50 protein-coding genes, 1 rRNA gene and 1 riboswitch (1 of these 52 cut by a window edge) are annotated in these 57,061 nt (G+C 70.2%); of the genes, 25 read left to right on the forward strand and 26 right to left on the reverse strand.

Annotated elements, in window-relative coordinates; translation table 11 throughout:
• Positions 1-89: ribosomal RNA gene (gene rrf / locus ACTWPV_RS13295) — 5S ribosomal RNA — on the forward strand; the annotation flags it as partial.
• A 56-nt stretch (positions 90-145) separates the two neighbouring features.
• Here the strand turns inward: rrf and ACTWPV_RS13300 are convergent.
• Both ACTWPV_RS13300 and ACTWPV_RS13305 read right to left on the reverse strand, forming a co-directional pair.
• On the reverse strand, positions 146-628 hold the full coding sequence (locus ACTWPV_RS13300) for a GNAT family N-acetyltransferase (protein WP_443151985.1): 483 nt from the start codon (positions 626-628) through the stop codon (positions 146-148).
• Positions 629-976: 348 nt separating this feature from the next.
• The gene (locus ACTWPV_RS13305) at positions 977-1,741 is read right to left on the reverse strand and encodes a PhzF family phenazine biosynthesis protein (protein WP_443152438.1); all 765 of its coding nucleotides are present in this window, start codon (positions 1,739-1,741) and stop codon (positions 977-979) included.
• A 168-nt stretch (positions 1,742-1,909) separates the two neighbouring features.
• Here ACTWPV_RS13305 and ACTWPV_RS13310 point away from each other — a divergent pair, with 168 nt between their 5' ends.
• Positions 1,910-2,293: a cell division protein SepF gene (locus ACTWPV_RS13310; protein ID WP_132331033.1), complete on the forward strand. Its 384-nt coding sequence runs from the start codon at positions 1,910-1,912 to the stop codon at positions 2,291-2,293.
• A 390-nt stretch (positions 2,294-2,683) separates the two neighbouring features.
• Here ACTWPV_RS13310 and ACTWPV_RS13315 read toward each other — a convergent pair whose 3' ends face one another.
• The 5 genes from ACTWPV_RS13315 to ACTWPV_RS13335 form a co-directional block, all read right to left on the reverse strand.
• Positions 2,684-3,973 carry a hypothetical protein gene (locus ACTWPV_RS13315; protein WP_443151986.1) on the reverse strand — a complete coding sequence of 430 codons (1,290 nt, stop codon included), beginning with the start codon at positions 3,971-3,973 and terminating at the stop codon, positions 2,684-2,686.
• Positions 3,974-4,134: 161 nt separating this feature from the next.
• Entirely contained in the window at positions 4,135-5,862 is a 1,728-nt protein-coding gene (gene argS, locus ACTWPV_RS13320) for an arginine--tRNA ligase (RefSeq protein ID WP_443151987.1), read from the reverse strand.
• Entirely contained in the window at positions 5,859-8,171 is a 2,313-nt protein-coding gene (locus tag ACTWPV_RS13325; RefSeq protein ID WP_443151988.1) for an HAD-IC family P-type ATPase, read from the reverse strand. The genes argS and ACTWPV_RS13325 overlap by 4 nt, the downstream gene beginning before the upstream one ends.
• A 41-nt stretch (positions 8,172-8,212) precedes the next feature.
• Positions 8,213-9,232, reverse strand: a complete 1,020-nt coding sequence (gene plsX / locus ACTWPV_RS13330; protein WP_443151989.1) for a phosphate acyltransferase PlsX — start codon at positions 9,230-9,232, stop codon at positions 8,213-8,215.
• Positions 9,233-9,407: 175 nt separating this feature from the next.
• Positions 9,408-9,965, reverse strand: coding sequence for a DUF1707 SHOCT-like domain-containing protein (locus ACTWPV_RS13335; protein ID WP_443151990.1), 558 nt, complete (start codon positions 9,963-9,965; stop codon positions 9,408-9,410).
• Between the two features lie 176 nt (positions 9,966-10,141).
• On the opposite strand from ACTWPV_RS13335, the gene ACTWPV_RS13340 reads away from it, so the two are divergent.
• Together ACTWPV_RS13340 and ACTWPV_RS13345 are read left to right on the forward strand one after the other, a co-directional pair.
• Positions 10,142-11,458 (forward strand): KamA family radical SAM protein, encoded by a 1,317-nt coding sequence (locus ACTWPV_RS13340; RefSeq protein ID WP_443151991.1) that lies wholly within the window; start codon positions 10,142-10,144, stop codon positions 11,456-11,458.
• A gap of 460 nt (positions 11,459-11,918) precedes the next feature.
• On the forward strand, positions 11,919-12,749 hold the full coding sequence (locus tag ACTWPV_RS13345) for a hypothetical protein (protein WP_443151992.1): 831 nt from the start codon (positions 11,919-11,921) through the stop codon (positions 12,747-12,749).
• A gap of 836 nt (positions 12,750-13,585) precedes the next feature.
• Here ACTWPV_RS13345 and ACTWPV_RS13350 read toward each other — a convergent pair.
• From ACTWPV_RS13350 to ACTWPV_RS13360, 3 genes are all read right to left on the reverse strand, one after another.
• Complete coding sequence (locus ACTWPV_RS13350) at positions 13,586-13,759, reverse strand: hypothetical protein (RefSeq protein WP_165975076.1); 174 nt, start codon at positions 13,757-13,759, stop codon at positions 13,586-13,588.
• 179 nt (positions 13,760-13,938) lie between these two features.
• Positions 13,939-14,805, reverse strand: coding sequence for an ABC transporter ATP-binding protein (locus ACTWPV_RS13355; protein ID WP_347645560.1), 867 nt, complete (start codon positions 14,803-14,805; stop codon positions 13,939-13,941).
• Positions 14,798-15,733, reverse strand: coding sequence for an ABC transporter permease (locus ACTWPV_RS13360; protein ID WP_347645561.1), 936 nt, complete (start codon positions 15,731-15,733; stop codon positions 14,798-14,800). The genes ACTWPV_RS13355 and ACTWPV_RS13360 overlap by 8 nt, the downstream gene beginning before the upstream one ends.
• 481 nt (positions 15,734-16,214) lie before the next feature.
• Between ACTWPV_RS13360 and ACTWPV_RS13365 the strand changes: the two genes are divergently transcribed.
• From ACTWPV_RS13365 to ACTWPV_RS13385, 5 genes are all read left to right on the forward strand, one after another.
• Positions 16,215-17,855: a peptide ABC transporter substrate-binding protein gene (locus ACTWPV_RS13365; RefSeq protein ID WP_443151993.1), complete on the forward strand. Its 1,641-nt coding sequence runs from the start codon at positions 16,215-16,217 to the stop codon at positions 17,853-17,855.
• A gap of 126 nt (positions 17,856-17,981) precedes the next feature.
• Complete coding sequence (locus ACTWPV_RS13370) at positions 17,982-18,926, forward strand: ABC transporter permease (protein ID WP_347645563.1); 945 nt, start codon at positions 17,982-17,984, stop codon at positions 18,924-18,926.
• The gene (locus ACTWPV_RS13375; RefSeq protein WP_443151994.1) at positions 18,919-19,887 is read left to right on the forward strand and encodes an ABC transporter permease; all 969 of its coding nucleotides are present in this window, start codon (positions 18,919-18,921) and stop codon (positions 19,885-19,887) included. Before ACTWPV_RS13370 ends, ACTWPV_RS13375 begins: the two co-directional genes overlap by 8 nt.
• Before the next feature lie 12 nt (positions 19,888-19,899).
• Positions 19,900-20,946 (forward strand): ABC transporter ATP-binding protein, encoded by a 1,047-nt coding sequence (locus ACTWPV_RS13380; protein WP_443151995.1) that lies wholly within the window; start codon positions 19,900-19,902, stop codon positions 20,944-20,946.
• Entirely contained in the window at positions 20,930-21,946 is a 1,017-nt protein-coding gene (locus ACTWPV_RS13385) for an ABC transporter ATP-binding protein (RefSeq protein WP_347624307.1), read from the forward strand. Before ACTWPV_RS13380 ends, ACTWPV_RS13385 begins: the two co-directional genes overlap by 17 nt.
• A 51-nt stretch (positions 21,947-21,997) precedes the next feature.
• Here the strand turns inward: ACTWPV_RS13385 and ACTWPV_RS13390 are convergent, their stop codons facing one another.
• From ACTWPV_RS13390 to ACTWPV_RS13405, 4 genes are all read right to left on the reverse strand, one after another.
• Entirely contained in the window at positions 21,998-23,182 is a 1,185-nt protein-coding gene (locus ACTWPV_RS13390) for a lipid-transfer protein (RefSeq protein ID WP_443152439.1), read from the reverse strand.
• On the reverse strand, positions 23,179-23,583 hold the full coding sequence (locus ACTWPV_RS13395) for a Zn-ribbon domain-containing OB-fold protein (RefSeq protein WP_347645566.1): 405 nt from the start codon (positions 23,581-23,583) through the stop codon (positions 23,179-23,181). Before ACTWPV_RS13395 ends, ACTWPV_RS13390 begins: the two co-directional genes overlap by 4 nt.
• Positions 23,584-23,608: 25 nt before the next feature.
• Positions 23,609-24,757 carry a S8 family serine peptidase gene (locus tag ACTWPV_RS13400; RefSeq protein WP_443151996.1) on the reverse strand — a complete coding sequence of 383 codons (1,149 nt, stop codon included), beginning with the start codon at positions 24,755-24,757 and terminating at the stop codon, positions 23,609-23,611.
• 352 nt (positions 24,758-25,109) lie between these two features.
• A complete protein-coding gene (locus ACTWPV_RS13405) occupies positions 25,110-25,916 on the reverse strand; it encodes an SAM hydrolase/SAM-dependent halogenase family protein (RefSeq protein ID WP_443151997.1) in 807 nt (268 codons plus the stop codon).
• Positions 25,917-26,033: 117 nt separating this feature from the next.
• Here ACTWPV_RS13405 and ACTWPV_RS13410 point away from each other — a divergent pair, with 117 nt between their 5' ends.
• Both ACTWPV_RS13410 and otsB read left to right on the forward strand, forming a co-directional pair.
• Positions 26,034-26,336: a DUF3263 domain-containing protein gene (locus tag ACTWPV_RS13410; RefSeq protein ID WP_347624311.1), complete on the forward strand. Its 303-nt coding sequence runs from the start codon at positions 26,034-26,036 to the stop codon at positions 26,334-26,336.
• Positions 26,337-26,375: 39 nt separating this feature from the next.
• Entirely contained in the window at positions 26,376-27,146 is a 771-nt protein-coding gene (gene otsB, locus ACTWPV_RS13415) for a trehalose-phosphatase (protein ID WP_443151998.1), read from the forward strand.
• A 17-nt stretch (positions 27,147-27,163) separates the two neighbouring features.
• Here otsB and ACTWPV_RS13420 read toward each other — a convergent pair whose 3' ends face one another.
• Positions 27,164-28,588, reverse strand: coding sequence for an alpha,alpha-trehalose-phosphate synthase (UDP-forming) (locus ACTWPV_RS13420; protein ID WP_443151999.1), 1,425 nt, complete (start codon positions 28,586-28,588; stop codon positions 27,164-27,166).
• 178 nt (positions 28,589-28,766) lie between these two features.
• Here ACTWPV_RS13420 and ACTWPV_RS13425 point away from each other — a divergent pair, with 178 nt between their 5' ends.
• From ACTWPV_RS13425 to ACTWPV_RS13450, 6 genes are all read left to right on the forward strand, one after another.
• Positions 28,767-29,321 carry an RNA polymerase sigma factor gene (locus ACTWPV_RS13425; protein ID WP_132511701.1) on the forward strand — a complete coding sequence of 185 codons (555 nt, stop codon included), beginning with the start codon at positions 28,767-28,769 and terminating at the stop codon, positions 29,319-29,321.
• Positions 29,322-29,400: 79 nt separating this feature from the next.
• Positions 29,401-29,542: riboswitch (SAM riboswitch) on the forward strand.
• A gap of 13 nt (positions 29,543-29,555) precedes the next feature.
• Positions 29,556-30,788, forward strand: a complete 1,233-nt coding sequence (thrC, locus tag ACTWPV_RS13430) for a threonine synthase (RefSeq protein WP_443152000.1) — start codon at positions 29,556-29,558, stop codon at positions 30,786-30,788.
• 24 nt (positions 30,789-30,812) lie between these two features.
• Complete coding sequence (locus tag ACTWPV_RS13435; protein WP_132331077.1) at positions 30,813-31,088, forward strand: MoaD/ThiS family protein; 276 nt, start codon at positions 30,813-30,815, stop codon at positions 31,086-31,088.
• Between the two features lie 241 nt (positions 31,089-31,329).
• On the forward strand, positions 31,330-31,530 hold the full coding sequence (locus tag ACTWPV_RS13440; protein ID WP_106250594.1) for a cold-shock protein: 201 nt from the start codon (positions 31,330-31,332) through the stop codon (positions 31,528-31,530).
• A gap of 354 nt (positions 31,531-31,884) precedes the next feature.
• Positions 31,885-33,513 carry a chaperonin GroEL gene (groL, locus tag ACTWPV_RS13445; RefSeq protein WP_347645573.1) on the forward strand — a complete coding sequence of 543 codons (1,629 nt, stop codon included), beginning with the start codon at positions 31,885-31,887 and terminating at the stop codon, positions 33,511-33,513.
• Positions 33,514-33,666: 153 nt separating this feature from the next.
• A complete protein-coding gene (locus ACTWPV_RS13450) occupies positions 33,667-33,864 on the forward strand; it encodes a hypothetical protein (RefSeq protein ID WP_347645574.1) in 198 nt (65 codons plus the stop codon).
• A gap of 52 nt (positions 33,865-33,916) precedes the next feature.
• Here the strand turns inward: ACTWPV_RS13450 and ACTWPV_RS13455 are convergent, their stop codons facing one another.
• Both ACTWPV_RS13455 and ACTWPV_RS13460 read right to left on the reverse strand, forming a co-directional pair.
• On the reverse strand, positions 33,917-34,447 hold the full coding sequence (locus ACTWPV_RS13455; protein ID WP_347645575.1) for a YbhB/YbcL family Raf kinase inhibitor-like protein: 531 nt from the start codon (positions 34,445-34,447) through the stop codon (positions 33,917-33,919).
• A 64-nt stretch (positions 34,448-34,511) separates the two neighbouring features.
• A complete protein-coding gene (locus ACTWPV_RS13460; protein ID WP_347645576.1) occupies positions 34,512-36,575 on the reverse strand; it encodes a HelD family protein in 2,064 nt (687 codons plus the stop codon).
• 121 nt (positions 36,576-36,696) lie between these two features.
• Between ACTWPV_RS13460 and ACTWPV_RS13465 the strand changes: the two genes are divergently transcribed.
• Positions 36,697-37,032, forward strand: coding sequence for a hypothetical protein (locus ACTWPV_RS13465; RefSeq protein ID WP_347645577.1), 336 nt, complete (start codon positions 36,697-36,699; stop codon positions 37,030-37,032).
• A 222-nt stretch (positions 37,033-37,254) separates the two neighbouring features.
• Here the strand turns inward: ACTWPV_RS13465 and ACTWPV_RS13470 are convergent, their stop codons facing one another.
• From ACTWPV_RS13470 to ACTWPV_RS13480, 3 genes are all read right to left on the reverse strand, one after another.
• On the reverse strand, positions 37,255-38,901 hold the full coding sequence (locus ACTWPV_RS13470) for a DNA repair helicase XPB (protein ID WP_443152001.1): 1,647 nt from the start codon (positions 38,899-38,901) through the stop codon (positions 37,255-37,257).
• 148 nt (positions 38,902-39,049) lie between these two features.
• Positions 39,050-39,406, reverse strand: a complete 357-nt coding sequence (locus ACTWPV_RS13475; RefSeq protein WP_347645579.1) for a DUF4190 domain-containing protein — start codon at positions 39,404-39,406, stop codon at positions 39,050-39,052.
• 95 nt (positions 39,407-39,501) lie between these two features.
• Entirely contained in the window at positions 39,502-40,980 is a 1,479-nt protein-coding gene (locus tag ACTWPV_RS13480) for an AMP-binding protein (RefSeq protein WP_443152002.1), read from the reverse strand.
• Between the two features lie 340 nt (positions 40,981-41,320).
• Between ACTWPV_RS13480 and ACTWPV_RS13485 the strand changes: the two genes are divergently transcribed.
• A complete protein-coding gene (locus tag ACTWPV_RS13485; RefSeq protein ID WP_347645581.1) occupies positions 41,321-42,004 on the forward strand; it encodes a hypothetical protein in 684 nt (227 codons plus the stop codon).
• 27 nt (positions 42,005-42,031) lie between these two features.
• On the opposite strand, the gene ACTWPV_RS13490 is transcribed toward ACTWPV_RS13485, so the two are convergent.
• Positions 42,032-44,614: a helicase-associated domain-containing protein gene (locus ACTWPV_RS13490; protein ID WP_443152003.1), complete on the reverse strand. Its 2,583-nt coding sequence runs from the start codon at positions 44,612-44,614 to the stop codon at positions 42,032-42,034.
• A gap of 45 nt (positions 44,615-44,659) precedes the next feature.
• On the opposite strand from ACTWPV_RS13490, the gene ACTWPV_RS13495 reads away from it, so the two are divergent.
• The gene (locus ACTWPV_RS13495) at positions 44,660-45,649 is read left to right on the forward strand and encodes a hypothetical protein (RefSeq protein WP_443152004.1); all 990 of its coding nucleotides are present in this window, start codon (positions 44,660-44,662) and stop codon (positions 45,647-45,649) included.
• On the opposite strand, the gene ACTWPV_RS13500 is transcribed toward ACTWPV_RS13495, so the two are convergent.
• A complete protein-coding gene (locus ACTWPV_RS13500) occupies positions 45,642-46,259 on the reverse strand; it encodes a TetR/AcrR family transcriptional regulator (protein WP_347645584.1) in 618 nt (205 codons plus the stop codon). The two genes, ACTWPV_RS13495 and ACTWPV_RS13500, sit on opposite strands and share 8 nt — an antisense overlap.
• A gap of 60 nt (positions 46,260-46,319) precedes the next feature.
• Positions 46,320-46,715: a hypothetical protein gene (locus ACTWPV_RS13505; protein ID WP_347645585.1), complete on the reverse strand. Its 396-nt coding sequence runs from the start codon at positions 46,713-46,715 to the stop codon at positions 46,320-46,322.
• A 101-nt stretch (positions 46,716-46,816) separates the two neighbouring features.
• Here ACTWPV_RS13505 and ACTWPV_RS13510 point away from each other — a divergent pair, with 101 nt between their 5' ends.
• Positions 46,817-47,437, forward strand: a complete 621-nt coding sequence (locus ACTWPV_RS13510) for an HAD family hydrolase (RefSeq protein ID WP_347645586.1) — start codon at positions 46,817-46,819, stop codon at positions 47,435-47,437.
• A gap of 94 nt (positions 47,438-47,531) precedes the next feature.
• Positions 47,532-47,927: a cold-shock protein gene (locus ACTWPV_RS13515; RefSeq protein ID WP_347624328.1), complete on the forward strand. Its 396-nt coding sequence runs from the start codon at positions 47,532-47,534 to the stop codon at positions 47,925-47,927.
• Between the two features lie 5 nt (positions 47,928-47,932).
• Here the strand turns inward: ACTWPV_RS13515 and ACTWPV_RS13520 are convergent, their stop codons facing one another.
• Positions 47,933-49,465 (reverse strand): MFS transporter, encoded by a 1,533-nt coding sequence (locus ACTWPV_RS13520; protein ID WP_443152005.1) that lies wholly within the window; start codon positions 49,463-49,465, stop codon positions 47,933-47,935.
• 125 nt (positions 49,466-49,590) lie between these two features.
• Here ACTWPV_RS13520 and ACTWPV_RS13525 point away from each other — a divergent pair, with 125 nt between their 5' ends.
• Both ACTWPV_RS13525 and ACTWPV_RS13530 read left to right on the forward strand, forming a co-directional pair.
• Entirely contained in the window at positions 49,591-50,391 is an 801-nt protein-coding gene (locus ACTWPV_RS13525; protein ID WP_347645588.1) for a DUF3027 domain-containing protein, read from the forward strand.
• A gap of 215 nt (positions 50,392-50,606) precedes the next feature.
• Entirely contained in the window at positions 50,607-53,639 is a 3,033-nt protein-coding gene (locus tag ACTWPV_RS13530; protein ID WP_443152006.1) for a sacsin N-terminal ATP-binding-like domain-containing protein, read from the forward strand.
• Positions 53,640-53,789: 150 nt separating this feature from the next.
• Here the strand turns inward: ACTWPV_RS13530 and ACTWPV_RS13535 are convergent, their stop codons facing one another.
• Positions 53,790-55,259 carry an alpha/beta fold hydrolase gene (locus ACTWPV_RS13535; RefSeq protein WP_443152007.1) on the reverse strand — a complete coding sequence of 490 codons (1,470 nt, stop codon included), beginning with the start codon at positions 55,257-55,259 and terminating at the stop codon, positions 53,790-53,792.
• A gap of 116 nt (positions 55,260-55,375) precedes the next feature.
• On the reverse strand, positions 55,376-55,588 hold the full coding sequence (locus ACTWPV_RS13540) for a DUF2530 domain-containing protein (RefSeq protein ID WP_443152008.1): 213 nt from the start codon (positions 55,586-55,588) through the stop codon (positions 55,376-55,378).
• An 82-nt stretch (positions 55,589-55,670) separates the two neighbouring features.
• Here ACTWPV_RS13540 and ACTWPV_RS13545 point away from each other — a divergent pair, with 82 nt between their 5' ends.
• Positions 55,671-57,061, forward strand: the 5' portion of a protein-coding gene (locus ACTWPV_RS13545) for an NCS2 family permease (RefSeq protein WP_443152009.1). The gene runs 52 nt beyond the window's last position; only the first 1,391 of its 1,443 coding nucleotides appear in the window; its start codon is at positions 55,671-55,673; its stop codon lies off the right edge, out of view.

Genomic DNA, 57,061 nt, shown 5'->3' on the forward strand with positions numbered 1-57,061 from the left:
CCGGTTACATTCCGAACCCGGAAGTTAAGCTTCTCTGCGCCGATGGTACTGCACTCGGGAGGGTGTGGGAGAGTAGGTCACCGCCGGACAATCTTTGTGGAGGGGGTTCCGACGCCAAGCGCGTCGGAACCCCCTCTTTTTTGTGTCACTCGAAGGGCTTGGGGGGGACGGCGAGGCGGTAGACCTGCCGAGAGCCGCCCTCCGGCCCGGGGTCGGTGGCCTCGGCAGGGGTGAAGCCGAGCCGCTCGTAGAAGGCGCGTGCACCGCTGGCGGAAGCGCCAGGGTGGTCGGCGCCGAAGGTGACCACCTCGACGCTGCCCGGGCCGCGTACGTACCTGCGCATCGCGTCAGCCATCAGTGCCCGGCCGACGCCCTGCCCCCGCGCCTGCTCCGAGACGACGAGCCATCGGACGTGGTAGGTCGGGGCATGGGATGTCCCGAACAACAGCCCGCCGAGGAGACCCGGGCCCGACGAGACTGCGACGAGCGCCGTCGATCGGCGGAGGTTCTTGCGCACGGCGTCGTGGAAGCCGGACTCCGCGACCATGGGCCCGAACCAGTGTTCGACCTCGGACGCCAAGCTAAGAAAACCGGGGAAGTCGTGCTCGTCCGCGACTCTGATCATCATTGGTGCAGTGTGCCAGTTGTTCGGTGCACGTCGCTGAGAGGGGATCTGTTACCCGTGGGCAGGATTGTGTCGGGCGGCCCTTCGGCGGACGAGGTTGTGACGGTCGGGCACATGGTCGGCGCTCCCACCGGAACCACGGGAACGGTGGTTGGTGGTGGCGGGTTGGTCGATGCGCCGCGCCGTGATGGCGGCCGGGCAGAGGCATGGCGATGCTGCGCTCGGCCGGGTGGTGTGCCGACCATGTTCGGTTCGCTGGCTTTCGGCGAGGAGGGTATGACGAACGGAGGGCCTCCGCGCACGTGACGTTCGCGGTTGTGGACCCGGGGCCCGCTTCCCTGGATGGAGCTCTCAGACGTTCAGGGTGCCGGAGAGCACCGTTACGGCCCGGCCGGCCAGGTGGACGCGGTCACCGTCGTGAGTCACGTGTACGAGGCCCCCTCTGTCCGACAGCTGGGCCCCCACCAGGGAAGATCGGCCGAGGCGGGTCGACCAGTACGGTGAGAGCGCGCAGTGGGCCGAGCCCGTCACCGGATCTTCTGGGACGCCGACGTTGGGGGCGAAGAAGCGGGAGACGAAGTCGGTCTCGGTGCCCCGCGCGGTGACGATGACACCTCTCGCGTCGACGGCGGCCAGGGCTGGAATATCGGGGGTCAGTGACCGTACCGATTCCTCTGACTCGAGCTCGACCAGCAGGTCGAGGTGGCTTTTTCCGACGCGGACCGGGGTCGCTCCGAGCGCTTTCTCCAGGCCGGCGGGAACGGTGGAGGGGGTCACCTCCTTCGCCGGGAAATCCATGGTGATCATGCCGTCGGAGCGACGATTCACGGTAAGCGTCCCGCTGGCCGTGGTGAATTCGAGCCGGCCGCTCGCCGCCCCGGTCGAATAGAGGACGTGGGCGGTCGCGAGGGTGGCGTGACCGCAGAGCGTGACCTCGACCACGGGCGTGAACCAGCGCAGAGAATCTCCGAGCAGGTAGGCGGTCTCGGAGAGGTTCATCTCGGCGGCTACGCTCTGCATCCATCGGTCAGTAACCGGAGAGTCCAGCAGGCAGACCGCTGCGGGATTACCCTTGAAAGCTGTGTCCGTGAAGGCGTCCACAGTGAAGAGGCGCATGTGCTCGATGCTATCCAAGGGTCGGATATCCAGCTGCAACCGGGCTGCAAGCCGTACAAAATGGAATTAGTCCTGGGCGTGTCGCGTGGCGAATGCGGAATCGTCGGTTACCGTCCAATGTGTAGGGACGTGCCGATTACGGTGAGTTCCTGAGGAAAGGACAAGCCGATGGGGGCTGTGCGCAAGGTGGTGAGCTACCTTGGCCTGGGCGGAATCGACCAATACGACGAGGGCTACGACGACGACGGGCACTACGAGGACGAATACGTGCCGGCTACGGAGCGGGCCGCCAGACGGTGGCGCGCGAACGTCGACTCGTCACGCATCGTGATGGTCCAGCCGCTCAAGTACAACGACGCGCCGATGATCGGTCAGCACTTCCGTGACGGGCAGACGGTGATCATGGACGTCACGGGCATGCCGATGCCCGAGGCGACGAGGATGGTCGACTTCGCCGCAGGGCTGGCCTTCGGGTGTGAGGGAAGGATCGAGCGCATCGCCGACCGCGTCTTCCTGCTCGCGCCGGCACACGTGGAGATCGAGGTTTCGTAGGAGACCCGCTGTGATGCGGGCCGCGGGTCTCCTGACGGGACCGGAGCTCCTTGTCGTGTGCGGGCGCGACGGGACGGCGGCCGGGTCACACCGGAAACGGGCTGCGGTGCGTTCGCACGTTCAGCCCCGCAGGCCCGGCCTGCAGGTCCGTCCGCGATGGCGGGCCGGTGAAAGCCCCACGTGTGCGGGTTTCAACCCCACGTGCGGGCGGGAAGCCCGGCTCTTGCAGCACCGTACGGGCAGGGAAGCCCGATGCGGGCCCTGAGGCTCTGTACGGCGTGAACCACTGAGTGGCGAGGAAGCCCGGTACCGGGGCTGTGTCAAAGGCGGCTGCGCGTTCTCGAGTCCACCGTGGGTGAGGAAGCCGGGTGCCTGCCTTCGGCGGGAAGCTCAGCCTGCGCGCGGGCCGCGGCGGATCAGGCGGGCCAGCTCCACCGCGTCGGCGGCGGCCTGCTTCGCGCGGGCATCGGCTTCGCGGGCGTAGGCGTGCAGGGCCCACACCGCCCCCTCGGCCAGCTCTTTCAGCTCGCCCACCTGGGCCGTCACGTAGCGGGCGTCGGCTTCGACGAGCTTGCGGCGCAGCCAGAGCTGCCAGCCCGCCAAGCCGATCATGGCCACGGCGGCCGCGACGAGCAGGTGGTTGAGGAAGACGGCGCCGACGAGGCAGGCGACCCCGGCGACGATCAGCACCATGGCGGCCCATGGCCGGCCGCGGGGTACGACCCCGTCGGCGACGATGGCCTCCTCGGCGGCGGACATCGAGAGCTCGTCGGGGCCCTCGGGCCGCAGGTGGATGCGGTGGCCGAGCAGCGGCACCGTCAGCGTCTCCGGCGGCTCCAGCCGGGTGTCGGCCTCCAGTTCTTCGGCGACGCCCCGCAGGATGGGCGCCGCCACGTGCAGGGCGATCGCCGCCAGATGGGGGTCGGCGCCGGGGTGCAGGTCGTCGAGCAGGTGTGAGCTGAGCGAGGCCATCGGGCCGGCCGGCCCGCTCTGGCCGATCAGCGAGCGCAGCACGGCGAGTGGTTCGTCCTCGGCCCAGGACGTGGCGGGGCTGCCGGTGCTGTTGTCGAGCGGGGCGGAGGAGTCGTGGTCGGACTGCCGGGCCGAGGTGATCTCGGAGACGCGGCCGCGCAACCTCGCCAGGCGGGCGGCGGCCACCGCGGGCTTGGCCAGTTCGGGGATCTCCGCCATCTCGGGGAAGTCGACGAGGGACGGCGGCACGACGACCGACGGCTCGTCCGGCACCAGTGACCGCATCCACTGCTGCGGGTCGGCGTGTTCCTGCACGGCCAGCACGTCGAGCTTGCGCAGCACGAAGATCTTGCCGGCGGGGCCGTAGGCGCCTCTGGCGGCGGCCAGCCAGAGGGAGCGCTGCCCGTGGGTGACCGGCCGGTCGAGGGACAACTCGCCGAAGGCGGTGCCGAGCCATGAGGCGTGGATGCGGCTGCCCTGCCCGGACACGGCCAGGGCCAGGCAGAGGAAGAGCGCGGTCTGTTGCTGGTCGCGCCCTGCCGCCCTGCTCAGCGGCTCGAGGGGGTCGTCGCCGGCGAGGATGGCGACCAGCGCTTCGACGGCGGGAGGCAGCCAGTAGCCGGGGATGTCGCGGAAGCCCGGGGCGGCGGGAGGTGCGGAGCCGTTGGCGGCGAGGTGTGCGAGCAACGCCTCCGCGTAGCGATGCACCTCCGTCGCTGCTTGGGGGCTCGCAGTCAGGTCCGTGCTCAAGGCAGAGAACTCCCCCATTTCGGCCTCAGTTCATGACCGCGTAAAGCCTAGCCGCTGGGGCGCGCCAACTCGGTGAAGGCGCGCCCACGACGGAACGGGAGCTTTGGGTCAACTGCGTGTTACATGCGCTCGGGGACGGGGACGCCCAGAAGGCCGAGCCCGGTCTCCAGCACGGCCATGGTCAGCGCGCACAACGCGAGGCGGGAGGCGCGCGTCTCCGGCGGCACTTCCGGCCGGAGCACCGGGCACTGCTCGTAGAACGTGCTCAGGAGGCTGGAGGTCTCGTAGAGGAAGGCGCACAGCCGGTGGGGCTCGGACTGCTCGGCCACCTGCTCGACGAGCGAGCCGAAACCGAGCAGATGGAGGGCCAGGGCGCGCTCGGCGGGGTCGCCCAGCAGGATCGGGCCCTTCGCGTCGGAGGGCTCGATGCCGGCACGGCGGAAGATGGAGCGGATCCGGGCCGTGGCGTACTGCATGTAGGGGCCGGTGTTGCCGGTGAAGGCGAGCATGCGGTCGAAGTCGAGGACGTATTCGCTGTCGTGACTGACCGACAAGTCGGCATATTTCACTGCGCCCATGCCGACAGCACGCGCGATCTCGCTCTTCGTGGCCTCGTCGTAGCCCCGGTCGGAGATCGCCGCCGTGGCCCGGGCGATGGCCTCCTGCAGCAGGTCGAACAGCTTGATGGACTCGCCGGAACGGGTCTTGAACCGGCGGCCGTCCTTGCCGAGCATCATGCCGATCTGGACGTGCTCGGCCGAGACCGTGTCGGGCAGCCAGCCCGCCACCTGTGCCGCCGCGAACACCATGCGGAAGTGCAGCGCCTGCTCGGACCCCACGACGTAGAGGATGCGGTCGGCCTTGAGGTCGTGGACGCGGTAGCGGATGGCCGCCATGTCGGTGGAGGCGTAGCCGTAGCCCCCGTCGCTCTTCCTGATGATGAGCGGCAGAGGCTTGTCGTCGGAGCCGGTGAAGCCGGGCGGGAACACGCAGAGCGCGCCGTCGCTGATCACCGCCGCCCCGGAGGCCTCCAGGTCGTCGCACGTCTTCTGGAGCATGGGGTTGTACATGCTCTCGCCGGCGAGGTCGGCGTCGGTCAGCGTGACGCCGAGCAGCTCGTAGACCTTGTTGAAGTAGCGGACGGTGGCGTCCATGAACGCGTGCCAGAGCCGCATCGTGTCGGGGTCGCCGGACTGCAGCGTGGTCACCCGCACCCGGGCGCGCTGCTTGAACGCCTCGTCGCCGTCGAACTTGGCCCGCGCCGCCTGATAGAACTCCGTGCCCATGCCGGCCTCGAGTTGCGCGACCGCGGTCTCCTCGCCGATGTCGAGCAGGTGCTCGACGAGCATGCCGAACGGGGTGCCCCAGTCGCCCAGGTGGTTCTGCCTGATCACGGTGTTGCCGAGGTGCTCGTGCAGGCGAGCCAGCGAGTCGCCGACGATCGTCGTGCGCAGGTGGCCGACGTGCATCTCCTTGGCCGCGTTGGGCGCGGAGTAGTCGATCACCACGGTCTGGGAGGGCGCGATCGAGCCGACGCCCAGCCGCGGGTCGGCCAGCACGCGCTGGGCCTCGGACTCGATCCACGAGTCGTCGAGAGTGATGTTGAGGAAGCCGGGGCCGCTGACGTCGACCGTGCCGGGGAAGTCGGACAGCGCGCCCTTGATCGCCTCGGCGACCTCCCGCGGCGCCCGTCGCAGTCGCTTGGCCAGGCTCATCGCGACGTTCGCCTGGAAGTCGGCGAACTGGGAGGGCCGGATCAGCGGGTCTGCGTCGGCGTGCTCGGGGCCGAACGCGTGCGCCAGCGCCTGCCGGACGCGCTCGGTGAGCACAATCTGCGGGTCGGTCATGCTTTAAGGGTACCGGCGAGCCTGACCGCGATGCTGATCGCCGCGGCCGCCACGACGGAAATGCCGACGGCCGTCAGATCCCTGGCCACGTCGCCGGGCTGGAGCGCGAAGAACTCCCTGACGAAGGGCAGCGTCAGGCTGACGGCGAACAGCACGGCCATGGCGCCGACGAGGACCGTACGCCACCAGTTGAGCGGCCTGGCGATCAGCACGAGCACCCACCAGGTGGTGAGGAAGAGCGCGATCACCGCGGACGTCTGGGTCTGGACGAGCGTCGTCGTGCTGTCGTGGGCGGCCCAGAACGCCAGCAGCACCGCCGCCGCGCACAACACCCCGGCGGGTACGGCGAAGCGCAGCACCCGGGGGACGAACCCGGGTCTGGCGCGTTCGAGCGTGGGCGTGAGCGCGAGGAAGAGCACGGGGATGCCGATGGTCAGGGCGTTCGTCAGCGTCGAGTGGCGTGGCGCGAAAGGGAACATCAGCCCCGCCAGCCCGACGACCACCGACAACACGATCGCGTAGAAGCTCTTGGTGAGGAACAGGTGGGAGACGCGTTCGATGTTGGCCAGCACCCGGCGGCCCTCGCCCACGAGGTGCGGCAGCGTGGCGAACCTGTCGTCCAGCAGCACCACCTGGGCGACCGCCTTGGTGGCCGGGCTGCCCGCCCCCATCGCGATGCCCAGGTCGGCGTCCTTCAGCGCGAGCACGTCGTTGACGCCGTCGCCGGTCATGGCCACGGTGTGGCCGCGGGACTGGAGGGCGGCGACGAACTCGCGTTTCTGCCGCGGGGAGACCCGGCCGAAGACCGTGTGGGAGTCCAGCAGCTCGCCGAGCCTGTCCGGGTCGTCACGCGGCAACGTCCTGGCGTCGATCGAGTGTTCGCCGCCGGGGATGCCCAGGCCGGTCGCGATCGCCGAGACCGCGTCGGGGTTGTCTCCGGAGATGACCTTGACCGTCACGCCCTGCTCGCCGAAGTAGCGCAGGGTGTCTCGCGCGTCGGGCCTGACACGCTGCGTGAAGGTGACGAGGGCGACGGGCTCGGGCTCCGCCCATGACGCGTCCGCCGACAGGACGTCCGTACGGCACAACAGCAGCACGCGGGTGCCGTCGGCGGCCAGCTCGGCGGCCATGTCGTAACAGTCGCCCCCGTCGAGCAGCACGTCGGGAGCCCCCAGCACCCAGGTGCCGCGCTCGCCGAAGTCGGCGCCGCTCCACTTGCGCGTGGAGGAGAACAGCACGGTCGCGCGGGCCACCCACCCGTCCTCGACCTCGGGGAAGCGGGCGCGGATGGCCTGGGCGGTGGCGTTGGGCTGCTGGTCGAGGTGGGCGAGGGCGGCCAGCGCCGCCTCGACCGGCTGGCCGTCGCGCAGCGGCAGCACCCGGTCGAGACCCATCCCGCCGGTCGTGAGGGTGCCGGTCTTGTCCAGGCAGAGCACGTCGACCCTGGCCAGCCCTTCGACCGCGGGCAGCTCCTGGACGAGGCACTTGCGCCGCCCGAGGCGTACGACGCCGACGGCGAAGGCGATCGAGGTCATCAGCACCAGGCCCTCGGGGATCATGGTGACGATGCCCGCGACCGCGCCGGTGACCGCGGTGCCGAGATCGGCGGAGTTGCTGAGCTGGCTGTAGAGCAGCAGGCCGCCGACCGGGATCAGGAGCCAGGTGACGTACTTGATGAAGCCGGCGATGCCGTCCCGCAGCTCGGAGTGGGCGAGGTGGAACTTGCTGGCCTCCTCCGCGAGCCGCACGGCGTACGCGTCGGTGCCGACCTTCGTGGCGACGAACGCGCCGGAGCCCGCGACGGCGAAGCTGCCCGACAGGACCTCGTCGCCCGGCCGCTTGTGCACGGGGTCGGCCTCGCCGGTCAGCAGGGACTCGTCCACCTCCAGCCCGTCGGACTCGACGACCTCGCCGTCGACCAGCAGGCGCTCGCCCGGGCCGAGCAGGATGAGGTCGCCGAGGACGATCTGGCGGGCCTCGATCCGCTGCTCGCTTCCGTCGCGGCGGACGCGTACGGGAGCCTCGTTGATCACCGCGAGGCGGTCGAGCGTGCGCTTGGCGCGCAGCTCCTGGACGATGCCGATCAGCGCGTTGGCCACGATGATCAGCCCGAACATGACGTCCTGCCACTCGCCGAAGACGAGCACGAGGACGCTGAGCACCCCGATGACGAGGTTGAACAGCGTCAGGACGTTGGATCTGAGGATCGCGCTCAACGACCTGCTCGAGCGGCGCGGGACATCGTTGGTCTGCGCCCGCGCCACCTGTGCGGGAGTCAGGCCCCGCAGCGTTGAGGCAAGCCCGTCCACATGTCCCCCTGTTGCGTGGATCGGTCTCACACCCTAAAGGGTCACCACAGCCTGTGGGAGCGATGCGTGGCGGCGATCCGCTCGCCGACCTCGGTGACGATGCCGCTCGACGACAGGTCGTCCGCGAGCCGGCAGGCCGCGCTGATCCCCTGGGCCCTGGACGCGCCGTGGGCGATGACGACGGTGCCGTTCAGGCCGAGCAGGACGGCGCCGCCGTACGCCTCGGCGTCGAGGCGGCGGCGCAGCTCGCGCAGGCGCGAGCGCTGCATGGCGGCGCCGAGCCTGGCCAGCCTGCTGTCGCCGATGCTCTCCTGGAGCTCGGCGAACGCGTAGCGGACCGCGCCCTCCATGGTCTTGAGCGCCACGTTGCCGGTGAAGCCGTCGGTGGTGATCACGTCGGCCTGGCCGGTCAGCAGGTCGTAGCCCTCGACGTTGCCGGTGAAGTGGATGCCGGGAGAGCCCTGCAGCAGCTCGTGCGCGCGCTTGACGAGCTTGTTGCCCTTCTCGGCCTCGGCGCCGATGGTCAGCAGGCCGACCCTGGGCTGCTCGACGCCGTGGGCCAGCTCGGCGTAGGCGGCGCCGAGATGGGCGAACTGGACCAGCATCTCCGGCTTGGCCTCGGCGTTGGCTCCGGCGTCGAGCAGCAGGGTGGGGTGCGGGAGCGTGGGCAGGGCGACGGCTATGGCCGGCCTGAGCACGCCCTGCTGGCCTTTCAGCCTGAGCCTGCCGGTGGCGACGATGGCCGCGGTGGAGCCGGCGGAGACCACCGCGCCCGCGTCGCCGCGGCGTACGAGGTGGCAGGCGACGGCGAGGCTGGAGCGGGGGCGGCGCAGGCTGGCCAGCGCGCCCTCGTCCATGGCCAGGGCCTCCTCGGCCCGGACGATCGGGATCTCCCTCGTCGCGTCGTGGTCGGCGAGTGCTTCGTAGAGCACGCGGGGCGAGCCGACGAGAACGACGCGCAGGCCGCGCTCGCGTACGGCGTGGACCGCTCCCGCCACGATCTCGTGCGGTGCGTGGTCGCCGCCCATGGCGTCGAGTGCGATGGGCCTGCTGTCGGACAATGATCACCTCGTACGGCATCGAGCCCGCCGTCATGGCTTGGCCGGAACGCGGGCTCGGATGTCCGCATCGTAGGCACGGCAGTGCCAGGTTAACCGGCGGGTAGGCCCTCCTGGTTCCCGCATGGGGCGGTTCCAGTCGTGCCGGGCCCGTTCGCCGTCGCGAGGCGGGGCGCCGTCAGCGCAGGTTCCAGTCGGACATCCCGCGCGACACGATCACCTTGGAGAACTTCGACGCCCCCGTGACCCGGATCAGCGGACCGTCGGCCTCGGAGCCGCCGGTCACGTTGCGCTTGCCGAACATCGAGCTGCCCTCGTCGATCACGTGGGCGTTCTCGGGGACGCGCACGATCAGCTTGCTGAACCAGGCGTTCGTCTCGATCGTGATCTCGCGGCCGGGCAGGACGGCGTCGGACAGGTCGATGATCAGCGCGCCGAACCGTGCGGACAGCCTGGTGCTCCTGGAGGCGACCCAGCGGCCCTTGCGCACGACCTTGCTGAACTTCGAGTCGATGACCTGCTGCTCGATGGCGGTGGGCACGCCGGCGGCGGATATGTCGGGCAGGTCTTTGGTGATGGGGACGAGCTCCCCGACCGTTTTCGCTGTGTAGGTGAGATCGAGGCGGTCGGCGTGCTCGACGCTGGTGAGTCTGCCTGCGGCGAGCGCCTCGGACAGCACGGCGGCCACGCGGTCGCGGTCGTTGTCGGAGGCGCGAAGGTCCGGATCGTCGGTCACACGACGAGTGTAGGCCTATTCGCGATATGTCGCGAGTCTCGCCAAACCTCCAGAGAAACTTGGAGCCTGGTGGAACCGGTGACGCGACTGGGAGCGTCCGGGTATTAAGAACCGTAGACGCGCGACAGGGTCGTGAGGTTTACATCAGATCGAACAAAAAAGATGGGACAGGCCTAGTGATCTTGAACCAGGCAGGCACCCGACGCTTCAAGGCGTACACGTCCAAGCATCTCGACGAGCTCCTGCAGCGTGCGGGGCTCGGCGATGAGGAGCGGCTGAAGGTTCGCGCCGTGGCCACGGTGTTGCCGTTCCGGACGAACGCCTACGTCGTCGAGGAACTCATAGATTGGTCGGCCGCGCCCGACGACCCGATATACCGGCTCGTCTTCCCTCAGGAGGACATGCTGCCCGCGGAAGACGTCGCCCGGCTGGCTGACCTGCTCAAGGCCGAGGCGCCCAACGCCGAGATCCAGGCTGAGGCCAACCGCGTCCGCGCACAGCTCAACCCGCATCCCGCGGGCCAGAAGGAGCTCAACGTCCCGAAGATCGACGATGAGCCTGTCCCAGGCATGCAACACAAATATCCCGAGACCGTGCTGTTCTTCCCCAAGCAGGGGCAGACCTGTCACGCGTACTGCACCTACTGCTTCAGGTGGGCGCAGTTCGTCGGGGACGCGGACCTGAAGTTCGCCTCTGACGACATCGGCCAGATGGTGAGCTACATCCGCAGCCATCCCGAGGTCACCAGCGTCCTGATCACCGGCGGCGACGCCATGATCATGGGCGAGCCCGTCATCAGGCGATATATCGAGCCGCTCCTGGAGCTGGACCAGCTCGAGTCCATCCGCATCGGCACCAAGGCGCTGGCCTACTGGCCGCAGCGCTTCACCACCGACCCCGACGCCGACGCCACGCTCGGCCTGTTCGAGGAGGTCACGAAGGCGGGCAAGAACCTCGCGTTCATGGCTCACTTCTCGCACCCGCGCGAGCTGGAGTCGCCGCTGGTGGAGTCGGCGGTCAAGCGCATCCTCGGGAGCGGCGCCACGATCCGCACCCAGGCGCCGCTGATCAGGTCCATCAACGACGACCCCGCCGTGTGGGAGCGCATGTGGCGGCGCCAGCTCAGGATGGGGATGATTCCCTACTACATGTTCGTCGAGCGCGACACGGGTCCCCAGGACTACTTCGCGGTGCCGCTGGCCCGTGCGTACGAGATCTTCCGGGACGCCTACGCGTCCGTCTCCGGGCTCTGCCGCACGGTCCGCGGTCCGTCGATGTCCGCCACGCCCGGAAAGGTGTGCGTCGACGGCGTCACGGAGATCGCCGGGGAGCGGGTCTTCATGCTCCACCTCATCCAGGCGCGCGACCCCTCACTCGTGGGGCGGCCGTTCTTCGCGCGCTACGATCCGACCGCGGTGTGGCTGAGCGACCTCCGGCCGGCCTTCGCCGATCGTTTTCCGTTCGAGCAGGAGGAAGCCCTGCTGCCCGTCTGACGGTCGCGCGCGTCCAACGCGACCGGAAAATTACGCCCCGGCCCGTGACATTTGTTTTCGCGACCCATTGTTCACGGGCCGAAGGGTGGTTATGAGGCGGCCCGCGCGAAGTGCGCCGCGCGGGCGTGCACTATCAGAAACAAGACCCTCCTATTTCCGTTTTGTCTCCCCGCTCAACGCTCCCCCCTCACTCGGTAACCGTGCTGCAAACCCCTTCTACATGGGCATTCATGAGCCTGCGGCCGGTCACAGCGAGTGATAGAACTGCTGGCGTAGCTCAGCCGTGACGGCACGCCCGATGTGGTGCCCATAGCGCGTACGCCACGGCATTCGGGGGTTATCGATTCGCATTTCCACCGCATTCGAGAGCGATCGATCACGAGCCGGGAAGGCAATCATGAATCGAGTAGTCAAGGCGGCTGTAGCCGTCACAACATTTGGCTTGGCGGCGGCTTTGGCCGTGCCGGCCCAAGCGGACGTCCTCTCCGGCAGCCGGAGCGCAGGCACCACCGCGACGAGCCCGCTCGGCGGCGGCGGCGGGATCACCGGCGAGCTGGTCAGCGCGCTCTTCGGCGTCCCCGCCCAGCCGCGGGGGCTGACAGAGGCCGAGAGGGACGCTCTGGCCGAGTACCGGAGGATAGCCGACAACCAGCGGCGGACCATGGGCACGCCCAACTCGGCCGAGGACGTCACCAAGGGTGGCGACCCGCTGGCCGAGCTGTCGCCGATCGTCGGCGGGATGGGGGTCCGTAACAGCCGCGGCGCGAAGTCGTCGCTGCCCCTGCTGTCGGGCGCGGCCCGCATGGCGGAGGCGGCGAACCCGTCGGCCAAGGCGTTCCGGCAGGGCAGGAGCGAGGTCGCCACCCAGGCCGCGACCGTGCACGGCGTTGTCGCCGCCCTGGCTGGCCTGGCCGAGTCGTCCCTCGGCAACACGCTGGTCAAGCTGCCGGTCACCGAGGGCGCGCCCGTCAAGGGCGTCGCGGCGCAGACCTCCGCGTCCGGTCTCACGCAGGCCGCCAAGAACGCGCTGCCGGGCATGCCCGGTGGACGGCTGTCCACGGTGATCGGGAAGGTCGCGCCCGCCGAGGCGGCCCCGGTCGCCGAGGCGCTGCCCGGCCTGCCCAGGGCCGCCACCCTGGACGAGCTCACGCCGCTCGTCCGGGAGGCCTCGGGCGCCCTCGAGACCAGCGGCACCAAGGCCGCCGCGTCGCACCGTGACGTGATGACCGCGCTCGGATGGTCCACCGGCGCGCTGACGAGCTCGGTGCGGAACTCCTGGGACCGCGACTAGCCGACGGCGGAGGCGCCGGCGAGCGTGGCTCGCCGGGGGCCGGCACGAGGGTTCGCGGGCGTCACAGGTGCCGACGCCGGGAGCCAGGTCGTGCCGGTGACCCGTAGGCCGTCTCCTCGGCAGGAGGAGCGGGACATCGCCGTCCACGGATAGGGATCTCACCGTGGCGGGGACGCCGTCGTGCTGACGTGCCAGGCCGGTGGGGCGCTCACAGGTGCCGAGCGCTCCGGGCCGGCCGCGCGTGGGTCGCGAGTCGTCGCGCGTACGGGCCGCGCACGCGGGTGGTCTCATGACGGGCGAGGGCGGACGCGTCCGAGCCCGGGGCGAGCTCGCGCACCGCGCCGCCACTGCAGGGCGGCGGCGCCGCACGAGCCGCCCGCCGCCGGCCCCACCCCGGGGCCGGCGGCATGCTTTCTCCCCCTCCCTTTACGGCACCGCCAAGGTCACCCCACCCGCCGAACGTGGCTGAGGGCCTCCAGGGAGACGCCGTCTGACCGCCACGTGGCGGGCCGCCGACACGCGCGCATCGCCGGCCGTCAGCACGGCCTGCCCGTGCGCCGGGTCCAAGGCCGGACCTGCCCGCCCGGGACGCGCCCGGGAACGCGTCGACGACGCGGGTGGCTCGACGAGCGGCGAGCGCATGCAGTGCGGGCCCGAGTGGGCCCTTTCCCGCGACGTGGCGGAACGATGGCGTTGTTCTCGTCAGGACGGCGTGTCGCGGCGGGGCGGAGGGAGACCGCACGAGCCGTGCGGCGGGGCCAGGGCAGACCGGCGCGATGCGGCCGGGATCGGGCGGCCCGACGCCGTGCGGGGGCGGAGAGCGGCGCCGTGCGGGCTCAGGGGAGTCGGACGCCGGTGCGGCGGGCTATCTGGGCCTGCAGCCTGGCCATCTGCCAGTGCAGCTCCAGGAGCTGCTCGGCGAGCTGCATCCGCGGGATCTCGGACACGTCTTCGGTGGCCAGGTGGTCAATCGCGGCCGAAAGCTCTCCCATCGCGCGCTCCCACTCCATCGCCGTTCCTCAGATCGAATTGGCGTTCGAATTCTATCGGAACGGCAGGCTCGCTGTCAGTCATTAACCCCTCCCGTCGCCGGCGTTTCGCACACGCGATCGAAGGCCGGGCACGACGAAAGGCGCCACACCGGCGGCGGGGTCGGTGTGGCGACAGCGTGGGGCGGCGTGGGGCGGGGTCAGCCCTTGTTGTAGGCGGCGATGACCTCTTTCGGGTCGCCGTCCATCTTGATCTTGCCTTTGTGCAGCCAGATGACGCGGTTGCAGGTTTCCTCGATGACCTTGTGGTCGTGGGCGACGAGGAAGACCGTGCCGGCCGACTCGCGGATCTTGCGGATGCGCTCCTGGCTCTTCTTGCGGAACTCGCGGTCGCCGGTCGCCAGGGCCTCGTCGATCAGCAGGACGTCGTGGGTCTTGGCGGAGGAGATGGCGAAGCGCAGGCGGGCGCCCATGCCGGAGGAGTAGGTGGACATGGGCAGCTGGACGAACTCGTCGATGCCGGAGAAGTCGACGATCTCCTGGTATTTCTCGCGGACCTCGGCCGGTGTCATGCCCATGGCGTAGCAGCCGAGCACGATGTTGCGCTCGCCGGTCAGCTCGCGCATGAGAGCCGCGTTGACGCCGAGCAGCGACGGCTGGCCATCGGTGTAGACGGCTCCTTTGTGCGGCGGCAGCAGGCCCGCGATGGCCCGCAGCAGCGTGGACTTGCCTGAGCCGTTGCGCCCCACGATGCCGATGGCGTCGCCGTGGTAGGCCACGAACGTGACGCCTTTGACCGCGTGGACCTCTTTCATCTGCGGGCGTCCCTGGCGCTTCAGAAGGCGTGTGAGGGCGTTGACCGCGTTGCCCTTCTCGCTCTCCGAGGCCGCGCCGTAGACACGGTAGACGATGTGGAGGTCGTCGACGATGACGGTCGGAGTGCCCGTGGGGACGTCAAGAGGCCGCTTGCCCGAGGGCTCCGGGTTGGGATGCACCTTGACATCCTTGCCCGGGACGGCGGGCTTCTCGCCCTTCACCTGTGACAGCTCCTTGGTCAGTTCAGCCACGCCCGTACCTCTCCTCGGACCGCCAGAAGTACCAGAAGCCGAAGCCGAGCACGAACACCGCCCAGAATACGCAAGACAGCACCACCGTCGCCGGGGGGTGGTAACCGTACTGCTGGTTGTGCGACCCGATGAGGATCTCGCGCATCCACTCGATGTAGGAGGCGGCGGGGTTGAGGTACATCACGTCCGCCACCCACTGCGGCAGCTCCGCCTTCCCGACGACCTTGTCCTGGATCGAGAAGAACACGCCCGAGGCGTAGAGCCAGGTGCGGGAGATGAACGGCAGCAACTGGTTGAGGTCGCGCATCTGCGCGCCGAGCCGGGCGACCACCAGGCCCATCCCGACGTTGAACATCGTCTGGAGCAGCAGCACCACCGGGATCATGAGCCAGAACCACGTCGGCCACTCGCCGGTGGCCCAGACGATGGTGAGGAGGACGCCCATGGAGATGGCGAGCTGCTGGAGCTCCTGGATCGTGTAGGCGAGCGGCAGTGAGGCCCTGGGGAAGTGCAGGGCCCGGATCATCGACAGGTTGCCGGAGATCGACTTGGCGCCGGCGGTGACCGTGCGCTGCGTGTAGGTGAAGATGAACATCCCGGTCAGCAGGAACGCCGGGTAGTTGTCGATGCCGTCTCTGCCGCCGAGGACGACACCGAACATCACGTAGTAGATGCCCGCGTTGAGCAGGGGAGTCAGCACCTGCCACAGCTGGCCGAGCGCCGAGCTCGAGTATTTCGAGACGTTGCGCGAGGTCGCGTATGTCAGGATGAAGTGGCGGCGCTGCCACAACTGGCGCAGGTAGACAGGGAACCTCGGCCGCGCGATGGCACGGCGAAGCCCATATCGCTTGGCGAGCTTGGCCAGCGGCTCCTGCCCGCTTCGGCCGCCCGCCTGGGCGTCCGCGACAGCGGATTCCGGCTGGCTCATGGCAAGGACTCTATTGGATCCCAGTCGGTGAGGTGCCTGTCGCACGGGTCGGCGACAGTCAGTTGGACGGAGTCTCGGGACGCTGGGTTCCAAGGCGCCGTCAAGACCTGCTCAACCGTAGCTCAGCCGGGCGGGGTGTGGCGGCGTGTGGCGGCAAGGGCGCGGGCGCCTTCGTGTAGGGGGTAATTTTCATCGGCAGTTCACGTCCATGCAGGACCTGCTTGATGTGTTCTGTACCGTTCCATACTGATAGGGCTAAATGTCTGTGACGGTTGATAGGCGTACGTGTGACCGAACTGCAACGCGCCAGAGACGTCCTGGTGGCAAGTAGTGAGGGATAGTCGCGATCGACTGGCAGGGCGTCGGCTGGTTTGACCATGTCAGCCAAACCCGGGGGGACACCAGGACCCCCCGTCAGGCTGCTCACGATCACCGCAGCTCAGCGCTTACGCCCACCTGTAGAGGGAGGAATTCTTTCACCATGCGTGTTACTAAGGGCGCACAGATCGTCGCCGGTACCGCGCTGCTCGCCCTCGCGGTTGCCGCGTGTGGCGGCGGTGCCTCGGACAGCGGTGGCACTGCCGCGGGCGGCGGGGACACCACGCCGGTCCGCATGGAAGTCGGTGAGCCTCAGGAGCTGCTGAACCCGCAGAACACCACCGAGACCGAAGGCGCCGAGGTTCTCGCCGCGCTCTTCTCTCCGCTCGTCGACTACGACGAGAACAAGCAGCCAGTCGAGGAGGCCGCCGAGTCGATCACGACGGAGGACAGCAAGGTCTGGACGATCAAGCTGAAGTCCGGCTACACGTGGCACGACGGCACCGCCGTGACCGCCGCCGACTACGCGCGCGCGTGGAACTATGGCGCGCTCCAGGACAACGCCATGAGCGCGTCCTACTTCTTCGGTCGCATCGACGGCTATGACGACGTCCACCCGGGCGAGGGCAAGAAGCCGTCGGCCAAAGAGATGAAGGGCCTCAAGGTCGTCGACGACCTCACCCTCGAGGTCACGCTCGCGGCGCCGTTCTCGCAGTTCAAGACCATGCTGGGCTACACCGCCTTCTACCCGATGCCGGAGTCGGCCCTCGGCCCCGACGGCAAGGTGACCCAGGCCTACGGCGAGCAGCCGATCGGTCAGGGCCTGTTCAAGCTGGACAAGCCCTACAAGAAGGGCACCGACGCGACCATCGAGATGTCGGTGTACGACAAGTTCCCCGGCAAGAAGCCCTCGAACTGGACCAAGCTCCAGTTCAAGCTCTACACCAGCGCCGAGACCGCGTACAACGACCTCCAGGCCGAGAACCTCGACGTCGACGACTCGCTGCCTCCCTCCGCGATCGCCAGCGCCAAGGCCGCGCTCGGCGACCGCTACTTCGACGAGCCCGACGCCTCCATCGGTTACATCGGCGTCCCGCTGAAGTACAACCCCGACTTCCAGGACGTGCAGGTCCGCCGGGCCATCTCGCTGGCCATCGACAGGAAGACCATTGCCGAGACGGTCTTCTCCGGCACCCGCGCGCCCGCCGACGACTTCATCAACCCGGCCATCCCCGGCTACCGTCAGGGCGCCTGCGACGCCTGCACGTACAACCCGGCCGAGGCCAAGAAGCTGTACGACGAGGCGGACGGCCCCAAGACCATCGAGATCGGCTACAACGCGGACGGCGGCCACAAGGAGTGGATCGAGGCGGTCGCCAACAACCTCCGCGCCAACCTGGGCATCGAGGTCACGCCGAAGCCGTTCGAGAAGTTCCAGGGCATCCTGGACGCCCTGGACTCCAAGGAGTACAAGGGCCTGTTCCGCATGGGCTGGTCGATCGACTATCCGGCGGCCGAGAACTACCTGACCCCGATCTTCGGCACCGGTGCCATCGAGTCGGGTTCCAACTACGGCGGCTACTCGAACAAGGAGTTCGACGAGCTGGTCAAGAAGGGCGACCAGGCGACCGACGCCGCCGAGGGCCTGAAGTTCTACCAGCAGGCCGGCGACATCCTGATCAAGGACCTCCCGTACATCCCCGTCTACTTCTACCGGAGCAACTTCGGGCACTCCACTAAGGTGAAGAACGTCAAGCTCAACCTGCTCAACCAGATTGACTGGGCAGACGTCGAGAAGGCCTGACGTCGTTCGCCGGGGTGGACGGCCGCGCCGTCCACCCGTCGGAGGGCTGAACTTGGAGGCAGCCACTCGAGCCGGGTAGATCACGGACTCCGAGGGCTGCCTCCAGGTGTGTACCGGAGGGCTTGAATGGGCCGTTATGTCATCAGGCGCTTGATCCAGGCGATCCCCGTCCTGTTCGGCGCCACGCTACTCATCTTCTGCATCGTCTTCGCGCTGCCCGGAGACCCCATCGCGGCACTGTTCGGCGACAAGCGTCCCGACCCCGCGATCGCCGAGGTCCTGCGCGAGCAATACCACCTCAACGATCCGCTGCTGGTGCAGTACTGGTACTACATCAGCGGCGTGCTCTTCGCGGGTGACTTCGGCGTCAACTTCGCCGACGTCCCCGTGTCCCAGATCATGGCGGGCAAGTTCCAGGTCACCCTGAACCTCGCGCTGACCGCGCTGGTCATGGAGGCCGTCATCGGCGTCGGCCTGGGCCTGTGGGCCGCGCTGCGCCGGGGCAAGGCCACCGACACCATGATCCTCGCCTCGACGCTGCTGTTCATCTCCGTCCCCACGCTGGTGACGGGATTCGTGCTGCAGCTCCTGCTCGGCGTGAAGCTCAAACAGTGGACGGGCGCCGACATCTTCCCCGTCGCCGGCACTTTCGCGGGCTGGCGCAGCTACCTGCTGCCCGGCTTCGTGCTGGCGGGAACGTCGATCGCCTATCTGACCAGGCTCACCAGGACCAGCCTCGCGGAGACCCTGAGGGCCGACTACATCCGCACGGCCACGGCCAAGGGCCTGTCGAGACGCCGCGTCATCGGCAGGCACGGGTTGCGCAACGCGTTGATCCCGCTGGTCACCTTTCTGGGCGCCGACCTCGGCAACCTGATGGGCGGCGCGGTCATCACCGAGACGATCTTCAACCTGCAGGGAATTGGAAATCAGCTTTTCCAGTCGGTTTACTTGCGGGAACAACCGGTGGTCGTGGGCATCGTCACCATCCTGGTGCTGATCTACATCCTGGCCAACCTGGTCGTCGACATGTTGTACGCCCTGCTCGACCCGAGGATCCGCTATGAGTAACCCAACCCCGCCGGTCGGGCCCGGGCTCCCGGATACGCAGACCTTGGTCACGGAGCCCACCCAGGCGCCGGAACGCGAGGGCAAGCAGGCCAAGGGCGGCAAGCCCGCCAGCCTGTGGACCGACGCGTGGTACGACCTGCGGCGCCGGCCGATGTTCATCGTCTCGATGATCATCATCTTCGTGCTGCTGGTCATGTCGTTCTGGCCGTCGCTGTTCACCTCGATCGACCCGTTCAACGCCAGGAGCTGCGACCTGTCGACGGCGCGTCAGGGGCCCAGCCCCGGCCACCTGTTCGGCAGGGACAACCTGGGCTGCGACCTCTACGCCAGGACCATCTACGGCGCCCGCAACTCGATCATCATCGGCGTGTTCACCACGATCGTCACCACGTTGATCGGCAGCCTGCTCGGCATCATCGCCGGCTACAAGGGCGGCGCCGTCGACGCGGTGTCCTCGCGGTTCACCGAGATCTTCTTCGCCATCCCGGCGATCCTCGGCGCGCTGCTGATCGCGGCCACCTTCCGCGGCAAGGCCAACAGCATCCTGCTGGTCATCACCGCGCTGGGGGTGCTCGGCTGGCCGATGACGTACCGCATCATGAGGGCGGCCGTGATCACCGCGAAGAGCCAGGACTTCGTGGTGGCCGCCAGGGCGCTGGGCGCGGGAGCGGGCCGGATCATGTTCCGGCACCTGCTGCCCAACTCGCTCGCGCCGGTCATCGTCGTGGCCACGATCAACCTGGGCCTCTTCATCGCCGCCGAGGCCGCGCTGTCGTTCCTGGGCGTCGGCGTGCTGTCCCCGGACATCTCGTGGGGTCTGATGATCGCCGACGCGCGCAACCGGTTCCTGGAGGCGCCGCTCCCGCTGGTGTTCCCTGCGGCGTTCCTGTGCGTCACCGTGCTCGCGTTCATCATGATGGGCGACGCGGTGCGCGACGCGCTCGACCCGAAGCTCAGGTAGAAGGGGGATCACATGAAGAAGACGTCAGCGGACGTGCTGCCTGAGCTCTCCGAAGAAGGGGCGCTGGGCGACCATCCACTGCTCGCGGTCGACAACCTGCACGTGGAGTTCCGCACCCGCGCCGGGAACGTGCGCGCGGTCAACGGGGTGAGCTACACCGTCAACCCCGGCGAGACGCTCGCGGTGCTGGGCGAGTCCGGTTCGGGCAAGTCCGTGACCGCGCAGGCGATCATGGGCATTCTCGACATGCCGCCGGCGGTGATCCCCAAGGGGGAGATCCGCTTCAGGGGCACCAACCTGCTCCAGCTGTCGGAGGAGGCCCGCACGCAGGTGCGCGGCCAGCGGGTCGCGATGATCTTCCAGGACGCGCTCTCCGCGCTCAACCCGGTGTTCACCGTGGGCTGGCAGATCAGCGAGATGTTCCGGGTGCACCGGGGCATGTCCAAGGCCGACGGGCTGAAGAAGGCCGTCGAGCTGATGGACCGCGTGCGCATCCCGGCCGCCAAGCAGCGCGTCCACGACTACCCGCACCAGTTCTCCGGAGGCATGCGGCAGCGCATCATGATCGCCATGTCGATCGCGCTGGACCCCGAGGTGCTGATCGCGGACGAGCCGACCACGGCGCTCGACGTGACCGTCCAGGCCCAGATCATGGAGCTGCTGGCCGAGCTGCAGCGCGAGAGCCAGATGGGTCTCATCCTGATCACCCACGACCTGGGCGTCGTCGCCGACGTGGCCGACAAGATCGCCGTGATGTACGCGGGGCGCATCGTGGAGAACGCCCCCGTGCACGACATCTACAAGGGGCCCGCGCATCCGTACACGAAGGGCCTGCTGGAGTCGATCCCCCGGGTCGACCTCAAGGGCCACGAGCTGTACGCGATCAAGGGGTTGCCGCCCAACCTGCTCGACCTGCCGACGGGCTGCGCGTTCCACCCCCGGTGCCCGTACCGTCAGGACGACTGCGTGACCGACACGCCCCCGCTCCACGAGGTCAGCGGCACGCGGAACAGCGCCTGCCACTACTGGAGGGAGGTCCTCGATGGCGAGCTCCAGTGAGCGCATCCTCGAGGTGCGCGACCTGGTCAAGCACTTCCCGCTCACCCAGGGCATCGTGGTCAAGAGGCAGATCGGCGCCATCAAGGCCGTCGACGGCGTCTCGTTCGACCTGCACAAGGGCGAGACGCTGGGCATCGTGGGCGAGTCGGGCTGCGGCAAGTCCACCCTCGCCAAGGTCCTCATGGCGCTCGAACGGCCCACGTCGGGCTCGGTGACGATCAACGGCCGGGACATCGCCAAGGCCAGGGGCAACGAGCTCAAGCGCATGCGGCGCAACATCCAGATGGTGATGCAGGACCCGTACACCTCGCTGAACCCCCGGATGACCGTCGGTGACATCATCGGCGAGCCGTACGAGATCCACACCGAGGTGGCGCCCAAGGGTGACCGCCGCACGAAGGTGCAGGAACTGCTGGAGGTCGTGGGCCTCAACCCCGACCACATCAACCGCTACCCGCACCAGTTCTCCGGCGGCCAGCGGCAGCGCATCGGCATCGCCCGCGGGCTGGCGCTGCAGCCGGAGATCATCGTCTGCGACGAGCCGGTGTCGGCCCTCGACGTGTCGATCCAGGCGCAGGTCATCAACCTGCTGGAGCGGCTGCAGAACGAGTTCGACCTGGCGTACATCTTCATCGCCCACGACCTGTCGGTGGTGCGCCACATCTCCGACCGGGTCGGGGTGATGTACCTCGGCAAGTTCGTGGAGCTCGGCAAGGACACCGAGATCTACGACCGGCCGGCGCACCCGTACACGCAGGCGCTGCTGTCGGCGGTGCCGGTGCCCGACCCCGAGGGGCGGGAGCAGCGCGAGCGCATCATCCTCCAGGGCGATCCGCCGTCGCCCGCCAACCCGCCGTCGGGCTGCCGGTTCCGCACGCGGTGCTGGAAGGCGCAGGAGATCTGCGCGGAGGAGGAGCCGCTGCTGCAGATCCGGCCGGGCACGGCGCACGAGAGCGCCTGCCACTTCGCCGAGACGCACGACGTCGTCCACGTCGGCTGAACCACCCTGCACGGCGCAGGCCCTCCGAGCCCTGCTCGGAGGGCCTGCGTTTCAGAGGGTGGCGATGAGGGCGGAGCCGTGGCCGAAGAGGCCCTGGTTGACGGCCAGGCCGACGCGGGGGCGGAGAACCTGGCGAGGGCCCGCGCGCTCGCGCAGCTGGGTGGTGAGCTCGCAGAGCTGGGCGATGGCCTGGGCGGGGACGGCCTCGCCGAACGAGGCCAGCCCGCCCGACGGGTTGACCGGGAGGCGGCCACCGACGGCCGTCTCGCCGGCGCGCAGCAGCTTGTCCGCCTCTCCCGGCGGGCACAGGCCGGCGTCCTCCATCCAGTCCAGTTCCAGCGCCGTCGACAGGTCGTACACCTCCGCCAGCGAGACCTCCTCGGGCCCCACCCCGGCCTCCTCGTAGGCGGCGTGCGCGATCGCCGCCCTGAACGGCCTCTCGGGCGGCGGAACGGCGGCCCAGGAGTCGGTGGCGAAGTTCGGCAGTTCCAGGACGGCGCTGGGGAAGGTCGGTGTGACGGTGGCCACGGCGGCCAGGCGTACCAGGGGGGTCGTGCCGCGGCGGCGGGCGTACTCCTCCGAGGCGAGCACCACGGCGGCGCCCCCGTCGGAGGTGGCGCAGATGTCCATCAGCCGCAGCGGATCGGCGACCATGGGGGAGGCCAGCACCTCGTCCACGGTGACGGGCCTGCGGTAGCGGGCCATGGGGTTGAGCGAGCCGGCCCGCGCGTTCTTGACCTTGACGGCGGCGAAGTCGGCGCGGGTGGAGCCGTGGACGGCCATGCGCCTGCGGGCGTAGAGGCCGAAGTATGCGGGGTTGGTGGCGCCGAGGAGCCGGAAGCGCAGCCAGTCGGGGTCGTCGGGCCGGTCGCCGCCCACCGGCGCGAAGAAGCCCTTGGGCGTGGAGTCCGCCCCCACGACCAGGGCGACCTCGCACAGGCCCGCCAGGATGCGGGTGCGCGCGATGTCGACGGCCTGGGCGCCCGAGGCGCAGGCGGCGTAGCAGGACGCGATCCTGGCGCCCGACCAGCCGAGCGCCTGGGCGTAGGTGGCGCCGGCGACGAAGCCGGGGTAGCCGTTCCTGATCGTGTCCGCGCCGACGAGGAAGTCCACGTCGGTCCAGGCCACGCCGGCGTCGTCCAGGGCCGCGCGGGCGGCCGCCACGCCGTACTCCACGAAGGGACGGCCCCACTTGCCCCAGGGGTGCATGCCCGCGCCCAGCACCACGACGCTCATGACGGCCGCCGCCACATCCACACCTGGGGCCCGTCGGCCAGCGGGCCCGAGGTGAGCTCCAGTTCCATGCCCACCTCCAGCTCGGCCACCGTCAGGCCCGTGACCTGGCCGAGCACCACGATGCCCGCCTCTTCCAGCTCGACCGCGGCCAGGGTCACCGGCTCGTACGGCTCCGCCGCCACGTACGGCGCCGGCGGCGGGTAGCAGGCGTTCGTGTACGACCAGACCCGCCCGCGTCTCGGCAGCCGGACCTCGCGCAGCTCCGTGCCGCCGCAGCGGGGGTCGGGGCAGAGGCCGTGCCGCGGCGGGAAGCAGACGGTGCCGCAGTCCGCGCATCCGGTGCCGAGGAGGCGGACGCCGTCGTGGTCGATGGCGAACCAGCCGTCGATCGCAAACGTCATAGCCGGAGTATCACACAAGCGCTTGCTAGGTTACATCCCTTCGTCGCCTGCGCTGCGTCACCAGCACCCGCGCCGACATCGCCGCCACCAGCATCACCATGCCCGCGATCACCGGCGTCCTGGAGGACGGCGGCGCCTCGCAGAAATACGGTCCCGGCGCCACGCCGCCTGGCGCCGGCACGTCCAGCCGGCCGGCCGCCCGCAGGGCGAGCGCCGCGTCGACCACCCCGTGCCCGTAGGCGCGGCTGTGGCCGCCGGCCGGCCGCCGCCTGGTGCCGAGCTCGATGGCCCGCCGCACGTGGTACGGCGACAGGCTCGGATGCGCCGACCTGATCAGGGCCGCCACGCCCGCGACCATGGCCGCGGCCGAGCTGGTGCCGTCGCCGATCACGTACGAGCGGCGACCGTCGGCCGTCACGATGTCCGTGCCGGGCGCGACCACCGAGACGTAGTCCTGCCTGTTGGAGAACCCGGCCACCGCGAGCCGCCGGTCCACGGCGCCCACGGCGATCACGCCGGGGTAGGCGGCGGGGAAGTTCTTCCTGTTGGCGGCGGCGCCGTCGTTGCCCGACGAGGCCACGAGCACGGCGCCCCTGGCGATCGCGTACTGGACGGCCGCCTCCTCCGTCGCCGAGCCCTCCCAGGAGCCGCTGCCCCCGCCGAGCGACATGCTGATCACCTCGGCGCCCTGGTCGGCCGCGTAGCGGATGCCCCTGGCCAGCGCGTTGCGCCCGTCCGAGCGCTGCTTCTTGCGCTGCGGGTCGCCGTTGTCCAGCGTGACCCTGACGGACAGCACCTTGGCCTCCGGCGCCACCCCGAGGACGCCGCCCTCACGCTTTTCACCGTGCCCGTGACCGGCGATCAGGCTGGCCATGGCGGTGCCGTGGCGCCCCCACCGGTGCGGGCTCCTGGCCACCCCGGTCAGGTCGGGCCCCTGGATCACGGCGCCCGCCAGGTCGGGGTGGCGGCCGTTCACGCCCGTGTCGAGCACGGCCACCACGGCGCCCGCGCCCTTGCTCGTCCGCCAGGCGTCGGGCAGCCGCATCGCGCCGAGCTGCCACTGGCCGGCCCGCGCGACCCGGCCGACGTCGTCGGAGGCGCTCGGAGCGGCGACGCCCAGCACCGTGCCCACTGCCAGCGCTGTCATCAGGGCGGGCACGAGGATCCTGCTCATCCGGTCAGCGCCCGGTGCGGTGCCGTCGCGGGCCGTCCGGTGCTGGAGAGGGCCGGTGGCGGGCCGCCGACACCCACCCCGGCCGGCACGTACGTGACTCGCGCGCCCGGGCTGAGGCCTGGCACGGTGAAGATCGGTCGGACTAACCGGCGTTCGGGCACGGGAGGCTCCGGGGCAGGCAGGAGCGGGGACGACATCGGCAGCGGGACAACGGAGGGCTGGTACACGTCGACCTCGAAAGGGAGGGGGAGGGGACGTTTGACCGGCATTCTGACACGCGACCGCTGCGCCAGCCCGACGCTTCAGTAAACAGACCGATACGCGGAGTAATTCCGATCTGTGGCCTTTCGCCCTAGGAAAGAGGGGTAAGCCGGACATGTGCTCCGGGTGGAAGCCCCAGGCGCTGCGCCGCGTCACCGGAGTTCACGGCGATCGCGATCAGCCCCGCCGAGTCCGCGAACGCGACCAGTTCCCCTGGCGGCACCGCCGAGAACGTCTCCCGGTACGGCAGCGAGAGCTGCCGCCGCCCCAGCCGCACCCCCAGCGTGTCTCCCACCCGCACGCCCAGCGCGTGCAGGTCGCCCGCCGTGATCGACAACTGCGTGTTGCCGTAGCGGTCGACCGAGACGACCTCGCCCTCCACCGAGCCCTCACGCAACTGGGAGGTCGGCTCCGGCAGCGAGACCAGCCTGCCGACCGGGATCTCCGGCCCCAGCTCCGCCGGGCTCAGTCCGCCGCACAACCGCGCGGCCACCGGCGCGAACACGTCACGCCCGGGAAACGTGGGCGAGACCGGCCGCAGGAAGTGCCGCTCGTCGCTGATCTCGTGGGCCGCCTGCGCGCCGCCGCCGGCGCGCACGGCCCACGACAGCAGCCCGTTGTCGGGCCCGATGAACACCCGGCCGCCCGCCTCCACGGCCACCGCGCGCCTGGACGCGCCCGCCCCCGGATCGACCGCGGCGATGTGGACGCCCGCGGGAAGGTAGGGGATGGTCTGGGCGAGCACGGCCGCGCCGCGTCGTACGTCCCCCGCGGGGATCAGGTGGCACACGTCGATCACCCTGGCCTCGGGGGCGATCCCGGCGATCACTCCATGGCAGGCCGCCACATAGCCGTCTTCGAGCCCATAGTCCGTGAGCAGCGTGATTACTGAGGTCACATTTGGTGACTGTACGTCTGTCGAACCGCCATGAACAGCAGCGCCCCGCACATTACGATGGCCACGGGCCGCGTGCGTGCGACGTGAACGTCACACGCCCCTTCCGAGGAGGACACCATGGGAGCACCGCTCAGCGGTGACAATGCTGCCCAGGAGCCGTCCCGCCGGCAATCACTCTCACAACGCGATCACGAGCTCCTCGCCTTCGAGCGCCAGTGGTGGCGCCACGCGGGCGCGAAGGAGCAGGCCATCAAGGAGACCTTCGGGTTCTCCGCCACGCGCTACTACCAGCTGCTCGGCGAGCTGATCGACAGGCCGGAGGCGCTCGAGCAGGACCCCATGCTGGTCAAGAGGCTGCGCAGGTTACGCTCCACCCGTCAGCGTGACCGTGCCGCCAGAAGGCTTGGCATGCGCCCCTGACCGGCTGGGTACGCCAGCCGCGTGAGGAACATCCCTGGAATGGAAGCGATCTTGAGCGATCCGGCAGGCGCCGTGATCGGGCTCGACTTCGACGGCACCCTGTCGCCGATCGTGCCCGATCCCGCCGAGGCCGTGATCCACCCGAAGGCCCCCGAGGTTCTCGCCGAGCTGGGCGCCCACGTCCTCGCAGTGGTCATCGTGACCGGCAGGCCCCCGGCCACCGTGCTGGAGCTGGGGCCAGGGCTGGCCGACGTGCCGGGGCTGGTCGTGCTCGGACACTACGGGTTCGAGCGCTGGGAGCACGGGCGCGTCTCCGCACCCCCGCCCCCCGCCGGCGTGCCGCGCAGCGAGGCCGAACTGCCGCTGCTGCTCGACTCGCTGGACGTCGAGGGCGTGACCGTCGAGGACAAAGGCCGGGCCGTGGCCGTGCACACCCGGCGCAGCCCCGACCCCGACGGCACCCTCGCCAAGCTGCGCGAGCCGCTGGCCAAGCTGGCCGAGAAGCACGGCCTGGTGATCGAGCCCGGCCGCTACGTCCTGGAACTGCGGCCGCCGGGCATGGACAAGGGCCAGGCGCTCAGCCTGTTCCTGGCCGAGCGGGCAGCGAGATCCGTCCTGTTCGCCGGCGACGACCTCGGCGACGTGGCCGCCTACGACGCCGTCGACGACTCCAACCTGCCCGGCGTGACCGTGTGCAGCGGCTCGGCCGAGGTGACCGCGCTGGCCGAGCGGGCCGACATCGTGGTGGACGGCCCCGAGGGGGTGGTGGCGCTGCTCGGCGAGCTGGCGTCCGCGTTCAGCCGTTCCTGACCGCGCTCCGACAGCCCTCAGGCGAGGGCGTCGAGCTGGGCCTCCAGCCACTTCTGCGGCGGCAGGGCGGTGGCCGCCGCGTGCAGCTTGTCGCGGCGCGTCCGCCGCTCGTCCTCGGGCATGACAAGCGCGCCGTGCAGCGCTGCGGCGGTGCCGCTGACGTCGTACGGGTTGACCAGGAGCGCGTGGGGCCCCAGCTCGGCCGCCGCGCCCGCCTCCCGCGACAACACCAGCGCGCAGCGCGGCGACAGCACCGGGCCCTCCTTGGCCACCAGGTTCATGCCGTCGCGGATCGGGTTGACCAGCAGCACGTCCGCCATCCGGTACGCGGCGAGCGAGCGTGGATAGTCGTCGTTGACGTTGAGGATCAGCGGGTCCCAGTCCTCCGTGGCGTACTCGTCCTCGATCTGCTGGGCGCAGCGCTGCACCGACGCGGTGTATTCGCGATATTCGGGCAGGTCGTGCCGGCTCGGGTAGGCGAAGGCCAGGTGCACGACCCGGCCGTGCCACTCGGGGTGGGCGCCGAGGAACTCGCCGTAGGCCACCAGGCCGCGCACGATGTTCTTCGACAGCTCGGTGCGGTCGATGCGGACGATCAGCTTGCGGTCGCCCACCTGCTCCCTCAGCGCGGTCATGTGGGACTCGACGTCGGGCTCGCAGGCCCGCTCCCAGAGAGCGGCGCCGTCCACGCCGAGGCTGTGCACGCCGATGCGGGTCGTCCTGCCGTCGTGGGTGACGCTGCGCCCGACGCGGTCGGCCTCCGCGCCCAGCAGCGCCTCGCAGCAGTCCATGAACGCCCGCGCCCACCTGTCGGTGAGGAATCCGGCGTGATCGGCCCCCAGAATGCCTTCCAGGACCTCTCGCGCGACCTCGTCGGGCAGCAGGGAGAAGTATTCGGGCGGCGCCCACGGCGTGTGGCTGAAGTGGGCGATGCGCAGGTCCGGCCGCTCGGCGCGGAGCATCGCCGGGGTCAGGGTCAGGTGGTAGTCCTGCACCATCACCCTGGCCTCGTGGCCGGCCTCCTCGGCCAGCGCCAGCGCGAACGCGCCGTTGTAGTCGCGGTAGGACTCCCACTCGCGCCCGAACTTGGTGCCGAAGAGCGGCGCGTTGGGGATGTCGTAGAGCAGGTGGTTGACGAACCACAGCGTGGAGTTGGCCACGGCGTTGTAGGCGCGGTGGAAGGTGGCGGGCGGGATGTCGAGCATGCGCAGCGGGCCGGTGTCGTAGCCGGCCTGGTCGATGCGGCCGCCGGGGGCCAGGCGCACGGCGCTGCGGTCGCCGTCGGACAGCGCCGCGCAGACCCACAGGACGCCGTCGCCCTTGGCCACGCCGGACAATCCCGACACCAGCCCGCCGCCGCCGCGCCGCAGGGTCAGCTCGCCGTCGTCGGAGACGGTGAAGGAGACGGGGCCGCGGTTGGAGGCCACCAGGACGTTGTTCACGGCGACCGCTCCTGCCGGGCGGGCCGCGCGCAGGGCGGTGAGCTGGCGTGAGACCTCAAGGAGACTCCTTCCGACTGGCGTGTCGGCGTAGACGGAACCACACTGATCATCGTGGTGATCGGCCCATCGGAAAAGGAAGGATGCCAACAAGGCTCCCTACGACCATAGGATCCCAGCTATGGCGCTTGATGAGCTAACCGAGGAACTCGCCCGCTCCGCCGCGGCAGGAGACCACCGTGCTCTTGGCGAGCTGCTGCGGCGGATCGAGCCCGATGTGATGCGTCACTGCGCCCGCATCCTGCCCTACCACCAGGACGCCGAGGAGGCCTCCCAGGACACCCTGCTGGCCGTGGCGCGCAACATCGGGCGCTTCGAGGGGCGGGCCAGGTTCAGCACCTGGCTGCACATCGTGACGGCCAACTGCGCGCGCACGACGTACCGGTCGCTCAAACGCCGGGCGGCCGAGCAGAGCTCGGACGAGCTGCCCATGCAGAAGCCCGACGTGCGGCGCGTCAGCGTGATCGCGGGCTCGCGGCTCGACCTGCTCGACGCCATGGAGGCGCTGGAGGCCGACAAGCCGGATCTGGCGCAGGCGCTGGTTCTGCGCGACATCGTCCAGCTCGACTACAACGAGGTGGCCGACCAGCTCGGCATCCCGCTCGGCACCGCGAAGTCGCGCATCCACCAGGCGCGCAAATACGTGCAGGGCGTGCTGGGAGACGACTATCGCTGAGACCTCTCGTCTCATTATTTGAGACGGGAGGACGTTTCCGCCACGTGGGCGGGTAGAGTCCGAGTCGACAACTGAATATTGCTCATCCAGAGGGGTGGAGGGACCGGCCCTGCGAAGCCCCGGCAACCCTCCCGGCTTGTGACTCGCGACCTGGCGAGGCCGACCGGGACAAGGTGCCAATTCCGGTCTGTGGTCAAGGTGGCCGCAGACGAAGATGAGGGAAGGCCTCGCTTCATGTCGCTCGATTTCGGTCCCGCCGTCGGTCTGGCCTGCCGCGAGTGCGGCGCGCGTTACCCGCTCGGTCCGAGCTTCGCCTGCCAGGAGTGTTTCGGGCCGCTCGAAGCGGCCTACGAGTTCGGCGAGGTGACCCGCGCGGCCATCGAGTCGGGCCCCGCCAACATCTGGCGCTACCGCTCGCTGCTGCCCGTGCCGGCCGACGTCGCCGACAAGCCCAACATGAACCCCGGGTGGACCAAGCTGGTCAGGGCCGGCAATCTCGGGCGGGCGCTCGGCATCAGATCCCTCCACGTCAAGGACGACTCGGGCAACCCCACCCACTCCTTCAAGGACCGCGTGGTCGCCATGGCCGTCGAGGCGGCCCGCAACTTCGGCTTCCACACGCTCTCCTGCTCCTCCACGGGCAACCTCGCGGGCGCGGTGACGGCCGCCGCGGCGCGGGCCGGGCTGGAGGCGTGCGTGTTCATCCCGGCCAACCTCGAACAAGCCAAGATCGCCATGGCCCGGGTGTTCGGCGGCCGGCTGGTCGGCATCGAGGGCACCTACGACGACGTCAACAGGTTCTGCTCCGAGCTGATCGGCGACCCGCTCGGTGACAAGTGGGGGTTCACCAACATCAACCTGCGCCCTTACTACGCCGAGGGCTCCAAGACGCTCGCGTACGAGATCGCCGAGCAGCTCGGGTGGCGGCTGCCCGAGCAGATCATCATCCCCATCGCCTCGGGCTCGCAGCTCACGAAGATCGACAAGGGCTTCAAGGAGCTGGTGGCGCTGGGGCTGGTCGAGGACACGCCCTACAAGATCTTCGGGGCGCAGGCGGCCGGGTGCTCGCCGGTGTCGACCGCCTACAAGGCGGGGCACGAGGTCGTGCAGCCGGTCAGGCCCGACACCATCGCCAAGTCGCTGGCCATCGGAAACCCCGCTGACGGGCCGTACGTGCTGGACATCGCGCGGCGGACCGGAGGGGGCGTCGAGGACGTCACGGACGCCGAGATCGTGGCCGCCATCAAGCTCCTGGCCTCGACGGAGGGCATCTTCGCCGAGACCGCGGGCGGCGTGACCGTGGGCGTGCTGAAGAAGCTCACCGAGACCGGGCAACTCGACCCGGAGGCCGAGACCGTGGTGCTGAACACCGGCGACGGCCTCAAGACGCTCGACGCGATCAGCGGCGACGCCAGGCCCACGGCCGTGATCAAGCCCTCCCTCGACGCGTTCCGCGCGACTGTCTGACAACCAGGAAAGGCGAGTTAAACCATGAGCGTTTCTGTGCGGATTCCCACCATTCTGCGCACCTACACCGGGGGCAACGCGGAGGTCAGTGGCGAGGGTGCGACTCTTCGTGACGTGCTGGCCAAGCTGGACTCTGACTACCCGGGTATCGGCGCGAGAATTCTGGATGAATCGGGCAAGATTCGGCGTTTTGTCAACGTTTATGTGGGGGAAGAGGACGTCCGATTCGCCCAAGGGCTGGACACTCCGGCCCCGGAGGGCACCCAGATCTCCATCATCCCCGCCGTCGCCGGCGGTTGAGTGCGGCAGATCACACTTCGGCGAAGGCGCCCCTTGTGGGCGCCTTCTTCTTTTCCCGGCAATTCAACGTTGAACCGTCGATGAGAGGAAATGCGCAGTCTGCGGATTGACTCTGTTGCCAAACCCCGTACCACAGGTATGGTCGAGGGCGATCGCCTGGCTGATTTTCCGTTAAGTCAGGCGATTACGGGTCTCGCGAAGGAATGGGCGAGGTCTGGGAGCCCAGTAAGAGGAGTCGGAAGTGGCGCAGGGCACCGTCAAGTGGTTCAACGCGGACAAGGGCTACGGCTTCATCGCGGTAGACGGTGGTAAGGATGTATTCGTCCATTACTCAGCGATCATGATGGACGGGTACCGCTCTCTCGAACAGGGACAGCGTGTCGAGTTCGAGATCACGCAGGGCCAGAAGGGGCCGCAGGCGGAGTCCGTCAGGACGGTCTGATTCACCGCACTGGTATGCACCGGCGGGATCGCGCGGCAGCGCAGTCCGGGCGAACCGTCACCTTTCTTTCGTCGATCCTGGTACGGCGAGCCGCGTGCGCGAACCGCGGCCAGCGGTGCGCCCACGGGGCGGCTCGCCGGACAGACGACTGACCTGGGGGGATCGCCGGCCACGGGTGAGTTCGCTTGCACTCGGCAGGGTAGAGTGCTAAACAGTTCGTTGGCACTCTATGCAGTAGAGTGCCAACACCGGATCGAGACGATGGGGTCTGCCGAACGGAGATGCTGACCCATGCCGTCGCGGGCGTCGGCTCGGTCCACGACAAGCCACCCTGCATCTGGGAGGTCTAGCCTTATGGCAGCCAAGATGATCGCGTTTGACGAGGACGCCCGGCGCGGTCTCGAGCGCGGTATGAACCAGCTCGCCGACGCCGTCAAGGTGACCCTGGGCCCCAAGGGGCGCAACGTCGTGCTGGAGAAGAAGTGGGGCGCTCCCACGATCACCAACGACGGTGTGTCCATCGCCAAGGAGATCGAGCTCGAGGACCCGTGGGAGAAGATCGGCGCGGAGCTGGTCAAGGAAGTCGCCAAGAAGACGGACGACGTAGCCGGCGACGGCACCACGACCGCCACCGTGCTCGCCCAGGCGCTGGTGCGTGAGGGCCTGCGCAACGTGGCCGCCGGCGCCAACCCGATGGCTCTGAAGAAGGGCATCGAGGCGGCCGTCGAGCGGGTCAGCGAGGAGCTCTCCAAGCTGGCCAAGGACGTGGAGACCAAGGAGCAGATCGCTTCGACCGCCTCCATCTCCGCCGCCGACCCCGAGATCGGCGCGCTCATCGCCGAGGCGATGGACAAGGTCGGCAAGGAAGGCGTCATCACCGTCGAGGAGAGCAACACCTTCGGTCTCGAGCTCGAGCTCACCGAGGGCATGCGCTTCGACAAGGGCATGACGTCGATGTACTTCGTCACCGACTCCGACCGCATGGAGGCCGTGCTCGAAGACCCGTACATCCTGATCGTCAACGGCAAGGTCTCCGCCAACAAGGACCTGCTGCCGCTGCTCGACAAGGTTGTGCAGTCGGGCAAGCCGCTGCTGATCATCGCCGAGGACGTCGAGGGCGAGGCCCTGGCGACCCTGGTGGTCAACAAGATCCGCGGCCTGTTCCGCTCCGTGGCCGTCAAGGCCCCGGGCTTCGGCGACCGCCGCAAGGCCATGCTCAACGACATCGCGATCCTGACCGGTGGTCAGGTCATCGCCGAGGAGGTCGGCCTCAAGCTCGAGACCGCCACCCTCGACCTGCTGGGCCGTGCCCGCAAGGTGGTCGTGACCAAGGACGAGACGACGATCGTCGACGGCGCCGGTGACGCCGAGCAGATCTCCGGCCGGGTCAACGAGATCCGCGCCGAGATCGAGCGCACCGACTCCGACTACGACCGCGAGAAGCTCCAGGAGCGGCTGGCCAAGCTGGCCGGCGGCGTGGCCGTCATCAAGGCGGGCGCGGCGACCGAGGTCGAGCTCAAGGAGCGTAAGCACCGCATCGAAGACGCCGTCCGCAACGCGAAGGCGGCCGTCGAGGAGGGCATCGTCCCGGGTGGTGGCGTGGCGCTGCTGCAGGCCGGCGCCAAGGCGTTCGACAAGCTCGAGCTCAACGGCGACGAGGCCACCGGTGCGGCGATCGTGAAGAAGGCTCTGGAGGAGCCGCTGAAGCAGATCGCGGTCAACGCCGGCCTCGAGGGCGGCGTCGTGGTCGAGCGCGTGCGCAACCTCACCCCGGGTGAGGGCCTCAACGCCGCGTCGGGCGAATACGTCAACATGTTCGAGGTCGGCATTCTCGACCCGGCCAAGGTGACGCGCTCGGCGCTGCAGAACGCCGCCTCCATCGCGGCGCTCTTCCTCACCACCGAGGCCGTCATCGCCGAGAAGCCGGAGAAGACCCCGGCCGCTCCGGCCGGCATGCCCGGCGGCGGCGACATGGACTTCTAGGTCCTATTTCGCGAGGCGCGTCCCAATAGAGCGGCCCGGTTTTTCCGGGCCGCTCTTGCTTTTGTTTAACTGCCATTACGTTTCGCAATTGAACTGCTACGTGGAGTGAGAAAGGGTTGTCCCCACGCATCACCTCATCGAAGGAGCAGACAAGTGTTCTCCCGCAGCAAGCGCATGCTGGGCGTGGCCGTTCTCGGCCTCGCCGCCGTGACCCTCACCGCCGTTCCCGCGCATGCCGACAATCCTGTCGTCTTCACCCAGACCGTGACCCGGAGCGGGCCGCTGTGCACGCTGCAAGCCTGGGTGCCGCTGCTCGGCAACGTGGGGTCGCTGGCCGAGAGCTGCGACTAGCGCCCACGCGAAAGGCGCCCCACCAGCGTGCGGTGGGGCGCCTTTCCCGTCGTCAGACCCCGTAGTGGGGGATGAGGTGGCCGCGGGCCAGGGTGTTGGCGGTGATGTTGAAGCCCACCACCGCCGGGCTGGTGCCGCTGTCCAGGCCGAGCGAGTCGACCCCCAGCGCGTGGACCGTGAAGACGTAGCGGTGCGGGTCGCCAGGAGGCGGGGCGGCGCCGCCGTAGTCCCTGGTGCCGTAGTCGTTGCGGGCGTGCACCGCGCCCGCGGGCAGACCCTTGAACTCCGGGGCCGTGCCCGCGCCCGTCGGCAGCTCGGTGACCGAGGCGGGGAGGTCGAAGAGCACCCAGTGCCAGAAGCCGCTGCCTGTGGGGGCATCGGGGTCGAAGCAGGTGACGGCGTAGGAGCGGGTCCCGGCGGGAGCGCCGGACCAGCGCAGCTGGGGCGAGAGGTTCTGGCCGGTCATGCCCCAGTCGTTGAAGACGTGCAGGTCGTTGAGCCGCTCGCCGTCCTGGAGGTCGTCGCTCTCCACCACGAGCGCGGGGACCGACGGCAGGTGTTCATGGGGAAGGGGTGCTGGCACGGCATCCTCCTAGGTTGAGAGCTCCTTGCCCAGCCATCCTAGAAGCGGCCGTGCCGGACGCCCGTCAGCCCGCCAGCTGTGGCGGCAGCGCCTTGTCGTGCAGGACCGTCAGCGAGGTCACCGCCCGGGTGAGGACCACGTAGAGCCTGGCCAGGCCGCGCGGCTCGGCCGCGACGATGTCGGCGGGCTCCACGACGACGACGTGGTCGTACTCCAGGCCCTTGGCGAGGGTCGCGGGCACGATGAGCAGGCGGTGCTCTTCGGTCGAGTCGGGGCCGAGAACGGCGTGGGGGAGGCCGGCGAGGGCCTCGGAGACCGCGTCGACCATCGCGTCAGGGGCGATGACGCCGATCGAGCCGTCCCTGGCCAGGGCCTCCTCGGCGGCCTGCGCGACCGAGCCGCCCTCGCGGACGGTGAGCGACCCGGCGCCGGGCCGCAGCGACTGCGGGGCGGCGAGGCCCGGGGCGATCGAGGGGAGCAGGCGGGCCGCGTAGTCGAGAACCTCCCTCGGCACGCGGAAGCCGAGCGTCAGCTCCGTGACCTCGCCCTCCCGCTGGCCCAGGTGGCCGAGCACCGACTCCCACGAACGCGTCGACCATGGCGTGGTGCCCTGGGCGAGGTCGCCGAGCACGGTGGCCGAGCCGTTGCGGCAGCGGCGGCCGAGGGCGCGCAGCTGCATCTCGGACAGGTCCTGGGCCTCGTCGACCACGAGGTGGCCCAGCGACGGCGTGCGTTCCATCAGGTCGCGGAGCTCGTCGAGGAGCGCGGCGTCGGCGGCCGACCATTTGGCGGACTTCCAGCTCCGGTACGGCTTGCGCCACAGGAGCGTTTCCTGCTCTTCAGGCGACAAATCTGATTTAGCGGCTCGCGCTAGGAATTCCGGATCTGACAGCAAGCGGTGAAGGACCTGTTCGGGCGTCAGTTTGGGCCAGACCGCTTCCACCAGTTGTTTCACCGGTTTCGACCGGGCCACCGCGTCCTGCACCCGGTCGTCGGGCGACTCGCCGCGCTGCTCCATGCGTACGAGGACCATGTGGGCCAGCCGCTGCGCCAGCGCCGCCCGGCCGGGGTTGTAGCGCGTGGTGCCGCGCAGGGAGGCCACGATCTCGCGTACTTCGTAGTCGGCCACCCGGTGCCGGTAGGCGCCCTTGGTGTAGACGAGGCCCTCCTCCGGTTTCACGATGTGCAGCCAGAGCGCGCGGTCGAGCACCGCCGCCATCCTGGCGTCGCCCTTCACCGCGGCCACCATCGGGTCCTCGGGCGCGGCGTGTTCGCCGAGCAGGCCGGCCACCGTGGTCTGGTCGACCTTGACCTCGCCGAGCGCGGGCAGCACAGAGGAGATGTAGGACAGGAAGGCCCGGTTGGGCCCGACGATCATCACGCCCGACCTGGCCAGCCGCTCGCGGTGGGTGAACAGCAGATAGGCGGCGCGGTGCAGGCCGACGGCGGTCTTCCCGGTGCCGGGGGCGCCCTGCACGCACACCGTCTGGGCCAGGGTGGAGCGGACGATCTCGTCCTGGTCGGGCTGGATCGTGGCGACGATGTCACGCATCGGGCCGGTGCGGGGGCGTTCGATCTCCTCGGTGAGGATCCTGGACGGGCCGATCTCGACGCCTTCGCCGAGCGGCTCGTCCTCGAACGCCGTCAGCGCCCCGCCGTGGTAGCCGAAGCGGCGCCGGCGCGCGATCCCCATGGGGTCGGCGGGACTGGCCTGGTAGAACGCGCGGGACACCGGCGCGCGCCAGTCGATGACCAGCGGCCTGCTGTGGCCGTCGTGCACGTGGCGGCGCCCGACGTAGATCGTGCCGGGAAGGTCGTCGCTCTCTCCCTCGTGCTCATGGTCGCGATCTCCCGGCCCGTCGCTCTCTTGCCGCGGGCTCTTCCGCTCCGCGCGGTCGAGGCGGCCGAAGAACAGCGGGGTGTCGGGATGGTCGGCGAGCGCGGCCACCCGCTGGTCGAGCAGCGACTGGAGGATCTGCTGCGACACCCAGTCGCCGGCCGCGTCGGACGAGAGGGACTGGGCGTGGGCGCGCATGGCTTTGAGCGCGGCTCTGGACTCGGCCAGATGGGCCTGCTCGGCGGCGAGCACGTCGGTGGGTATGTCGGGGGCCAGTTGGTGTGCGGGCATGCGGAAGCGCCTCCCTGGTTGAACGACGGAGGTGGTTACAGGCAGCGAATCCGCCAGTTTAGTCGCCACGATTGCGGGCTTCCAAAGCATTTAGCTCCGGCGGCCTGGGTACGCATAGGGGGTGGTGCGGGTCCGGCTCCGCTTCTCGCCGATCATTCCCACGGTCGCGAGCTTCCTCCTGGCGGCGTTGTGGGGACTCTCGGTGTTCGCGGGGTGGGGGCTGCAGGCGTTCTGCGCCGGTGGCGAGTCGATGGCGACGTGTTCGCAGCGTCTCGGCACGGTCGCCACGCTGTCGGGGGTGTTCGCGGTGGTCGCCGCGTGCTGCACGGTGGCGGCCTGGCTGCTGCCGTGGTCGCGGCACGATCCGCGTACGTTCGGCCACCTGATGGGCGCCGGCGTGCTGCTCTGGATCGTCGCGGGGGCGGTGCTCTTCGTCGGCGGTCTGCTGGTCAGATAGAGGGGCAGATCAGCCCACAAGGGATCAAGCTCGGAATACCGAAATATTCGGGCATATCAGGTGGGTTTGTCGGATCATGGGGGTATGTCGCAGGCGGCGTGATAGTACGCAGGTGAGGGGGGTGGTTCGATTGTCTTCGACCCGCGGAGTCTCGTGGACGTGAAGCCACGCTGATGCCCGGCCGCTCGGGCGAGCGGCTGGGCATGACCGCCGGGATCGCCGTCACACGCCGTCGAGCACGTCGTCGGCGTCGATGATCTGGTACGCGTACCCCTGCTCGGCGAGGAACCGCTGCCGGTGCGCCGCGAACTCCTGGTCGACCGTGTCGCGGCTGACCACCGTGTAGAACCGGGCGCCACCGCCGTCGGCCTTGGGCCGCAGCACGCGTCCGAGCCGCTGCGCCTCCTCCTGGCGCGAGCCGAACGTCCCCGACACCTGGATCGCGATGGCCGCCTCGGGCAGGTCGATGGAGAAGTTGGCCACCTTCGACACCACCAGGACCTGGATCTCCTTGTCGCGGAAGGCCTGGTAGAGGCGCTCGCGTTCCTTGACCCGGGTCTCGCCCTTGATGACCGGCGCGTTGAGGTGCTCGCCGAGCTCGTCGAGCTGGTCGATGTACTGGCCGATGACCAGCACCTGCTCGCCCAGGTGGCGGCGGACCAGCGCCTCGGTCACCTGCGTCTTGGACGGCGTGGTCGCGCAGAACCGGTAGCGCTCCTCCGACTCGGCCATCGCGTACGCCAGCCGCTCGTCGTCGGTGAGCGTGACCCGCACCTCGACGCAGTCGGCCGGCGCGATCCAGCCCTGGTTCTCCATCTCCTTCCACGGCGCGTCGTAACGCTTGGGGCCGATCAGCGAGAACACGTCGCCCTCGCGGCCGTCCTCGCGCACCAGCGTCGCGGTCAGCCCGACCCGCCTGCGGGCCTGAAGGTCGGCGGTCATCCGGAAGATCGGGGCGGGCAGCAGGTGCACCTCGTCGTAGACGATCAGGCCCCAGTCGCGGGCGTCGAACAGCTCCAGATGGCTGTAGACGCCCTTCCGCCTGGTGGTCATCACCTGGTAGGTGGCGATGGTGACCGGGCGGATCTCCTTCTTCGTGCCGGAGTATTCGCCGATCTCGTCCTCGGTCAGCGACGTGCGCTTGAGCAGCTCGGTCTTCCACTGGTGGGCGGAGACCGTGTTCGTCACCAGGATCAGCGTGGTGGCCTGGGCGTGCGCCATGGCGGCCGCGCCGACGAGCGTCTTGCCCGCGCCGCACGGCAGCACGACCACGCCGGAGCCGCCGTGCCAGAAGGCGTCGGCCGCCTCCTGCTGGTAGGGGCGCAGCTTCCAGTCGTCCTGCTTCAGCGTGATCGGGTGCTGCTCCCCGTCGACGTAGCCGGCCAGGTCTTCGGCGGGCCAGCCGAGCTTGAGCAGGGCCTGCTTGACGTTGCCCCGGTCGCTCGGGTGCACGATCACGGAGTCGGGGCCGAGCCGCTCGCCCAGCATCGGCTGGATCTTCTTGGAGCGCAGCACCTCCTCCAGCACGGCCCGGTCGGTGGAGGTCAGCACCAGGCCGTTGGCGGGGTCCTTCTCCAGCCGCAGGCGGCCGTAGCGCGCCATGGTCTCGGCGACGTCGACCAGCAGGGCGTGCGGCACCGGGTAGCGGCTGAAGCTGATCAGCGCGTCGATGACCTGCTCGGCGTCGTGCCCGGCCGCGCGGGCGTTCCACAGCGCCAGCGGGGTGACGCGGTAGGTGTGCACGTGTTCGGGGGCGCGCTCGAGCTCGGCGAACGGCGCGATCGCCTTGCGGCACGCGTCGGCCCGCTCGTGGTCGACCTCGAGCAGCAGCGTCTTGTCCGATTGGACGATCAGCGGTCCATCGCTCACTGGCTTGTCTCCGTGGGGTTGGGGCGGGGCCCTGCAGGACCATCGTCTCCTGATCCCGGCTCGGCCGCTCCAGTGTGCAACATCCAGGGCGTCAGGATTAGTCCTGCCGCCCTTCGGAGGTGGTCTCGTGGAGACCCGCTGAGCTCCGTCAGTCGTCGAAGTAGCCGTTGAGGCCCAGGAAGAGGAACGTGCCGACGCCCAGCACGAAGCCCACCCCGAACAGGACCCAGCTCCAGATCACCATCGTGCGGGCGGTCTGCGGCTCGTTGCGCGCCTTGCTCAGCGCCAGTCCCGCGAGGATCGCGCCCGGCAGGCCCAGGACGTTGCAGCAGGAGACGAGCGCGAGGAGGTTGAGCACGAGCGAGACGATCGCGTTGGCGAGCGGACCTTCGTCGCGCGGAGGCGGCGGATAGCCGTAGCCGTAGCCATACTGCGGGGGCGGCTGGTCGCCGTAGGGCGCGCCGTACGGCTGGTACGGATAGCCCGATGGGTCTTGCTGGCTCATGGTCACCTCCAGACAGGTCAACACTTATCACGGAATTGAGGCGCGGCTGACCGAGTGAGCGTACTCGGTCGGGCCGTGACGTGCCGGGCGGCTCCTCAGCCGAGCAGCGCGCGCAGCGCCTTGCGGTCGAGCTTGAGCACGCTCGTGACCGGGATCGAGTCGGCGAACCTCACTTCCCGCGGATACCTCACCCTGCCGACCCGGTCGCGGGCCCACCCGATCAGCTCCTCGGCCCCGGCCTCAGCACCCGGCCTGAGCTGCACGAACGCGACGACCTCCTCGCCGACGCGCGGGTCGGGACGGCCGACGACGCCCGACATCACCACGTCGGGGTGCCGGTTGAGCGCGTCCTCCACGTCGCGGGGGAACACGTTGAAGCCACCGCGGATGATCAGGTCCTTCTTCCTGTCGACGATGTAGAGGTAGCCGTCGTCGTCCACGCAGCCGATGTCGCCCGTACGCAGCTCGCCGCCGGCCAGCGCCGTGCCCTCGGGGTCGGGCTCGTGCTCGCCCCAGTAGCCGAGCATCAGCGACTCGCCGGAGACGCAGATCTCACCGATGTCCCCGGGCTCCGTGGCCTCGCCCTCGCTGTCGCGGATGGCGATCGTGTAGCCGGGGAGCGGCAGGCCTACGCTGCCGACCCTGCGCCGGTCCGGCGGGTTGAAGGTCGTCACTGCGCTGGTCTCGGTCAGCCCGTAGCCCTCAAGGATCTGCACGCCCGGCATCCTGCGCTCGAACTCCGCCAGCGTCTCCCTGCCGAGCGGGGCCGCGCCGCACGTGAGGAAGGCGAGGTCGGGCAGCGGATGCAACTCCAGCGGTTCGGCGAGGAGCATCTGGATCATGGACGGGACGACGGTGCCGTACTGGACGCGCTGCTCGGCGGCCAGCGACAGGAACGCCTTCGGCTCGAACCAGCGCATCAGCACCGCCTGCTGCGGCTCCGTGGCGTGCATCGAGGCGACCGAGGTGATCAGCCCGTACGCGTGGGACAGAGGTACGGGAACCAGCGCGCGGTTCTTGCCCTCCTGGCGGGACAGCTCGTAGGCGGCCCTGGCGACCTGCCAGAGGCCCTGGTGGCTCAGCATGACGCCCTTGGCCTTGCCCGTGGTGCCGCCGGTGTACATGAGCGCGGCCAGGTCGCCGGGGTCCCTCCGCACGAGCCCGTGTTCGGAGGCCCGCTCCAGCTCGGCCGTGTCCACGAAGGTCGGGATGTCGACGGCGGCGGCGCGTACGGTCTCCTCCAGCTCGGGCGAGGTGACGATCGCGCGGGCGCCGCTGTCGAGCAGGATGTGCCGCAGCTCCGCGGGCCCCACCAGGAACACCACCGGCGTCACCACCGCGCCCGCCGCCCACAACGCCTGGTAGAGCAGCGGCACCTCGGGCGAGGTCGCCATCATGACGGCCACCCGGTCGCCCGGCCGGATGCCGGCTTCGACGATTCCGCCGCACATGCGGCGCGCGCGTTCGGCGAGCGCGTGGCTGCGGAGCCACGCCCCGTCGTAGAACATCGCGTCGTGGTCGTCGAAGCGGCTCCAGGACTCCTCGGCCAGCCTGCCCAGCGTCTGCTCGGTCACATGCCCAACCTGATGCGAATGACGATGCGCCGTCAACCCTTGAAGTCGTGCCTGGGCACCCTTGACCGGCCCGTGCGGACGATACTCGCCGGGGTCGGTAAATCGATATAAGGCTCCAGCTGTGGCCATTTGTGCTTTCTGCTCGACCTCGATCGTTCCATGGTGGAAGATCTAGGTGAAGGGAGTGGTCGACGTGTCCGTATAATCTCGCGAGTCACGCATAAGGCCTGTTCGGAGCGCTGTTGTGACGCTCTGTATTGCCCTCGTGGGAAAAGAAGAAAGTTTTTGATCTTCCATCTTTTCTGTAGACAAGTTTCCAGTCAACTACCGAGGTGGCTACGTGACCGAAACGCCTGAACCAGGCGAGATCGACCTTGACACCATAACGCTCAGTCAGAGCGTCATCGCCGTCAATGACCGGCCGCGCGCCACGACCGACCCGGTCACGCACGACCTCAGCCGGCGGGAGGCCGACATCCTGCTCCGCTCCTACCGGGAGCCGGGCTGCTTCCCCGAGGCGGTGCGCCGTCTGGCCATGCGGCACCTGCTGGTCCTCGTGGGCGCCGAGGAGACGGGCAAACGATTAGGGGCCATCGCCCTGCTCTCGCGCATGTCGCTGGCCGAGAGCACGATCACCGTGCTGTCCCCGGCCGCCACCGCTCTGGAGCTGCTCTCCGCGACCGACTACGGGCCCGGGCAGGCGTACGTGCTGCACGACTGGATCGCGGTCGGCGCCGAGCGGATCGAGCTGGTCAACCTCGCCCGCAAGCTGGCCGAGCTGGGCTCCTACCTCGTCATCACCAGGAACGGCGGCCCCTCCCAGGCGGTCGAGGTGGAGCAGCCGTGGTGCGCCCCCGACCCCGGCGAGCTGTTCGACCTCTGCCTGAGCACCTACGGGCCGCGCGCGGGCACCGGCGCCGAGCAGCTGGCCGACGCCAGGAATCAGGCGCTCACCCTGCCGACGCCCGCCGCGGTGGTCCGGCTGGCCACGCGGCTGGTCCGCGACGGCGAGCCGGCACGCTGATCGCGGCCCTCACCGGCCTCGCCCACCTCAGAGGCCGGTCACGCCCGTGATGCGGTGGAGGGCGAAGCGGTGCACGGCGGCCCTGGTCTCGTCGTAGGCGGTCAGGTAGCCGCCCTCCATCCGGGCCGGCTCCAGGATGCGCGACGTCGCGTTGCCCTGGGAGTCGAGATAGCCGATCCACACACGCACCCCCTGCTTGATCGCCTCCTGCAGGGCCGAGATCGTCGCGGTGGCGGGCCCGCGCGGCACCTGGCCGTTGGGCGCGTCGACGGGCTCGCGCCGCGCCAGGTGCGCCGCGTCGCCGGCCCGCAGCGCGCGTACGGCCGCCGCCGCCACCTCCGGGTCGAGGCCGTTCGCCGACGCGATGGTGCGCACCGGCGCCGTGCCCTCGGTGCGGCGGCTTTCGAGCTGGGAGACGATCACGTCGCCCTCGATCGACTCCGCGACCGGGGCGTATCCCATCGCGCGCAGCGAGTCGACGAGCGCCGCCCGCGACGAGCGGGAGGCGATGACGGTGGGGGCGAGCCGGCGCAGCCGCAGCGCGGCGGAGCGGCGGTCGGCGATGATCTGGTCGAGCAGCGCCGGATCGTCGCACCGGATGTACGCGCTCGCGGTGCCCACGCGGATGCGGCCGTGCCGCCTGGCCACGTCGGTCACCAGGTAGGACAGCGCCTGCGGCACCGGGGTAGCCGAGTGGCGGCCGAGCACCGACAGCAGCTCTTCCGCGCCGTGCCCCGCGTCGAGCGCCCGGCGTACGGAGCCCTCGCTGAACCGGTAGACCGTGGCCCCGCCCTTCGACTCGACGTCGGCGGTGAGCGCCATCCAGCGGTTGAGCTCGCTGGTCAGCGGGCCCGGCGCGACGGCGGTGAGGTCGGCCTGGAGCAGCACGTGGTCGACGGGCTCCGGCAGCAGCGGCGCGAGCACCCCTGCCGGGTCGTCGCCCTCGATCAGCGCCCGCCCGTGCCCGGCCAGCGCGCCCAGCCCGGTCATGCCCACCTGCTCGGCCTCCCGCAGCGCGAACTCGACGAGCTGCTCGCGCAGCGGTCCCCGGCGGCGCGGCTGCTCCCACGCCAGCCGTTCGAGCACGGAATCACGCTCGGGCGCGAGGCCGGGGGAGGAGGCCAGCACCCGCAGCGTTGCCTCCCTGACCCTCGCGGCGGACGAACGGCGCAGGTCGGCGTGGAGGGCGTTGAGCGGCCTGTCGCGCTCGTCGCCGCGTCTGGCGGTCGCGCCCGCTTCGCCGCTCGTTGGCGTCGCTGCCCCCGCTCTCTCCCGGCGAGCTCCTGCGCTGCTGTGTTTGATGGTCGCGCCCGCTTCGCCGCTCGTTGGCGTCGCTGCGCCCGCTCTCTCCCGGCGAGCTCCTGCGCTGCTGTGTTTGATGGTCGCGCCCGCTTCGCCGCTCGTTGGCATCGCTGCGCCCGCTCTCTCCCGGCGAGCTCCTGCGCTCCGGTCGCCGACCAGACCGGGCACCCGGTCCATGCGCAGCCAGGTGGCCGCCAGCGTCATCCACCGGTCGGCGACCGGCCTGATCCGCCACAGGTCGTAGCCGGAGGTCGGCAGCCACTCGCCGTCGACGCCGCCGCCCGCCGCGATCAGGCCGGCCGCGTGCGCCACCTCGACGACCAGCGCCGTCACCCATTCGGGCAGGTCGAGCTCGCCCGCCGTGCGTTTCAGGTCGCGTACGCCCAGCCCGCCGGTGCGCAGCACGCCCGGCGGGTCGGCGCCCCATCGCTCGCACAACTCCTCCACGGACCTGACGAACGAGAACGCCTGCCCGGCCGCCGTGCGGTCGGCCAGGTCCGGGTCGCGCGCGGTCCCTTCGAGCGGTGGCGGCGTGGCCCGCAGACCGCGGTGCACACGCCCGCCGCGCAGGTAGAGCCCCACCTCGCGGGGCAACGTCACGCTCTCCTCGCCGGTGGCCGCCAGCAGGCCGCGCGCGAGCAGCTCCTCGATGGGCGAACGGGCGGAGGCCACGCGCACCTCGCGCCTGGCGTTGGGCACCCGCCCGGTCGGCGGGCCCCAGACGAGCTGGTCGAGCGCGCCCCTGGCCTCGGCCGAGACGGCGCCGACGAGCGCGGCCGGCTCGGCCAGCGCCGCCGCCAGCCGCTCCTTGCCCGCACCCTCGGTGCCCGGCGCGACGTCGTCGGCCATCTCCTCCAGGAGCTCGGGCGCGTGGTGCCGGAACGCGTCGACGGCGCTCGGGCCGAGCCCCGCCGGGTCCTCGAGCACCTTGCGCACGCCGGGGCCCAGGTCGAGGGCGTCGTCGGGGCCGTAGACCAGGGCGAGGTCGGACAGCCTGCCGAGCGCCTCCGACAGCGCCGGCTCCGGGTCGGCCCGCCCCGCCTCCTCGTCGCCGTCCAGGGCCGCGCCGATGAGGTCGCGCAACTGTTTCCTGGATGTCGGCCCGGGCCGGACGGCGAGCGTCTCGACGACCGCCAGCGTGAACCGGTCGAGCCGGTCGAGCACCCTGCCGATCGCCGAAGGGCTGGCCGCGCGCGACGCCAGGCCCTCCAGATGAGCGGGCACCGGAGTGATCAGCTCGGGACGCGCGGACACGAGCACCCGCAGCTGCCCGTCGGTGCGTCCCCTGATCCACTCCGTGAACTCCATCGTTGCCATGGTATGTGCACCCCGATTGGGGCAGCATTGCTTGACGTGATTGAGCGAGCCGACCAGCAGGTGCTGAACTACGTCTCCAAGGCGGCCGACGCCGCGCACGGCGTGCTCAGAGCCGACCAGCGGCTCGACTTCGCCAAGCGGTTGCGGGCCAGGATCGAGACCGAGCTGAGCGGCGGCAGGAAACCGCGCGATGTGTCGAAGGTGCTGGCCAGGTTCGGTGATCCAGTCGCGCTGGTCGAGCGCGAGGCCGGCCGGCTGGCCGCGGCCGGGATCGCGACGCTGCGCTCCAGATCGCCGGCGGCCCCCACCACCGCGCCCGTCACGACCCCCACCACCGCCTCTACCGCGGCCTCTACCACTGGGCCCGTGACGGGGCCCGCCGACGCGCCCGGCACGACCACCGCGTCAGGCACCGCGTCAGGCACCGCGTCAGGCGCCGCCCCGGCTCCCGGCGCCCCGCAGAAGGAGGAGGCCGGCGCCACGCTGCGCTTCGCCGCCGTCGCCGGCGACCGTGACCTGCCGCCGGGCGTACGCGAGCACCGCAGGATCGCCCAGGAGCGTCTGACCCGGCGGCCCGGCATGGACCTGCCGTTCGCCGGGCTGCGCAAGGTCGCCATGTTCAGCGCCAACCCGCTGGCCACCGACGGCAGGGACGCCAGGACCATCGTCAAGGAGCACCCGCGCGACACCGCCGCGATGGTGATCCTGGTGGTGGCGGCGCTGCTGGTGCCGTTCGACCTGCCGCCTGTGGCGATCTTCCAGGTGCCGGTCATGGTGTGGGCGCTCGGCGCCGCGCTCGTGCTGTTCAGCGAGACCTGGACGATCCGCGACAAGGTCCTCGGCGTCGGCGCGCCGATGCTCGGCTACTCGGTGGGCGGTGTGCTGATCGGCGGCCTGCGGGTCGGCATGGAGGCCGGGCTGTCGGCGTTCGTGACGCAGTTCTTCGACGTCAGCGGGACCATGTTCATGATCGGTACGGGTCTGGGCGTGGTGTGGCTGGCCTACCGGCTGCTCGACGTCACCTGACGGGCGCCGGGCTGGGGAGCAGGCCGACGGCCAGGCGTACCCACGCGGTGACGAACTGGTCCTTCTCCGCGTGCCCGGGGAGCTCGCCCACGGTCTCCTGGAACAGCCGGTAGTGCACGACCGAGCCGCCGAGCACGGCCGCGATGCCCGCCCAGTCGAGATCCACGTCGTGGTACTCGGGCTGCGCCATGAACCAGGTGACGATCGCGTCGAACATGGGCTGCAGCAGCCCCTGCCTGACCACGGCGACCAGTTCGGGGAACTGGCTCAGGTCGCGGAAGAACACCCGGGTCAGCTCCGACTCCTCGCGCACCTTGGCCAGCCCCGCGCGGCACATGTGGGCCAGGCGCTCCTCCAGGTCCGCCGACGCCTCCATGGCGCTCAGCTCGGCCAGGCTCTCCGCCACCTGGCTCCTGGTGCGCGCGGCGTGCTGGTTGATCGCGGCGGCGAGCACTTCGTACTTGGACTTGAAATGCCGGTAGAGCCCTCCGGCGCCCGGGGACAGCCCTGAAGCGGCCTCGATCTCGGCCACGGACGTGGCGGCGTAGCCCCGCTCGGCGAACAGTCGCAGAGCCTCGTCGACGATCCGCTCACGGGTCGATCTGGTCATGTCTATCCTGATACCTCCGTAAGGAGCGTAGCCGTTGCCCGGAGCGGCCCACCGCCGCCCTCACGGAGCGGCGCGCCGGATCAGGCCGGCCAGCGCGGAGCCGATGATCAGCCACACGATCGCGGCGAGGCCGTAGTTGACGAGCGCCGTCCAGCGCGGATCGGCGAGCTGGAACAGGCCGGCCAGGCCCAGGGACAACCATGCGGCGAGCGATTCGACGAACTGGTACCAGATGTTGGCCGGGTTGGCCTTGAACACGGTGAACACCGCGTAGAGCAGCACGGAGAGCGCGGCGACCCTGCAGGCCACCTTCACCAGGTAGGCCGCCGCCGACACCGTACGGCGCCACGGCGTCGCGATCCGGCCGCCGGGCCTGGCGGGCCGGTGCGGGCGGGGCGGGGCGGAGGAGGCGACGAGCCGGTCTCCGGCCTGCGGCGGTCTGGGGGTGTTGGTCACGGCCGCTCCTCTCCGATAAGTAATTCCTTTCTTCCCATTACCAGGGTTCCAGAACAAGGGCCCATTACGGGGAGTTGAGCACTGTTTGGCATCCTTCTCATGTGGTGACTTCAGTGGGGTTCGACCTTGACATGACGTTGGCGGACACGCGGGCGGGGATCGCGGCCACGTACGACGAGCTGGCCGTCCGCCTCGGTGTGCCCTTCGACAGCGCGGCGATCGTGGAGAGGCTGGGCCCTCCGCTGGAGAGGGAGCTGGCCAACTGGCTGCCGCTCGAGGCGGTGCCCGCGGCAGCCGACCTTTACCGTCAGATATATCCGGAACTCGGCGTTCCGGTGCATACGGCGATGGCGGGTGCGTACGACGCGATCGAGGCCGTCCACGCGGCCGGCGGGCGGGTCATCGTGGTCACCGCCAAGAACCTCAGGGACGCGATCGGCACGGTCGAGTTGCTGGGGTTGCCCGTGGACGAGGTGGTCGGCTCGGCGTTCGGCACCGGGAAGGGATCGGCACTCGCGCGGTTCGGCGCGGCGGCCTATGTTGGTGACCATGTTGCGGACATCGAAGCGGCACGTGCGGGCGGCGCGGTGAGCGTGACGGTCGCGACGGGCCCGTACACGGTTGGAGAGCTGCGAGATCACGGAGCGGACGTGGCGTTGGCCGACCTGACCGATTTCGCCGCCTGGTTCGCCGGCTGGCGCACCCAAGCGGAACTTGGGTAATTCACCGCCATTTACCCGGTCGCCCTGGCGCTCTTCGGGGCATAACCTACATTCATCCATCCTTCGTTTTCGACTGTTTGAACGAGGTCCTCCTGTGCCGAGTGGCAAGGTCAAGTGGTACGACGCCGACAAGGGATTCGGCTTCCTCACCCGCGACGACGGCGGTGAGGTCTTCGTGCATTCATCCGCGCTGCCCACCGGCGCAGGCCCGCTCAAGCCAGGCCAGAAGGTCGAGTTCGGCGTGGCCGAGGGCCGCCGGGGCCAGCAGGCGCTCTCGGTCCGGATCCTCGAGCAGCCGCCGACGCTGGCCAAGGCCAAGCCCAAGGGCAAGCGGAAGAAGCCGGACGAGATGGTGGTCATCGTCGAAGACCTGATCAAGTTGCTCGACGGCGTGTCGACCTCCTACCAGCGGGGCAAGCACCCCGACGCGGCGCACACCAAGAAGATCGCGCAGGTGCTGCGGGCGGTCGCCGACGACCTCGACGCGTAACGCGTTCAGCCGTTGGGATTGGTCAGCGGCTTGGTCGGGTCGAGGGTGTCCTGGCGCTGCTGGTGCTGGTGCTGGTCGGCGGCGGCCTCGGCGCGCCGCCGGTGCAGCTTGGCGTCGGCGGCGCGCCTGTGCCTGATCCTGGAGACCAGCAGCCACGCGAGCGCGGCGGTCAGCGCGACCGCCAGCGTGACCAGCCCGGCCGTGCTGCTCTCCGACAGCGAGAGCAGCAGCCCGGCCAGCCCGCCGAACACCCAGGCGAGCTGGAGCACGGCCTCGACCACGCCGAACGTCGACGAGCGCACCTCCTCGCCGATCTCCCGCTGCACGATCGCGTCGAGCGCCAGCTTGCCCAGCTCCTGCGCGAACGCCGTGATCAGCGAGATCGCCAGCGCGGCCCACAGGCCGAAGAAGATCGCGGTCAGGATGGTGGTCACGCTCGTCACGGCCAGCGTGGCCAGCACGATGAGCTGCGGCGCGTGGTTGCGGGTCCAGTTGGCGACGGCGGCGCCCGCCAGGCCGCCCAGCCCGGCCGCCGCCGCGAGCAGCGCGATCGTCCTGGGGATGTCGAAGAACGGGTCGGCCGCCGCCTGCGACTGCGTCGCCGCCAGCCACGGCACCGCGCGGTCCTGGACCAGGAACAGCAGGAAGAACAGCAGGAACCCGGAGAAGACCCGGACGGCCACGTTGGCCCAGACGGCCTCGGCGACCGTGGGGCCCACCTTGAGCAGCGTGCGCCAGCGTGGCGCGGCGCCCTCCTCCTCCAGGTCGGGCGAGTCGATGTGCCGCGGCAGGCGTACGGCGGCGACCCCGAGCAGCAGGAAGGCCACCATCGCGACGCGCAGCACCGCCGCGCTGCCCAGCCACGCGGTCAGCCCGGCCCCGACCGGCACCGCCACACCCGCGGCGACCAGCGTGAACAGCGCCACCCTCGCGTTCGCCGACACCAGCGTGATGTCGGCGGGGAGCACGCTCGGCATGATCGCCGCCCTGGACACGTTGTGCGCCTTCGACAACACCAGCACGCCCAGCGCCCCGATGAACAACGTCGGCAGGTCGCCGGCCCCCACCGCGGCGGCCATCGCGAAGCACAGCAGGCCCCGCCCGAACAGCGTGCCCGCTATCACGTAGCGCCGCCCCGACCTGAACCTGTCGAGGATCGGCCCCACGAACGGCGCCAGCAGCGCGAACGGCAACATCGTGATGACGAGGTAGAGAGCGACGGAGCCGCGCGCCTCACCCACGGGCACCCCGAAGAACACCGTGCTCGCCAGCGCCACCGTGACCAGCGCGTCGCTCGCGCTGTTGCCCGCCGACAGCTCGATCAGGCGGCCGAGCCCGGTGCGGCCGGCGCCGTCGGCGTGGGTGAGGCGGCGCGTGGCCCGGCCGACCTTCTGCGCGCCCTTCGCGGTGACCTTGCCCGCCCGCGCCGTGCCGCTGGCCGTGGCCCTGCTCGCGCGCAGAGTGGCACGACCCGCGTCGGCGACGCCGTGCGCCATCCGCCGCGAGACCTCGCGCGCCCGCTCCCAGCCTCCCTGCACGCCTACCAGTCTTACCCGATTCACCCGCGATCTCGGAGCGGGATCCCCCGTTGTGGGACTCTTAGGTCCCGCCATGGGTGAGAATGAAGTGTGAGCGAACAGCACCTTTTGGCGGAGGCGGTCCGATGAGCCGCACCAGGGCCCGCGTCTCCGCTCCCGACCAGGCCTGTGTCGCCGCGGTCGATCTGGCGCGCGCCGCGGCCGAGGAGCTGGCGCGCCCGGGCGAGCCCGGCGAGCACCTCGGCTACGAAGGCGAGGGCGACCGGATCGTCACCCACTATTTCGCCTGCCTCGACCGCGCCTATCGCGGCTGGCGCTGGGCCGTCACCGTCACGCGTGCCTCCCGCGCGAAGAAGGTCACGGTCAGCGAGGCAGTCCTCCTGCCCGGCTCGGGGGCGCTGCTGGCGCCCGAGTGGCTGCCGTGGAGCGAGCGGCTGCGGCCGGGCGACCTCGGCGTGGGTGATCTGCTGCCGACCGCGGAAGACGACGACAGGCTGGTGCCGGGTTTCACCGAGACCGACGATGACACCGACCGCCAGATGGTTTTCGAATACGGCCTGGGCCGAGCCCGTGTGCTCTCGGCCATCGGCAGAGACCGGGCTGCCAGGCGCTGGCACGCGGGCGAGCACGGGCCGCACACTCCGATCGCACACGCCGCTCCCGCGCAGTGCTCCACCTGCGGCTTCTACTGGTTGCTCGCGGGTGAGCTCCGGCTGTCGTTCGGCGTCTGCGCCAACGAATACGCGCCTGACGACGGCAAGGTGGTGGCCGCCGACCACGGTTGCGGCGCCCACTCGGAAGCCGCCGTGCTGCCGGCCCCCATGGAGCAGGCCATCCCCATCCTCGACGATCTGGGCTACGACCTGATGGAGGAGGAGACGGGCTCGGTCGACGCGTCCGCCTCCGAGGAGCTCGGCCACTCCTGACCCACGGGGGCGGCGTGAAGGGCCCGGCCGCTCCGAGGCCTGCCCGGCCGAGGGCTGGGCCACTTCCGAGCCGCCCGCGCGGCTGGGGAGGTCGGCGATCCCTCAGGGCGCATGCGCGGCGGCGTGAGGGTAGGTGGGGCGCGGATGCGCCTCGCCTGTCGGTGAAGGCCGCTAACCTACGGTGGCCCCCTACCCTCACACCAGGATCGTGATAGATGAGCGACACCTACGGCACCGACCGGATGCGAGCGGCCGTGCTCTCCGCCTGGACGGCCTCGCCTGCCCGGTTCCGCGAAGACGCCAACGCGGAGGAGGACTTCGCGCTCGGCGGCTACCGCGACCGGCTGATCGTCGAGTTGGCGCAGAACGCCGCCGACGCGGCGTTGCAGGCGGGCGTGCCAGGGGTGCTGCGGCTGACCCTCCAGGGCAGCGTGCTGACGGCCGCCAACACCGGCGCGCCGCTCGACGCCACGGGCGTCGAGGGCCTGTCGACGCTGCGCGTCTCCGGCAAGCGTGACGACGCCGGCGCGGCGGGGCGCTTCGGCGTCGGGTTCGCGGCCGTGGTCTCGGTCTGCGACGAGCCGGCCATCGGCTCGCGCGGGCACGGCTCCGTGCGCTGGTCGCGCGCTGAGACCTCCGCCGCGGTGGCGGAGATCCCCGAGCTGGCTTCCGAGCTGGCCGACCGCTCGGGGCACGTCCCGCTGCTGCGGTTGCCGTACGACGCGCCGCCGCTCGACGTACCCGACGGTTTCGACACGCTCGTCCGCCTTCCGCTGCGCGACCAGGCCGCCGTCGACGCGGTCCGGCGGATGCTCAACGAGACCAGCCCCGCGCTGCTGCTCGGCATGCCCGCGCTGGAGTCCATCGAGATCGACGTCGACGGGTCGGTCCGCACGGTCGTCGCCGACGGCTGGCACGTCGTGTCGGAGTCGGGCGAGTTCACGCCGGACGAGGTGAGCAGGCTCTTCGCCGACAGGCCCACCGAAGAGCGTGCCCGCCCCTACTGGTCACTGCGCTGGGCGGTCCCGGTGACCGGCACCGGCGAGCCGGGCTCGCCACCCGGCACGGTGCCGGCCGTCGTGCACGCGCCCACGCCCAGCGACGAGCCGCTCGACCTGCCCGCGCTGCTGATCGCGTCGTTCCCGATGGCCACCGACCGCCGCCACGTCGCCAAGGGCCTGCTCACCGACTTCCTGGTCGAGCGGGTGGCCGACGCCTACGTCCGGCTGCTCCAGGAGCTGCCGCGCACGTCCAGATTGCTCGACCTGGTCCCGTCCCTCATGGGCAAGGGCGAGCTCGACGCGCGCATCCGCAGGGCCGTGCTGGCCCGGCTGCCCGAGACGCCGCTGCTGCCCGCGCTGTCGGCGCCCGCGCCGGCCGTCCAGACACCCACGTTCGCCGAGGCAGAGGTCTACGAGCCCGACGCCGAGTGGCGGGTCGAGCACCCGGCGGCCGAGCCGGGCGACGAGGGATGGGTGGTCGCGGGCCGCGAGGCCGCCGTCGTGGCGGGCGCCTCCGCCGAGCTGCTCGAGACGGTCGCCGGCTTCGTCCCCGGGCTGCTGCCCGCCGGATGGCCGGCCAGGCATCCGGCGATGACGTCGCTGGGCGTGCGCAGGGTCGAGCTGGCCGACGTCGTCGACCTGCTGTCCGGTGAGGCCGTGGAGGCGCGCGAGCCGGCGTGGTGGCGCTCGCTCTACGACGTGCTGCCCGTCGACGATCCCGAGTCGCTGGGCGCGCTGCCGGTGCCGCTCACCGACGGCCGGCTCGTGCGAGGGCCGCGCGGCACGCTCATCCTGACCGACGGCGGCGCCGACCTCGACCTGACGCCGCTCGGGCTGCGCATCGTGCACCCGGAGGCCGCCCATCCCGCGCTGCTGCGGCTCGGCGCCGCCGAGGCCACGCCCCGGACGATTCTCGACGACCCGCTGACCAAGGCCGCCGTCGCGCAGTCGCTCGACAGCCCCGACCCCGAGCCGGTGGCGCGGGCCGTGTTGTCCCTGGTGGAGGCGTCCGGTCTGGCGCCCGGCGAGGCGCCGTGGCTGGCCGAGCTGGCCCTGCGCGGCACCGATGGCGAGCTCTATCCCGCGGGCGAGCTCATGCTGGCCGACGGGGCGCTGGCCGGGCTGATCGAGCCCGACACCCACCTCGGCGTGGCCGCCTCGGAACTGGCGGAGACCTACGGCTCGCGCGTGCTCGCGGCCGCCGGGGTGCTCGACGGCTTCGCGCTCGTGCACGAGTCCGACGTGCTGCTCGACCAGGACGAGTGCGACCACGACCTCGACGGCGAGGACGACTGGCTCGACCACGTGCTCGACCTGCTGCCCGAGCTCGACGTGCCGCCGCTGGTGCCCGAGTTCGTGGCGGTGCGCGACCTGGAGCTCGTGGCCGACTGGCCGGCCGCGCTCGAGCTGCTGACCAGGCCGCCGCTGCGCGCCGCACTCCACCCGCTGCGCGTCGAGGGCGTGGAGGTGCCCTCCTACACCGCGTGGTGGCTGGCCCGCCACCCCGTGCTCGGCGGGCGCAGGCCGCTGGAGCTGCGGCTCCCCGGCGCCGACCCCCTGTTGCAGGGCCTCTACGCCGACGCTCCCGCGGGCCTCGACGAGGGCGCCCTGTCCATGCTCGGCGTACGCACCACGCTGCCCGCGCTGCTCGACTCCCACGGCGGTCCCGAAGAACTGCTCGACCTCATGGCCGACGAGTCGATCGAGGTCGACCGGGCGCAACTGCGCGCCCTGTGGGTCGCCCTGGCCGCCGTCGATCCCTCCAGGGTCGCGCCGCCCTCCCGCGTGCGCACGGTGCAGAAGGGCTCCATCGTGGTGGCCCCGGCCGACGACGTCGTGGTGGTCGAAGCCCCCGACCTGCTGCAGCTCGTCACCGACCGGCCGCTGGTGCTCGCCCCCTACGACCTGGCCGAGGCGCTGTCGGAGCTGCTCGACCTGCCGCTGGCGGGAGAGCTCGCCTCCGGCGAGGTCACCTCCCAGGGTGAGGTCCTGCAGGTGCCTCGCGAGGTGCGCTCCCTGCTGCCCACGGCGCCGGAGACGTACGTGCAGCACGAGAAACTGCTCGTCGACGGGGTCGAGTGCTCGTGGCGGTTCTTCGAGGGGGCGGTGCACTGCACGGGGGTCGACGGGCTGGCCAGAGGGCTGGCGTGGGCCACGGGGCAGTGGAACGACCGGCTCGCGGTGGCCGCCCTGCTGCGTGATCCCCAGGCGGTTCCTCTCCTGCTTGCCGAGGCCGACCTCTCCTGACCCCGGCCGGCGCCCCGCCCTTCACGTGCCCGGCCCCGCGTCCTCCCTCGGCCGAACCCCTCCCGGCCGTGTCACCGCGGGTCCCAGGTTGGGGTCCGGCGCACCCCCGCGCGTCCGGTGGCGCGTGGGGGTGCGGCGATCGCGGAGAGGTCAGGCGGCGCAGCTGGTGCCCTCGCCGGGCACCTTCCCCTCCAGCAGGTACGCGTCCACCGTCTTCATGACGCACCCGTTGCCGGTCAGGTAGGCGCCGTGGCCCTCGCCCTCGTAGGTGACCAGGACACCGGTCTTGAGCTGCTCGGTGAGCGCGGGGGCCCACCGGTAGGGGGTGGCCGGGTCGCCCTTGGTGCCGACCACGACGATGGGCGCGGAGCCCGTCGCGTCGACGCGCTTGGCGTCGTCGTTCCCGGGCACCGGCCAGTGCGCGCACGCCTCGCCCGAGCCCTCGACCGACAGGATGGGGAAGATCTTCTTGACCTTGGCGTTGGTCCTGGCGGTTTCGGCGGCCGTGGGCCGGTCCGCGTTGTCGGCGCAGTTGATGGCCTGCAGGCTCGTCATCATCGTCGAGTACGTCCCGTCGGCCTTGCGGCCGGTGTAGGAGTCGGCCAGGGCGAGCAGGGCGGTGCCGTTCCCCTTGAGCGCCGCGGCGGCGGCCTGTTCCAGCACCGGCCAGCTCGCCTTGGCGTACAGCGGGGTGATGACGGCGAGCTGGGCCATGCTGTAGGTGAGCTCGCGGTCACCGACCTTGAGCGGCTCGGTCTTGAGCTTGTCGACCAGGGTTTCGACGGTCTTCTCGACGGCCGCGGGGTCGGCGCCCAGCTCGCAGCTCTGGGCCACGCAGTCCTTGGCGAAGGCGTCGAAGGCCTGGTCGAAGCCGGTGGCCTGGATGACGGCGCGCTCATCGAAGGTCACCGTCGGGTCGAAGGCGCCGTCGAGGACGAAACGGCCGACGTTCTTGGGGAAGTGGGTGGCGTAGACGGCGCCGAGGTGGGTGCCGTAGGAGAAGCCGAAATAGTTGAGCTGCCTGTCGCCGACCGCGGCTCTGATGAGGTCGAGGTCCTTGGCGGCGTTCACGGTGCCGACGTGCGGCAGGATCTTGCCGGAGTCCTTCTTGCAGGCCTGCGCGAACTCCTTGGCCAGCCGGTCCGCGTCGGCCTCCGCTTCGGCGGACAGAAGCTTGTCGACCTGCCCTCCGCACTTGACGCCGGCGCTGCGCTCGACGCCGCGCGGGTCGAAGCTGACCAGGTCGTAGCGCTGGTTCAGGCCGGCGAAGGCCCGGCCGGCCAGCGCCAGCGTGTCCACTCCTGACGCGCCGGGACCGCCGAAGTTGAAGACGAGCGAGCCGAGGCGGTCGCCGGTGGCCTTCATCCGGATCAGGGCGAGGTCGATCTTCTCTCCGCCGGGGTCGGCGTGGTCGAGGGGGGCCTCGATCGTGCCGCACTCGGTGCCGGCGGGCGGGGGGATCGGCTTGCCGTCAGGGCCCACCAGATCCGTGCACTGGGCCCAGGCCACGCTTCCCGTGTCCTTGTCCTTGCCCTTGGCAGCCGGGGCGGGTTCGCCGGTGGTGCCGCAGGCCGTGAGAACCGCCGCGCCCAGGAGGAATGTCGCTATGGGCTTCTTCATGCCTATAAGCATGGTTCACCGGAGAAGTGCTGACGTAGTGGGCGGAAACACTACTTGGGGGTGACTTCGAGGAGCAGCGGGAGATGACGAATGTCAGCCGGAACGGACCACTGCGGTCACTCCCGGCCGGGCCTGCGCACGAACCAGATGCCGAACAGGCCGAAGGCGACCCCGGTCACGCAGGTCCAGATCCACCACGTGTTCTCCGGGGCGGGACTGACGATCAGCAGGGCGATCAGGGCGACGGCCCACACGGCGGTGCCGACGGCCACGGCGGCGGTGTCGTTGGTCTTGATCGGCTCAGGGTCGGGGTGCCACTGCTGCTTCACGTGTCCACCCTAGCTTGCAATCGGGTCTCGAAATCATTACTGGCTCTTTCCGCAGCTCACCGCGCCTGCCACTGTTCGCGTCGTGAGCGACAGACGTAGCAAAATAGATCATTTCTTCGCAATCTCCGCACGAGGTTCCACCGTCTCCCGCGAGGTGCGGGGTGGTCTGGCCACGTTCTTCACCATGGCCTACATCGTGGTGCTGAACCCGATCATCATTGCCACGGGCACGGACGTGGAAAAGCAGGTCATCGGTGACGGCACGACGCCGAACGTGGCGCTGGTCGCGGCCGGGACCGCCTTCGTGGCGGGGGTGCTGACGATCCTCATGGGCGTCATCGGCCGGGTGCCCTTCGCGATGGCGGCCGGGCTCGGCCTGAACGCCTTCGTCACGTTCAACCTGGCCAGCGTGATGACGTGGGAGGAGGCCATGGGCCTGGTCTTCCTCGAAGGCGTCATCATCGCCATCCTGGTGCTGACCGGGCTCAGGGTGGCGGTGTTCCATGCCATTCCCGCCCAGCTCAAGACCGCCATCAGCGTCGGCATCGGCCTGTTCATCGCGCTGATCGGTTTCGTGGACGCGGGATTCGTACGGCGGGTGCCGGCCGGGCCGCCGCTGGAGATGGGCATCGGGGGCAACCTCACCTCGTGGCCGATCTTCGTGTTCGTGGTCGGGCTGCTGGCCACGGCGGCGATGGTGGCGCGGAAGGTCAAGGGCGCCATCCTCCTCGGCATAGCGGGCACGACCGTGCTGGCGATCATCGTGGAGTTGCTCACCGATTCGGGCGCGTTCTCGGCGGAGAACCCCGGCGGCTGGCAGCTGAACGTGCCCACGATGCCCGAGCAGATCCTCGGCTTCCACAACCCGCTGGTGTTGTTCACGGAGTTCGACCCCTTCGGGGCGTTCAGCCGGATATCGGTGCTTCTGGCCGTGTTGTTCGTCTTCACCCTGCTCATCACTGACTTCTTCGACACCATGGGCACCATGGTGGGCGTCGGCCGCCAGGCGAACCTGATCCAGGAGGACGGGACGCTCCCGCGTACGAAGCAGATCCTGCTCGTCGACTCGATCGGCGCGGCGGCCGGCGGCGCGGGCTCCGTCTCCTCCAACACCACCTACATCGAGTCGGCCGCCGGCGTCGGCGAGGGCGCGCGCACGGGGCTGGCGAGCGTGGTCACCGGCCTGCTGTTCCTGGTGGCGATCTTCTTCGCGCCGCTCGTCACGGTCGTGCCGTACGAGGCCGCGGCACCCGCGCTGGTCGTCGTCGGCTTCCTGATGATGACCTCGATCCGCGACATCGACTGGAACGACTACGAGATCGCGATTCCGGCGTTCCTCACCGTCGTGGTCATGCCCTTCACCTACTCGGTCTCGAACGGCATCGGCGCCGGCTTCGTCAGCTACGTGCTGATCAAGGCGGTGCGGGGCAAGGCGAGGGAGATCCATCCGCTGCTGTGGGCGGTCACGATCCT

The sequence above is a fragment of the Nonomuraea sp. KM88 genome (assembly GCF_052245635.1).
In the GTDB taxonomy this organism is placed as follows: domain Bacteria; phylum Actinomycetota; class Actinomycetes; order Streptosporangiales; family Streptosporangiaceae; genus Nonomuraea.

What these genes read in the sequence shown, in the direction of transcription:
- ACTWPV_RS13530 (WP_443152006.1), top strand. Translation starts at nt 50,607, where the DNA reads ATGAGCGACACCTACGGCACCGACCGGATGCGAGCGGCCGTGCTCTCC.
- ACTWPV_RS13395 (WP_347645566.1), bottom strand. Translation starts at nt 23,583, where the DNA reads ATGACGTTTGCGATCGACGGCTGGTTCGCCATCGACCACGACGGCGTC.
- ACTWPV_RS13400 (WP_443151996.1), bottom strand. Translation starts at nt 24,757, where the DNA reads ATGAGCAGGATCCTCGTGCCCGCCCTGATGACAGCGCTGGCAGTGGGC.
- ACTWPV_RS13435 (WP_132331077.1), top strand. Translation starts at nt 30,813, where the DNA reads ATGAGCGTTTCTGTGCGGATTCCCACCATTCTGCGCACCTACACCGGG.
- ACTWPV_RS13525 (WP_347645588.1), top strand. Translation starts at nt 49,591, where the DNA reads ATGAGCCGCACCAGGGCCCGCGTCTCCGCTCCCGACCAGGCCTGTGTC.
- groL (WP_347645573.1), top strand. Translation starts at nt 31,885, where the DNA reads ATGGCAGCCAAGATGATCGCGTTTGACGAGGACGCCCGGCGCGGTCTC.
- ACTWPV_RS13425 (WP_132511701.1), top strand. Translation starts at nt 28,767, where the DNA reads ATGGCGCTTGATGAGCTAACCGAGGAACTCGCCCGCTCCGCCGCGGCA.
- ACTWPV_RS13410 (WP_347624311.1), top strand. Translation starts at nt 26,034, where the DNA reads ATGGGAGCACCGCTCAGCGGTGACAATGCTGCCCAGGAGCCGTCCCGC.
- ACTWPV_RS13360 (WP_347645561.1), bottom strand. Translation starts at nt 15,733, where the DNA reads ATGAGCCAGCCGGAATCCGCTGTCGCGGACGCCCAGGCGGGCGGCCGA.
- thrC (WP_443152000.1), top strand. Translation starts at nt 29,556, where the DNA reads ATGTCGCTCGATTTCGGTCCCGCCGTCGGTCTGGCCTGCCGCGAGTGC.
- ACTWPV_RS13475 (WP_347645579.1), bottom strand. Translation starts at nt 39,406, where the DNA reads ATGAGCCAGCAAGACCCATCGGGCTATCCGTACCAGCCGTACGGCGCG.
- ACTWPV_RS13300 (WP_443151985.1), bottom strand. Translation starts at nt 628, where the DNA reads ATGATGATCAGAGTCGCGGACGAGCACGACTTCCCCGGTTTTCTTAGC.
- ACTWPV_RS13390 (WP_443152439.1), bottom strand. Translation starts at nt 23,182, where the DNA reads ATGAGCGTCGTGGTGCTGGGCGCGGGCATGCACCCCTGGGGCAAGTGG.
- ACTWPV_RS13375 (WP_443151994.1), top strand. Translation starts at nt 18,919, where the DNA reads ATGAGTAACCCAACCCCGCCGGTCGGGCCCGGGCTCCCGGATACGCAG.
- ACTWPV_RS13535 (WP_443152007.1), bottom strand. Translation starts at nt 55,259, where the DNA reads ATGAAGAAGCCCATAGCGACATTCCTCCTGGGCGCGGCGGTTCTCACG.
- ACTWPV_RS13305 (WP_443152438.1), bottom strand. Translation starts at nt 1,741, where the DNA reads ATGCGCCTCTTCACTGTGGACGCCTTCACGGACACAGCTTTCAAGGGT.
- ACTWPV_RS13310 (WP_132331033.1), top strand. Translation starts at nt 1,910, where the DNA reads ATGGGGGCTGTGCGCAAGGTGGTGAGCTACCTTGGCCTGGGCGGAATC.
- ACTWPV_RS13490 (WP_443152003.1), bottom strand. Translation starts at nt 44,614, where the DNA reads ATGGAGTTCACGGAGTGGATCAGGGGACGCACCGACGGGCAGCTGCGG.
- ACTWPV_RS13385 (WP_347624307.1), top strand. Translation starts at nt 20,930, where the DNA reads ATGGCGAGCTCCAGTGAGCGCATCCTCGAGGTGCGCGACCTGGTCAAG.
- ACTWPV_RS13370 (WP_347645563.1), top strand. Translation starts at nt 17,982, where the DNA reads ATGGGCCGTTATGTCATCAGGCGCTTGATCCAGGCGATCCCCGTCCTG.
- ACTWPV_RS13460 (WP_347645576.1), bottom strand. Translation starts at nt 36,575, where the DNA reads ATGCCCGCACACCAACTGGCCCCCGACATACCCACCGACGTGCTCGCC.
- ACTWPV_RS13365 (WP_443151993.1), top strand. Translation starts at nt 16,215, where the DNA reads ATGCGTGTTACTAAGGGCGCACAGATCGTCGCCGGTACCGCGCTGCTC.
- otsB (WP_443151998.1), top strand. Translation starts at nt 26,376, where the DNA reads ATGGAAGCGATCTTGAGCGATCCGGCAGGCGCCGTGATCGGGCTCGAC.
- ACTWPV_RS13380 (WP_443151995.1), top strand. Translation starts at nt 19,900, where the DNA reads ATGAAGAAGACGTCAGCGGACGTGCTGCCTGAGCTCTCCGAAGAAGGG.
- argS (WP_443151987.1), bottom strand. Translation starts at nt 5,862, where the DNA reads ATGACCGACCCGCAGATTGTGCTCACCGAGCGCGTCCGGCAGGCGCTG.
- ACTWPV_RS13500 (WP_347645584.1), bottom strand. Translation starts at nt 46,259, where the DNA reads ATGACCAGATCGACCCGTGAGCGGATCGTCGACGAGGCTCTGCGACTG.
- ACTWPV_RS13350 (WP_165975076.1), bottom strand. Translation starts at nt 13,759, where the DNA reads ATGGAGTGGGAGCGCGCGATGGGAGAGCTTTCGGCCGCGATTGACCAC.